The organism is Coprobacter fastidiosus, assembly GCF_982245605.1.
This window is the reverse complement of the sequence record NZ_CEVCIF010000018.1, coordinates 1-57,671: the sequence shown is the minus strand read 5'-3', so window position 1 is coordinate 57,671 and position 57,671 is coordinate 1. Positions and strand designations below refer to the sequence as shown.

General features: G+C 39.2%; 41 protein-coding genes (1 of these 41 running past the window's edge). 22 read left to right on the top strand and 19 right to left on the bottom strand.

The window, feature by feature from the left end; translation table 11 throughout:
* The 3 genes in view from AC0UMU_RS06480 to AC0UMU_RS06470 are tightly spaced (at most 41 nt apart) and all read left to right on the top strand, a layout consistent with a single transcriptional unit that may run on beyond the window.
* A protein-coding gene (locus tag AC0UMU_RS06480; RefSeq protein ID WP_278716557.1) for a dipeptidase crosses the window boundary here: on the top strand, positions 1-558 show its end. 801 nt of this gene lie to the left of the window's left edge; the window shows 558 of its 1,359 coding nt (coding positions 802-1,359); its start codon lies beyond the left edge, outside the window; the stop codon is at positions 556-558.
* A 2-nt stretch (positions 559-560) separates the two neighbouring features.
* The gene (gene mnmL / locus AC0UMU_RS06475; RefSeq protein WP_288641260.1) at positions 561-1,493 is read left to right on the top strand and encodes a tRNA modification radical SAM protein MnmL/YtqA; all 933 of its coding nucleotides are present in this window, start codon (positions 561-563) and stop codon (positions 1,491-1,493) included.
* Positions 1,494-1,534: 41 nt separating this feature from the next.
* A complete protein-coding gene (locus AC0UMU_RS06470; RefSeq protein WP_278716554.1) occupies positions 1,535-2,653 on the top strand; it encodes a DUF362 domain-containing protein in 1,119 nt (372 codons plus the stop codon).
* Between the two features lie 106 nt (positions 2,654-2,759).
* Here the strand turns inward: AC0UMU_RS06470 and AC0UMU_RS06465 are convergent, their stop codons facing one another.
* From AC0UMU_RS06465 to AC0UMU_RS06445, 5 genes are all read right to left on the bottom strand, one after another.
* Positions 2,760-4,736, bottom strand: a complete 1,977-nt coding sequence (locus AC0UMU_RS06465; protein ID WP_278716551.1) for a right-handed parallel beta-helix repeat-containing protein — start codon at positions 4,734-4,736, stop codon at positions 2,760-2,762.
* A 150-nt stretch (positions 4,737-4,886) separates the two neighbouring features.
* On the bottom strand, positions 4,887-9,314 hold the full coding sequence (locus tag AC0UMU_RS06460) for a hybrid sensor histidine kinase/response regulator transcription factor (RefSeq protein ID WP_278716550.1): 4,428 nt from the start codon (positions 9,312-9,314) through the stop codon (positions 4,887-4,889).
* A 29-nt stretch (positions 9,315-9,343) separates the two neighbouring features.
* The gene (locus tag AC0UMU_RS06455; protein WP_187119552.1) at positions 9,344-10,570 is read right to left on the bottom strand and encodes a DUF4861 domain-containing protein; all 1,227 of its coding nucleotides are present in this window, start codon (positions 10,568-10,570) and stop codon (positions 9,344-9,346) included.
* Between the two features lie 116 nt (positions 10,571-10,686).
* The gene (locus AC0UMU_RS06450) at positions 10,687-12,372 is read right to left on the bottom strand and encodes a glycoside hydrolase family 28 protein (protein ID WP_423767146.1); all 1,686 of its coding nucleotides are present in this window, start codon (positions 12,370-12,372) and stop codon (positions 10,687-10,689) included.
* Between the two features lie 108 nt (positions 12,373-12,480).
* The gene (locus AC0UMU_RS06445) at positions 12,481-13,914 is read right to left on the bottom strand and encodes a pectate lyase (protein WP_022600820.1); all 1,434 of its coding nucleotides are present in this window, start codon (positions 13,912-13,914) and stop codon (positions 12,481-12,483) included.
* 352 nt (positions 13,915-14,266) lie between these two features.
* On the opposite strand from AC0UMU_RS06445, the gene AC0UMU_RS06440 reads away from it, so the two are divergent.
* Positions 14,267-16,234, top strand: coding sequence for an LTA synthase family protein (locus AC0UMU_RS06440; protein WP_009318970.1), 1,968 nt, complete (start codon positions 14,267-14,269; stop codon positions 16,232-16,234).
* A gap of 133 nt (positions 16,235-16,367) precedes the next feature.
* On the opposite strand, the gene AC0UMU_RS06435 is transcribed toward AC0UMU_RS06440, so the two are convergent.
* Together AC0UMU_RS06435 and AC0UMU_RS06430 are read right to left on the bottom strand one after the other, a co-directional pair.
* Entirely contained in the window at positions 16,368-18,443 is a 2,076-nt protein-coding gene (locus AC0UMU_RS06435; RefSeq protein ID WP_278716547.1) for a TonB-dependent receptor, read from the bottom strand.
* A 254-nt stretch (positions 18,444-18,697) separates the two neighbouring features.
* Positions 18,698-19,021, bottom strand: coding sequence for a hypothetical protein (locus AC0UMU_RS06430; RefSeq protein WP_278716545.1), 324 nt, complete (start codon positions 19,019-19,021; stop codon positions 18,698-18,700).
* A gap of 113 nt (positions 19,022-19,134) precedes the next feature.
* On the opposite strand from AC0UMU_RS06430, the gene AC0UMU_RS06425 reads away from it, so the two are divergent.
* Genes AC0UMU_RS06425 through AC0UMU_RS06415 form a run of 3 tightly spaced genes read left to right on the top strand, consistent with a single transcriptional unit; the run spans position 19,135 to position 22,309 of the window.
* Positions 19,135-20,262: an ABC transporter substrate-binding protein gene (locus tag AC0UMU_RS06425; RefSeq protein ID WP_278716544.1), complete on the top strand. Its 1,128-nt coding sequence runs from the start codon at positions 19,135-19,137 to the stop codon at positions 20,260-20,262.
* Positions 20,262-21,290, top strand: coding sequence for an iron ABC transporter permease (locus AC0UMU_RS06420; RefSeq protein ID WP_022389651.1), 1,029 nt, complete (start codon positions 20,262-20,264; stop codon positions 21,288-21,290). Before AC0UMU_RS06425 ends, AC0UMU_RS06420 begins: the two co-directional genes overlap by 1 nt.
* Positions 21,290-22,309 carry an ABC transporter ATP-binding protein gene (locus tag AC0UMU_RS06415; protein ID WP_278716542.1) on the top strand — a complete coding sequence of 340 codons (1,020 nt, stop codon included), beginning with the start codon at positions 21,290-21,292 and terminating at the stop codon, positions 22,307-22,309. Before AC0UMU_RS06420 ends, AC0UMU_RS06415 begins: the two co-directional genes overlap by 1 nt.
* Positions 22,310-22,354: 45 nt before the next feature.
* On the opposite strand, the gene lpxB is transcribed toward AC0UMU_RS06415, so the two are convergent.
* Positions 22,355-23,488 (bottom strand): lipid-A-disaccharide synthase, encoded by a 1,134-nt coding sequence (lpxB, locus tag AC0UMU_RS06410; protein WP_278716541.1) that lies wholly within the window; start codon positions 23,486-23,488, stop codon positions 22,355-22,357.
* Between the two features lie 164 nt (positions 23,489-23,652).
* On the opposite strand from lpxB, the gene AC0UMU_RS06405 reads away from it, so the two are divergent.
* Positions 23,653-25,068, top strand: a complete 1,416-nt coding sequence (locus AC0UMU_RS06405; RefSeq protein ID WP_278716540.1) for a hypothetical protein — start codon at positions 23,653-23,655, stop codon at positions 25,066-25,068.
* 36 nt (positions 25,069-25,104) lie between these two features.
* Here the strand turns inward: AC0UMU_RS06405 and AC0UMU_RS06400 are convergent, their stop codons facing one another.
* Positions 25,105-26,919, bottom strand: a complete 1,815-nt coding sequence (locus AC0UMU_RS06400; protein WP_278716539.1) for a DNA polymerase III subunit gamma/tau — start codon at positions 26,917-26,919, stop codon at positions 25,105-25,107.
* A gap of 96 nt (positions 26,920-27,015) precedes the next feature.
* On the bottom strand, positions 27,016-27,498 hold the full coding sequence (locus AC0UMU_RS06395) for a cytidine deaminase (RefSeq protein ID WP_009318962.1): 483 nt from the start codon (positions 27,496-27,498) through the stop codon (positions 27,016-27,018).
* 152 nt (positions 27,499-27,650) lie between these two features.
* Between AC0UMU_RS06395 and AC0UMU_RS06390 the strand changes: the two genes are divergently transcribed.
* A complete protein-coding gene (locus AC0UMU_RS06390) occupies positions 27,651-28,556 on the top strand; it encodes a glucosaminidase domain-containing protein (RefSeq protein ID WP_278716538.1) in 906 nt (301 codons plus the stop codon).
* Between the two features lie 137 nt (positions 28,557-28,693).
* Here AC0UMU_RS06390 and AC0UMU_RS06385 read toward each other — a convergent pair whose 3' ends face one another.
* The 3 genes from AC0UMU_RS06385 to AC0UMU_RS06375 all read right to left on the bottom strand — a co-directional run bounded on the left by AC0UMU_RS06385 (position 28,694) and on the right by AC0UMU_RS06375 (position 33,994).
* Positions 28,694-29,359 (bottom strand): hypothetical protein, encoded by a 666-nt coding sequence (locus tag AC0UMU_RS06385; protein WP_278716537.1) that lies wholly within the window; start codon positions 29,357-29,359, stop codon positions 28,694-28,696.
* Positions 29,360-29,477: 118 nt separating this feature from the next.
* Positions 29,478-30,893, bottom strand: coding sequence for a DUF5723 family protein (locus tag AC0UMU_RS06380; RefSeq protein WP_278716536.1), 1,416 nt, complete (start codon positions 30,891-30,893; stop codon positions 29,478-29,480).
* 32 nt (positions 30,894-30,925) lie between these two features.
* Positions 30,926-33,994, bottom strand: coding sequence for a hypothetical protein (locus AC0UMU_RS06375; RefSeq protein WP_288641267.1), 3,069 nt, complete (start codon positions 33,992-33,994; stop codon positions 30,926-30,928).
* A gap of 678 nt (positions 33,995-34,672) precedes the next feature.
* Between AC0UMU_RS06375 and AC0UMU_RS06370 the strand changes: the two genes are divergently transcribed.
* On the top strand, positions 34,673-35,734 hold the full coding sequence (locus tag AC0UMU_RS06370; RefSeq protein WP_022600805.1) for an asparaginase: 1,062 nt from the start codon (positions 34,673-34,675) through the stop codon (positions 35,732-35,734).
* Between the two features lie 94 nt (positions 35,735-35,828).
* Here AC0UMU_RS06370 and AC0UMU_RS06365 read toward each other — a convergent pair whose 3' ends face one another.
* The 6 genes from AC0UMU_RS06365 to AC0UMU_RS06340 all read right to left on the bottom strand — a co-directional run bounded on the left by AC0UMU_RS06365 (position 35,829) and on the right by AC0UMU_RS06340 (position 44,547).
* On the bottom strand, positions 35,829-36,632 hold the full coding sequence (locus tag AC0UMU_RS06365; RefSeq protein ID WP_278716494.1) for a SusE domain-containing protein: 804 nt from the start codon (positions 36,630-36,632) through the stop codon (positions 35,829-35,831).
* Positions 36,633-36,649: 17 nt separating this feature from the next.
* A complete protein-coding gene (locus tag AC0UMU_RS06360; protein ID WP_278716491.1) occupies positions 36,650-38,254 on the bottom strand; it encodes a RagB/SusD family nutrient uptake outer membrane protein in 1,605 nt (534 codons plus the stop codon).
* 14 nt (positions 38,255-38,268) lie between these two features.
* A complete protein-coding gene (locus AC0UMU_RS06355) occupies positions 38,269-41,244 on the bottom strand; it encodes a SusC/RagA family TonB-linked outer membrane protein (RefSeq protein ID WP_278716488.1) in 2,976 nt (991 codons plus the stop codon).
* A 296-nt stretch (positions 41,245-41,540) separates the two neighbouring features.
* The gene (locus AC0UMU_RS06350; protein ID WP_278716485.1) at positions 41,541-42,062 is read right to left on the bottom strand and encodes a hypothetical protein; all 522 of its coding nucleotides are present in this window, start codon (positions 42,060-42,062) and stop codon (positions 41,541-41,543) included.
* Between the two features lie 208 nt (positions 42,063-42,270).
* A complete protein-coding gene (locus AC0UMU_RS06345; RefSeq protein WP_278716484.1) occupies positions 42,271-42,654 on the bottom strand; it encodes a hypothetical protein in 384 nt (127 codons plus the stop codon).
* Between the two features lie 60 nt (positions 42,655-42,714).
* Complete coding sequence (locus AC0UMU_RS06340) at positions 42,715-44,547, bottom strand: ABC transporter ATP-binding protein (protein WP_288641879.1); 1,833 nt, start codon at positions 44,545-44,547, stop codon at positions 42,715-42,717.
* Between the two features lie 248 nt (positions 44,548-44,795).
* Here AC0UMU_RS06340 and AC0UMU_RS06335 point away from each other — a divergent pair, with 248 nt between their 5' ends.
* From AC0UMU_RS06335 to AC0UMU_RS06280, 12 genes are all read left to right on the top strand, one after another.
* Positions 44,796-45,698, top strand: coding sequence for an NAD(P)-dependent oxidoreductase (locus AC0UMU_RS06335; RefSeq protein WP_278716156.1), 903 nt, complete (start codon positions 44,796-44,798; stop codon positions 45,696-45,698).
* Positions 45,699-46,040: 342 nt separating this feature from the next.
* Positions 46,041-48,920 carry a TonB-dependent receptor gene (locus tag AC0UMU_RS06330; protein WP_278716145.1) on the top strand — a complete coding sequence of 960 codons (2,880 nt, stop codon included), beginning with the start codon at positions 46,041-46,043 and terminating at the stop codon, positions 48,918-48,920.
* Between the two features lie 46 nt (positions 48,921-48,966).
* Positions 48,967-51,717 (top strand): outer membrane beta-barrel protein, encoded by a 2,751-nt coding sequence (locus AC0UMU_RS06325; RefSeq protein ID WP_278716146.1) that lies wholly within the window; start codon positions 48,967-48,969, stop codon positions 51,715-51,717.
* Positions 51,718-51,807: 90 nt separating this feature from the next.
* Entirely contained in the window at positions 51,808-53,049 is a 1,242-nt protein-coding gene (locus tag AC0UMU_RS06320) for an anaerobic sulfatase-maturation protein (protein WP_278716147.1), read from the top strand.
* 4 nt (positions 53,050-53,053) lie between these two features.
* On the top strand, positions 53,054-53,620 hold the full coding sequence (locus tag AC0UMU_RS06315; RefSeq protein ID WP_022600792.1) for a manganese efflux pump MntP: 567 nt from the start codon (positions 53,054-53,056) through the stop codon (positions 53,618-53,620).
* Between the two features lie 44 nt (positions 53,621-53,664).
* Positions 53,665-54,696 (top strand): FAD:protein FMN transferase, encoded by a 1,032-nt coding sequence (locus tag AC0UMU_RS06310; RefSeq protein ID WP_009318944.1) that lies wholly within the window; start codon positions 53,665-53,667, stop codon positions 54,694-54,696.
* Between the two features lie 10 nt (positions 54,697-54,706).
* Positions 54,707-55,216, top strand: a complete 510-nt coding sequence (locus AC0UMU_RS06305) for a GNAT family N-acetyltransferase (RefSeq protein WP_278716150.1) — start codon at positions 54,707-54,709, stop codon at positions 55,214-55,216.
* A gap of 377 nt (positions 55,217-55,593) precedes the next feature.
* The gene (locus tag AC0UMU_RS06300; protein ID WP_122304022.1) at positions 55,594-55,902 is read left to right on the top strand and encodes a hypothetical protein; all 309 of its coding nucleotides are present in this window, start codon (positions 55,594-55,596) and stop codon (positions 55,900-55,902) included.
* Complete coding sequence (locus AC0UMU_RS06295) at positions 55,899-56,198, top strand: hypothetical protein (RefSeq protein ID WP_022600788.1); 300 nt, start codon at positions 55,899-55,901, stop codon at positions 56,196-56,198. The genes AC0UMU_RS06300 and AC0UMU_RS06295 overlap by 4 nt, the downstream gene beginning before the upstream one ends.
* A 292-nt stretch (positions 56,199-56,490) precedes the next feature.
* Positions 56,491-56,823, top strand: a complete 333-nt coding sequence (locus AC0UMU_RS06290) for a hypothetical protein (protein WP_147411913.1) — start codon at positions 56,491-56,493, stop codon at positions 56,821-56,823.
* On the top strand, positions 56,820-57,131 hold the full coding sequence (locus AC0UMU_RS06285; RefSeq protein ID WP_022600786.1) for a hypothetical protein: 312 nt from the start codon (positions 56,820-56,822) through the stop codon (positions 57,129-57,131). Before AC0UMU_RS06290 ends, AC0UMU_RS06285 begins: the two co-directional genes overlap by 4 nt.
* Positions 57,132-57,207: 76 nt before the next feature.
* On the top strand, positions 57,208-57,531 hold the full coding sequence (locus tag AC0UMU_RS06280; protein WP_288641876.1) for a hypothetical protein: 324 nt from the start codon (positions 57,208-57,210) through the stop codon (positions 57,529-57,531).
* Positions 57,532-57,671: the final 140 nt, after the last annotated feature.

Below are 57,671 nucleotides of genomic sequence, written 5' to 3'. Positions count from 1 at the left end.
GATAAATATCGTGAATCATTGGATGTAAAAGCTCTTTTCGGAGAGAAAGGGTATTCGACGCTGGAGCGTACGGCGATTCGTCCGACATTCGATGTTTGCGGAATTTGGGGCGGCTTCACGGGAGAAGGGTCGAAAACGGTTCTTCCATCTAAGGCTTATGCTAAAGTTTCGTGTCGTCTGGTTCCGCATCAGGAACATGAAAAAATATCAGGAATGTTTATCGATTATATCAATCGTATTGCTCCTGATTATGTACGGGTAAAAGTGACACCGATGCATGGGGGAGAAGGGTATGTATGCCCGATAGATCTTCCGGCATATAAAGCTGCGGAAAAAGGCTATGAGGATGCTTTCGGGAAGAAACCTTTGGCTGTTCGTCGGGGGGGGAGCATTCCTATTATCGCAGCTTTCGAGAAAGTTTTAGGAGTAAAATCTATTCTTATGGGTTTCGGTCTGGAGTCGGATGCGACGCATTCACCGAATGAAAATATGCCGATAGATATTATGGACAAAGGGATAGAAGCGATTGTCGGATTTTATAGGGAGTACGGAAGATAAGAATGGATGATAAACCTTATGCCGATTTCGGGGTATTTCTGAAAAAATATTTTCGAGGTAAAGTTCAGAAAATTTCTATAAATGCCGGATTTACCTGTCCGAATAGAGATGGGACAAAAGGAAAAGGGGGGTGTACCTATTGCAATAATCAGACTTTCAGTCCTGAATATTGCCATACCGACAAGTCTATTACCGAGCAACTGCAGGAAGGAATCGGTTTTTTCGGGCGCAAGTATCCCGATATGGAATATTTAGCCTATTTTCAGGCCTACACCAATACTTACGGAGATTTGCGATCGTTGCAGGGTAAGTATGAAGAGGCTTTGAGCGTTCATGGTGTTGTGGGGTTGATTATCGGTACACGTCCCGATTGTATGTCGGATCGACTTCTTTCCTATTTATCGGAGCTGTCGAAAAAATATTTTGTCTTGGTCGAGTATGGCATAGAATCGACATGCGACGAGACGTTGAGAAGAATAAACCGGGGACATACTTTTTCCGATTCTGCGGATGCGGTAATGCGTACGGCAAATGCCGGAGTTTTAGCCGGAGCTCACATGATTTTGGGACTTCCGGGAGAAGATCGGGAAATGATTATTTCTCATGCAGAAAGATTGTCTCAGTTGCCATTGTCGACATTGAAATTACATCAGTTGCAACTGATCCGCAATACCCGTATGGCGTACGAGCAGGTGGAGAATCCTGAAGAATTTCACCTGTTCGATGTCGATGAATATATCGATTTGGTGATTGATTTTATCGAACATCTGAGACCGGATATTACAGTCGAACGTTTTGTTTCCCAGTCTCCCGATGATTTGTTGATAGCTCCGAAATGGGGATTAAAAAATCATGAATTCACTGCTCGTTTATTGAAACGTATGTTGCAGAGGAATAGTAGACAGGGGAAAATGTATGTTCCGTCTGTACTGTAATATATTTGAAATTGTATTTTTGCAGTTATAAATTTATCGATATGGAAAAGTCTAAAGTTTTTTTTACCGATCTGCACACGACACCGTCCAGTAATTTGTTGGACAAGATGGAACGTCTTTGCCGTAGGGCAGGTATTGCAGGATTGGATTTTTCGAATCCGTTTACTGCAATAAAAATTCATTTTGGCGAACCGGGTAATTTAGCTTATATCCGTCCGAATTATGCAGCTCGTATGGCTAATTTGTTAAGAAGTTTAGGAGCGAAACCTTTTTTGACCGATTGTAATACCCTTTATTCGGGACGTCGTTCCAATGCGGTCGATCATTTACGCAGTGCTATGGAGAATGGTTTCAATCCTATCTCGGCGCAGTGTGATGTAATTATCGGAGACGGACTGAAAGGAACTGATTATAAGGAGATCGAAATAAATCAGGAATATTGTCGGACTGCAAAAATAGGAACGGCAATTGCTGATGCAGACGTGATCGTGACAATGAATCATTTTAAAGGTCACGAACAAGCCGGGTTCGGAGGTGCTTTGAAGAATCTCGGAATGGGTTGTGCCAGTGTCGGAGGAAAGCTGGAGCTGCATTCTGCTTCATCACCCAGAATAGAGGAAGCAAATTGTAAGGGTTGCAATATTTGCGTAAAACATTGTGCTCATGATGCGATACACCTAAATGATCGTCATATCGCTCAAATCGATTATGGAAAATGTGTCGGATGCGGGCAATGTGTAGCCTTGTGCCAATATGATGCCGCACAGTTGGGTGAAGGTGATACTTCGGAACGGCTGAACTATAAGATTGCCGAATATTCTTTGGCCGTATTGCAAGATAAACCTCAGTTTCATATCAGTTTTATTATGAACGTATCGCCTGAATGCGATTGTTGGAATCATAATGATGCGGCTATTGTTCCCGATCTAGGTATGGCTGCATCTCTTGATCCGGTTGCTTTGGATATGGCTTGTGCCGATTTGGTAATGAATGCTCCGTTGATTCCGGGCAGTCGTTTAGCAGAAGAATATCCGCATGAACATCTTGAAGATGTAGATAAATTTGCCTGTCTGCATCCGGATACCAATTGGCGGGCAGGATTGGAGCATGCCGAAAAAATCGGTTTGGGTACACGTGATTATGAACTGATAAAGGTATAAATACAAAATTCTGACCGATAAAGAAAATATTCGATTACACATAAGGCTGTCTCTTTTCTTATTCGGAGACAGCCTTTCTCGTAAAAATGATTAGTTATTAAGCAATTTAGTACATTATTTTTGCAATAATAATATTCCCTTTCATATCTTTTACCCGAACGATATAATATCCTCTATTCTGAGTTGAAAAATCGATTGTTGTCGTGTTTTTATTTTGAAAACAAAGTTTTCCAGATATATTATATATAGTAACGGATTTGTTTTCAGGAAGATATAGAATGTTCCCGGTTAAATGAATATTCGTTATATCGGTTACTTCCGTTTCGGGAACACCGGTGGTCATGTTATCAGGTTTTACGATAAAATCATATATATTCCATCCCGAAGATTTGGAAATAAGGCGAAAAAACAGGTCTTTTGTTCCGTCGAAATCGATGCAGATTGTTTTTCCTGTTGCATCGTTAGTTACTTCCAACAATCCTCCTGGAACGTCGGAAAAATTTATGCCGTCTATAGAACTTTGCAATGATAGGGAACGGGGATTGATATTGATACCTGATGCCGCAACATGGCATATTACTTGTTTTACTTTAGGTTGTTTGGGGAATTGTACATAAGAGCCGTTGCCGTCTAATTTGACAGCTCCGGAAGATCCTGGTGCGTTTGCTGCTTGTGATGGAATAAAACTTCCCGATTTACTGCCAGTTCCTCCTATGGTAATTCCGTGCTGTGTTCCGGTAGTTCCTCCTGTTACTGTCTCGGCCGAAAAGATTCCCGGAATCGTACTGAAGTTTACCGTATAATCTTCGAGAGGGTCGGACGGATCGATATCTATATCTCCCGGTTGATATTCGTATGCGCCTAAATCGGGGGCATTACCGTTATAGGAAATACCAGTAATGACGATGCCTTTGTCGATGAGCGAACTGGTCGATTTCAAATGCAGACAGGTGAAATCCGGTAAATTCCCGTTTTCGTCACGATCTGCCAAATATTGATTTATGTTCAGGCTTACAAAATCATCTGTGTTGCAATTCAGATTTTCGTCCCATGTGTTATGACTCATATCTATCTGATCTGTACGACAGCTTATATTCGGTGTCGTATTCGATACTGAAATGCAATTTTTTATCGTTATTTTTTTCCCTTCAGCCAGATCTTGCTGTTTTTCTTTGGCTGCTACGAAAATATAGTCGTTTCCTTCATTAGCATAGGATGTACAATTATATAGAGTCATACTACCTATATTGCTATTCCGGTCAAAACCGTTTTTTTTATTTTTGGCCGCTACGCAATTTTTTAATATGGCATTATGCGAGCGTAAAGCATCGGCATCGCATCCTCCCATTTTAAAGCCATTACCGTCTCCAGCCGCAGTTCCGTCTTGCAATATTCCGTTCATAAAAGCATAACAGCCTTCGTAAGTCGTAGTGATGTCGTTGCTGTCTTTTAAATATCCGTCATATCCGTCATCAGAGTTCATCCATGCACGGCAATATCTGAATATGTTACCTGTTCCGGCACTTGTTTTACAGGCAAAACCATCTGCATTTCCCATATTTTTATCTGCATTATAATATGAATCGCAGTTCAGGATAAGATTATATGTCGCACCTCCTCCGATTTGTAATCCGGTATCTCCGTTTTCACTGAACCTGCAAAATTCTATTGTGTTGTAGTTTCCCCCATCGATATAAAGTCCATTGTCACCGGCTTTAATAATATCCAATCCTGTAATGTGCCAATAATCTCCCGACAATTGAATTCCCCGGGCATTACTATCGAAGCGAGGTTGTCCGCTGAAGTCCAGAACCGGACGTCCAGTTTCCGGCTCGGGTTGCATCTTGATTGGAGAAGAGGTTGTTCCGTTTCTACTTATTTTAACGGTTTCCGATAGAGAATAAATCCCTCCGGCAAGATAGATAACGTCTCCCGGATTTGCTTTTTTTACGGCAGTCGTTATGTTGTAGGGGTTCTCTTTGCTTCCGTCGCCCTCCGGTTTTCCATTTGTCGACACATAATACGTTGTTGCAGAAACGTGTAAAATCAAGAATTGGAACGCTAAAAATAAAATTTTCCGCATGATTTTGTTTATTTAGGTATTTTCTAAATGCAATATTATATCACATAGGAGATAAAAGAGCGTATTTTTCGGTATAAACGGTGGAATATTTGATACATTCGGAATAATAAAAACAAAAACTCCCTGATGTGAGAGTTTTTTGTTTTTTATTTACTTGTTTTTTCCTTGTATCTTATCTTTATATTCAGTAGGAGTCATTCCGTACTTTTGTTTAAAACACCGACTGAAATAGCGAGGATCGCTGATCCCTACCATATAAGATATTTGAGAAATGTTGTATTCATCGTTACAAATCAGTTCGGTAGCTCTTGTCAAGCGAAATTCTCTTATATACTCTACGGGGGAAAGACCGGTAAGCGCCTTCAGCTTTTTGAAGAAGACAGTTCTTCCCAACCCTACTTGTGATACTAATTCATCGATTGTGAAGTCGCTGTTATCGAGTTCCTTTTCCAACACGACGGTAATTGTATCAATGAATTTTTGATCGCGGGAGTTCAGTACCGGTTGATCGGGACTTTTTGTTTCAGAATTTTTGTTATCGGTAGAGTGAGAAGCGTAGTATTCCTGAAGTTTTTTACGTGCTCGCAAAATGTTCTCGATTTTGGCTTTCAGATAAGTTGCGCTAAACGGTTTGGTGATATAATCGTCTGCTCCGTTTTCCAAACCCTCCATTTGATTCTCAAGCGATGATTTTGCTGTGAGCAAAATTACAGGAATATGGCTCGTATTAATGTCTTCTTTGAGTTTCCGGGTAAACTCTATTCCATCCATTTCGGGCATCATAACATCCGAAATAACAATATCCGGTTGTAAATTGCTTAGCCGGTTCAAAGCATCTGCACCATTTATGGCTTTATGAACTTCATATTCGGAACATAGGATGGTGCGAAGAAATTCTTGCAAGTCGGTGTTATCCTCAACGACCAGCATAACTGGTTTTCCGGTAGATTCTTGCATCGGATTTCCTGCATTGTCCGTATATCCGATATTTTCTTGAATATTTTTAGTTTCCTTATCTGTTGTTTCGGTTGTCAGTTCTTTTTTGATTAAATCGGCTTCGTTCCCGAAATGCCTGTATCCTTTTCTGAAAGTTACAGTAAATGTACTGCCTTTACCTTCAATGCTTTTTACCTGTATGGTAGCGCCATGCATATTGATCAGTTCTTTTGTTAAGTGCATGCCTACTCCTGTTCCCGGCTGCTTAGAGAGATTTTGTTTTTCGGAACTGGAAAATCTGTCGAAAATCGAATTGATTTTATCTTTATTGATCCCTATACCTTCGTCCGAAACTTGAAGGATTAAGTTATCATTTGTTTCAGAGGTCTTGACCGTAATAGATTTATTCGAGAATGTAAATTTGAAGGCATTCGAAAGCAAATTGCTCAGGATCGTTTCGAGTTTTTCTTTATCAGCCCATAAAATCGCCCCGTGCGAATGATCTTCGACAGAGAAATGGATGTGACGTTCTTCTGCTAACGGATAAAAATTTTCACAGATTCGTTGTACTTCAACCCCGAAATTAATTTCTTCTACGCTTAGACGCATTTTTTTGTTTTGAATTTTCCTGAAATCCAGGATTTCATTGATCAGCCTAAGCATACGATTTGTATTCCGCTCTACTAATTGGAGCTGTTCTTTGACTTCGGGATTTACTTTTTCATTATGTAAAATATAATCTACCGGTCCGGCAATTAATGTCAGAGGGGTGCGGAGTTCGTGAGAAATATCCGTAAAAAAGCGAAGCTTCATTTGGGTCAGAGTGTGTTCCATCTGCACTTCGTGTTTCAACCGATATATGGTGAACAGCACATACATGACTGTTCCCATAATAAGAAGCAATACTATGATATAAAATATATATCCGGCTGTGCTGTTCCAAAATGACGGTAAAACCTTTATTTTAAGTTCTCTTTCGTTATCGATCCATTTTCCGTCGCTATTTGTTGATTTTACACGAAAGGTATATTCTCCTTTGGACAAATTGGTATAAGTTGCAGTCCGTTGGTTATTTGCGTATGTCCAATTTTTATCAAATCCTTCTAATTTATATGCGTAATGAATCAATGAAGGATCTCTGAAATCCAAGGTTGAGAACTCTATACTGAAATCGGATTGTTTGTGCGTCAGTGTCATTTCTTCCTGATCATCTAAAAGTTCCTTTAACGGGGAGTCTTCTGTTGTCGGATCTACTTCTCTCCCGAACAAAAGAAAACGGCTGAATGTCAAAGGCGAAAAGTAATCTTGTTTTTTTAGTTTCTCGGGCGAGAAGATATAAATTCCGTCATCACTGCCGAGAAGAATATCTTTACCCATTTTGCAGATTGTCGCTTCTGAAAAATAACGGACGTCAATTCCCGACTCGATGCCATAGTTCTCAAAAGTATTTTCTTTCGGTTTAAATTTGGTAATGGTGCTTTCTGTTCCCATCCATATATACCCTCGGCTATCTTCGGTAATGCTGTACACGATGTCGCTCGGTTGAGGAGCTTGAGAAATATAATTTTCAAATTTGAAACGCTCATTCCATTGATATGGTGGTGCTATTTTCAGCAGTCCGCCTCCGAAAGTACCGATATAAATTGTGTTATCCGATGCTGGATAAATGTAATGTACATCATTGGCCGTAAGGCCGTCTTTCGACATATTGTCTTGCCGCAAATGGTTGAATTCAAGGGATTCCGGAGACGTGAAATGTGTAGAGAAACAGAGAAGCCCGCCTGTTGTTCCGACAAACATATTACCGTTTTTATCGCAGCAGATATGACGTGTACGGAAACAGGAGGTCATCGGATAGTTTTTCAATTGATTTCCCGGATGGATAAATCGTGTTTTGCCATTGGCGGTATCGATATAATTGATACCGCCACCATAAGTGGCTATCCATATCCGTCCTTCTGTATCTTGTGTGACGCAATATACATTATTATGGCTCAGGCTGAAGGGGTTTTTCCGATCGTGTTTGAAATTTACCATACGAAATCCGGAATGAATATCTTTTCCGGTTAACTTATAAAGACCGTTGCCTTTTGTCCCTAACCAGATATTTTTATCTTTATCTTGAAAAATACAGTAAACGATTCCTTTGAACGGGGTGCCGTTACCTATTTTTCCGTTATCTAATAATTTGCCTATGGGGGAGTAGTTGCGGTCATACAGGTATAACGAGCCTTCTTTTGTCGCTACCCATAGATTATTTTGATCGTCTTTGAATAGAAATCTCACTTCGTTTACAGAGAAAGAGTTTGCCGAAGTGTTCGGTCGGAGTATTTCAACGGGAGTTTCTACAAAGCTTATTTTTTCAAGGCCTTTCGAGTGTGTGCACAACCAAAGGTTTCCTTGGCGGTCTGAGAAGGCAGTGTGCAGGATATTCGAAAATTTTCTTGCTGGGTCTTCCGGTGCATTATAAAAATATTTTAGTTTGTTTTCTTGTCTGTCGTAATAAGAGAATGCACCTCCGGACGGGCGTATCCATAATCTGCCTTTGCAATCTTCTGAAATAAAAGGTGTAGGGGGGTATGAGTAGGGATTAATGACATCTCCTTTTAGCCAGAAATAATCGGTAGTACCGTTTTTGAGATTATGATGCAAAACACCGGTTTCGGAAAGTAGTAACCATATTTCGTTATGGGAATCTATAAAAGCCGAAATCATTTGCTGATGACGGGCTTGTAACGGAAATGTGTCTTGTTTTACATGGGATATTTGTCGGGTCGTTATGTCATAGATAAAAAATCCGTCTCGTTCGGTAAGAAAAAGAAGCTGTTTGTTTTTAAGTTGTTTTATGGAACAGATTATGTCTTCGGTCGGAAGTTGAATCAGTTCTGATATTCCGTTGTCGCTTTGCCTGAATATTTGCCCGGAAGAAGAAGAAAACCACATGTGTCCTCCACTGTATAAAGCATCGTATATAATCGGTTGATGTACAGATGAAGGATAACGTACAGGATACGAATTTCCTACGGAATCTACCGAAATCATACCTTGCTTTGTCATGATCCAACTGTTTTTCTGAGGATCAGTATAAATTTTGTTTACGATGTCACTCGGCAGTTTTTTATTTTTTGTAGAATACCAATGGCTGGTTAGATTGTGCGTTTCAGGATCGGTTTCGATTCTGAAACAGCCTTCGGTATCGGATAATAACCACATCTTTCCTTCTCCGGCATGTTGAATATGTGTAATCCCTTTTCCGCGATTGCTCCTTTCATGGGCATTTATCGGAATATTGTTGAATTTTTCTGAGCGGGGATCAAATCGGTGTACCTGACCGTCATAGGAGAGTACCCAAATGTATTGGTAACTATCTTCAATAATCAAGTCTACCCGGTTGTTTATCAGGCTTTCAGGATCAGAAGGCGTGGATTTATAAGTTTTAAACCGATACCCGTCGAATTTGCTTAACCCATTCCATGTCCCGAACCACATGAACCCCTTTTTGTCTTGAGTAATACTCATAACCGTTTTTCCGGATAGTCCGTCGTCAGGAGCATAATGAGCGAAACTGCACTTTGGCTGGGCGTATGATAGCCCTTTAATACAGCATAATAGTGTTAGGATGATAGTAAATTTAAGTTTCAAGGCTCTTTATAATTGGTTTCGAAACAAATTTAATAATTTATTTCTAACAAATTGCAAGGCCGGGAAGCCCAAATTCGGACATATTTGAAAAAATCCTTTGAATTGTGATATCCGAAAGTTTCTTTGTGTGAACATACGGTTATGCGATAGTTTATTTGATTGTTATTGTCCGGTTCGACCAAGTATAAATAATTCGCTTTGTCTTCAGCGGGTTTGATGCATTTTGCTTTTCGAAGATCTACCGCTAAGCCGAGAGTCTGTTTCCCGTATTTTATTGTATCGTTTACAGGGAAATCCGTACCCCAAACGGCAACTCTGTTTTTTCCGTTTTGATCCATTTCGCAGTCTTTGATTTTTTGTACTCCGGTGCAAAAAATAAGACTGTCAGTATCTCCGGTAAATGTATTGTAAACTTCTGCATCGCGATGTCCTGCATATAAAATATAGCGAGATTTCAAATCTATTTTTTTCCCATTGTAAAGCCATCCGTAGCTGTTCATATCTACTACCGTTCTTAATGGGCCGCTTGCAATGATGCGGGCTTCACGGTTATCTACCGGTTCTATATGTATGGCCTTTTTCCCGTTCCAACCTTTTAGTGTCCCGACTCCGGTACTTCCGCTTACTCTCAGGATGTCATCACCGAATCCTTCGGCAAGTTGTTCATCTGTCGGATACCAAAGCGAACGTGCCAGTTCCAATTGTTTATGATATTTACCATATACATCCACAGTCTGTTTTTTATCAAAATAGATGCGGTAAGCCATTAGTTCAGATTCGAATGCCGGTCCGTGATGATGGAGATTTTTGTAGAGCGTTCCGGTCGGAGAAGATGCTTCCGTAATCGGAGTAATGGATTTATCTTTCTCTTTTTTGAACATTTGAGCATGTACGCGGGCTGCATATCTGTTTGTCGGGAATGGCTTTTCAGAAAATGTAATAGTGAATTCCTTTTTTTCTTTACCTTTAAAATCCGAAAGAAAAACGATTTCATCGGCTATGCCGTCTTGGTCGAGATCATCGAGCTGAGATGCAATTTCTTTTCCTTTATAATAGATGGTGACTCCTTTTACGTTATTGTCTTTTACAGGTAGAACGATAGCTGCATCGTAAATCTGCTCATTCGAATTGTTCCGGACTCTGCATGTCCGGGTTACTTGAGCTTGTACCCACAGACTTGAGAATATGAAAATGAAAACGGTTAAATATTTCATGTAATAAATTTGTCGGGACGGATAATTAAAAAGAGTTTCCATAAATTTAAACTGGTTCTGAGGTAAAACCATAAGCACGATTTGTCTCGGCTTATGGTTTTGTCAACACACAAATAATATGATATTAAAGGATAATTCCGGTAATTTGTCCGAAGTTATTATTTCAAAACAATTGCTTTTTCGGAAACTTCAGTTCCGATTTTTGCATTTGCTTCCAGCCGGGAAGAGTTTTTGATCTGAATATTTTCAGTCTTTTCACCGCTGATAGTAAGTGCTCCTTCTTTTGTCGGACAAGAAAAATTATCTACAAGAATATTTTTCGAGTTCTTAATTGTCAATGCAGCTCCTTTAGAAGGGGATATTTTTACGTTCTTGAATATTGCTCCGGTAGTTTCGACAACTTCTGCTCCCAATTGTGCTGTGATATTGCAATCGCTGACAGTTACATTTTGTACGTTCATTTCGGGGAGTCCGTTGAAATACATCGCCCGGCGAGCACCTTGACAGTTGACTCTTGAAATTGTAATATTTCTGAAAGCCGGAGTTTCTTCGGTTACGGCAGGGATGTTGCTTTCTTCTTTTACTTCATCCCCGTCGGCGAGAACTTCAGAAGCGGATTTACCTCCGTAGTACAGATCGAACAGTAACGCATCGGTAGGGATATTGATCATGTCGATGTTCTTGATAAAGATATTTTCTACGACCCCTCCGCGTCCCCGAGTACTTTTAAAGCGCAGTCCGACATCTGTTCCAAGAAATTGACAGTTCGATACCGATATGTTTTTCACACCGCCAGACATTTCGCTTCCTACGACAAAGCCTCCGTGTCCGTGATACACGACACAATTATCGACAATAACGTTTTCACAAGGTATTCCACGTTTGCGTCCGTCAGCGTCTTTCCCCGATTTTATACAGATTCCGTCATCACCGACATCAAAAGAGCAATTCGTAACGATCGTGTTTTTACAAGACTCTATATCTAATCCGTCACCGTTTTGAGAATACCATGGGTTTCGGACGGTAAGATTTTCTATCGTTACGTTTTCGCACATGAGAGGGTGGAGGTTCCAACTGGGAGAATTTTGAAAGGTTACTCCTTGTAACAATACGTTTGTGCAATCGATAAAACTTAGTAGTACCGGACGAAGAAAGTCTTTTACTTCTTCCCATTCTTCGTCGGTTTTCAGCCCGCGAGGAACATTCATGTCACTACGCTCGTTTCCGAGTTTCGATTTTGCCGAGGGATACCAAATATCCTTTTTGTCATTCAATACTCCGCCTTTTTGCAATAAGGCTTTCCATTGGCTTGCCGTGAGTTTCGATTTCTTGACAGGACGCCAAGCATCCCCGTTTCCATCGATAGTTCCTTTCCCTGTTATAGCAATATTGACAGCTCCTTTGGCACTTATAGGCGATTGGCATCTGCGTGTATCCAATCCTTCGAAAGACGTATGTACGATCGGGTATAAATCGAAGTCGTCGCTGAATAAAATTATAGCTCCTCCTTGGAGATATATATGAATGTTGCTTTTCAATATGATCGGTCCTGTGTACCATATTCCTTGAGGTATAACAAGAGTTCCGCCTCCTTTTTTTTCTAAGGCCTCTATTGCTTTGGCAAAGGCTTCGCTATTGAGTGTAGTCCCGTCTCCTACACCTCCGAACTGAGTTATAGTAACTTTATAATCGGGAAATACGGGGCGTTGTACCGGATCCATTTTGAAAGGGAGATTCTTATAGAGTTCTTGAGATGACACTCCTTTACTTTTTGCTAAAACGGATGTGGTGAACATTGAAAAAATAATAGTACCGAATAGTATCGGTTTGAAAAATTTGTTCATCATGTTATTTATTAAAAAGGTGTTATATATTTATATCGCAAAACAACTCCTTTATTTTAGTATAAACGTGTATTTTTTGTGCTATTAGGTGGATAATCATGAAAAACGTTATTTTATTACCGGATAAATCTCTTTTACAGAGATGATAGCGTTTTTGTTACCGGCTTTCACGATTTCTTCGACCAAACTGTTTAAATAAATTTCCAGGTAAGTGTAACCGCTCGAATGGGTTTTAGCCCCGTCTGTTTTGTCATTCGGATTCAGATTGTGAGCTATTTCCCATTCATCAGGGATACCGTCACCATCACTGTCTTTAGGCGCTGGAGCCGATTGATAAGTGATATAACCTCCTACATCATTCTGGCTGTCGATAATTCCTCCTGTACTGCCTTTTGATCCTTTGTATTTGAATGTCCCGGTCATAGTCTCGTTAGTTACGCGTGTATCTATAATATCCCTGGCATAAGATGCTCCGGCATAACGTAAAACAGCGAGGAAAGCTTTCTGGGCATCATGGGTTGTCGTATTTTCGAATGGAAATTCAGTGTCTGATTTGAAAATATCTTTGTCCATAGTTTTAGGTTTCGGTTCTATTCCTTTCCAATTATTCTTGGTTACATCGGGAGCTCCGTCCATATAGTTTCCGTCAACATAAAATTTTCCCGTAACGCCAGCAGGTTGATTGTTTTTTCCATCATCTACACCCGGAGAAAAAATACGTTTTCTGTTTTTCAATGTTGCCGGTCCTGGTTTATAATAGTTGTTTACGATGTTGTAATTCCCGCCTTCTGCAGCATAACCGCTGTTCGATCCCCAGTTATAAATGACATTATTTCTGAGATCTACAAGTTCCAGATCAGGACGGTTCGTATAACGACTTCCGCAAAAACGGGGGTTGCGACTATCGTGACAGGCTAAAAGGTTGTGATGAAAACTTGCTTTTTGGCCTCCCCATATTGCTCCGTATCCGTGATTTCCTTTAGCGTGGATCGATGTTCTCAGACTTTCGCTTAGGATGCACCATTGCAGAGTGAAATTTTCGTTGTTATAAAAAGAAGAACACTCATCGGTACTCCAGCTCATACTGCAATGGTCTATGATAATATTTTTATGATTTCGTCCCCACAATGCATCATTCTCGTCTTTTTCCTGATCGCCTAATCTGCATCGGATAAAGCGGATGATGACATTGTCGGCCTTTATCGCAAGAGAATGATTTTTCAGGCAGATACCGTCTCCCGGAGCTGTCTGTCCGGCGATGGTAATATCCCCTTTATTGATACTGAGAGGTTCGTTGAGTTCTATCGTTCCGGATACGTCGAAAACAATTGTACGAGGACCTGTTTTTCCGATGGCATGACGCAGTGTTCCCGGCTCTTTCGTGTCGGCCAGAGAAGTTACATGATAGACAGCCCCGCCTCTGCCTCCGGTAGTTGTATAACGGGCATATCCTTCAGCACCGGGGAAAGCGGGAGTTTGAGCTTGTATAGATAAACTTAAGCAAAGTGATAAGCAAATCGACAAAATAATTTTATGTGTCATAATGTTATGGATTTAAGAGCTAATTTTATGAGTGCAATATTATATACTATTTATAAAACTAAGGTGCACAAATTAGCTGAATAAGAGTAAATATTGTTACTTATGCTATCCTTTCAGAGCCTGTTTGAATTTTCACCTACATTTTTTTAGAGAGGTTTTCTGTTTTTGATAAGGACTATGGGTTATATGACGTGCAGGAACGGAGAAACAGATTGAAAAGAGAGCCCAAAAGTTCAGGTATATAATTTTATATTGGAAAATTTAAATAGGCTCTTAACGAAGATTACTGCTATTTCATAGAAAAAAGATACATTTGCAATTCGTTAGCAAATTGTCAAAATTATCACGTATTATGAAGAATTATCTTTATTCTCTTCGATTTCTGTTTTCAATACATATTGCAGGGTTATTGTTGTTATCTCTTTTCCGGCTGATCTTGTTTTTTAGGGGAACAGCTAATCTCGGAGATGAGAGCGGGGAATATCTGTTGCAGTCCGAAGCTTTTTTAAGAGGATTGTGGTTCGATAATGTCGTTGCTTGTTATATTTTGCTTTTGCCGTTGGCTGTAGCCTCCATTTCTGCATGGTTTGGTTATTATGGCGCTCGGTTGTATAGAGGCTTAACTATATTTATGGGTATTATGTACGGAATCACTTTTGCTATCAGTGCATCGGACATACCCTATTTCGAATATTTCTTTAAGCATCTCAACGCATCCATATTTAATTGGATGGGATATGGAGAGACTACTTTGAAAATGATGTTCGGTGAACCGGCATACCGTTGGCCGATCTTTTTCTTTGTAGTGGCAGTCGCCATATTTTCTGTTTTTTTACGTCGGATGCGTAAACTGACGGTCGCTTCTTTTGAGAAGAATCGTTTCAGATCATGGAAATCTGTCGGAGGAATCGTCGTTTTAACGGCTTTGACTTTATGGGCTTGTATGTTCGGCATACGAGGACGCATGGGGTATAATCCTATTCGTGTGAGTGCGGCATATTATTGCAATAATACTTTTTTGAACCAGTTAGGGATAAATCCGACTTTTAATCTGTTGCGTAGTACTTTAGAATCGACAAAAAAAGAGAATAAGAGCCTGAGGCTTATGAATGAACAAGAAGCGATCGAGAATGTCCGGGAATTTCTTGCTATCGAAGAGTCATTTCCGGATATATCGCCTATTGCCCGGACAATAAATGCCGATACGTCATTTGTCCGAAAGAATGTCGTACTGGTATTGATGGAGTCTATGTCCGGAAAGTTCATGGAGCGTTATGGCGATAAACGAGGATTGACTCCATTTTTGGATAGTCTTGCCGGACAGGCGACTTGTTTTGACCGTTTTTATTCTGCCGGGACGCATACGAATCACGGATTATATGCTACTTTATACGGTTATCCGGCAATGATGAAAAAGAATTTGATGAAAGGCGCTGTTATTCCTTTTTACACGGGATTGCCTCGTATTTTGCAAGAAAATGGATACCGTACGCTTTTTTTTATGACCCATGAGTCGCAATATGATAATATGAACGGTTTTTTGCGATCGAACGGATATGACGAAATTTATGCGCAAGAAAATTATCCGTCAGAAAAGGTCGTCAACAGTTTTGGGGTTCAGGATGATTTTTTATATGAATATGCAATTCCTGTTTTGACCGAACGATCGGCCTCCGTACAACCGTTTTTTGCTACGTTATTGAGTATCAGTAATCATCCTCCTTATATAATTCCTCCGTATTTTAAGCCGCATAGTAAAGAGACAGAAGAACAAATTGTCGAATATGCCGACTGGTCTTTGCGTAAATTTATGGATGAGGCATCTCGCCAGCCTTGGTATGAAAATACGATTTTTGTGTTTCTTGCCGATCACGGGAAATTAGTCGGAAGTCCGAAATCCGATATGCCGCTGACTTATCATCATATACCGTTGATTATATATGAACCGGGACAGTCTCCCTGCAAGTCGGAAGTATTGGGCGGACAGATAGATGTCGGTCCTACAATTTTGGGAATGTTGGGTATCTCGTATATAAATAATATGTTCGGGATCGACTTGTTCCGTCAAAACCGTTCTTGTATTCTTTTCACTTCGGATGATGCTGTCGGCTGTATGGATAGAGATTATTTTTATATATATCGTCCCGGAGACGAACAGGAATGGTTGTTTAAGGTTCAGGACGGAGAGGAGGGGAGTGCCGTAACAAACGACACGATTCGGAATAAGTTGAGAAATTATGCTTTTTCTGTACTGCAAACAGCGCAGTCTATTATTGATAATGAAGAAACAGGAAAGTATAAAGGGTATGTTCCGAAATGATAGAAAGCGGTTATAGTAAAAGTTTTTTATTTCATCGGAAAATCTGGACAGCCTCTTAGAAGTTTATGCAGATACTTATAATTATGCCGACAATGAAGTCTTTATTGCCGGCATAATGAGGTCAGAATCTTTTTTATAGATTGATCGGAACAAGTATTTTGAATCCGATATTTCTTCCCATATTGAAAACCCCTTTTCTGCCTGTTATGACATTGGTGTCGGCATATTTCAATCTACTTAGATGATTTTGATAAGCTTTGTTGAATATGTTATTTACCATAATATAAAATGAGAAAAGGTTTTTCTTACGATATGTTATGTTTGTACCGGCCGACATATTGAATAAGGTATATGACGGTGTCGGTGTTTCTGAGTTGTTTACTCTATATACATGGTTTTGTTTGAAATTATAATCCATTTCGACCTCTATATATGTATTATCCAATAGTTTGCTGTTTGTATTGATATCATAGTGCAGGGTCGAAAGCCAGCGTGGTGCAGGAGTAAATGGGAGGAATCTGCTTTCTTCGGGCGAATGTAATTGTACGCTATTTATATAGGAAAAAGAATTCTCGAAATGTAGATGGCGGACTGGATGTATGATGATGCGAGCCTCACCTCCCATTATGCGTGCGTTGCCCGCAGTATATCGATAAGCGGGAACATCTTCGATTTGTATATTTTCCAATTTTTGTATAAAAATGTAGTTATCTATGCGGTTGGCAAATAATGAAAGTTGAAAAGACATACGTTCGAACGAGTAGTCTATTCCGGCATCAAATTGCCAACTGTATTCGGGCTTAAGTCGTTTGTTCCCGATTTCATAGCGCAAAGTTCCTTCATGTTCTCCATTACTGCCCAGTTCGCTCAGATTCGGTGCACGATAACCTCGTGATGCGTTAAGCCTTATGTTTAACTTTTCCGAGACATTATAAATGCCCCCGATGCTTCCTGTTAAACCGTTGAATGTACGGGAAAAAGCAATGAAACGTTCTTTTTCTCCATCCATAAGAGAATGACTATGCAAGTGTCGGATATCGAAACGGAGTCCTCCGGTTAAATGAAGACGTTGGAACATTGATTTGCTAACAGTTATGAATGTCCCTAAATCAAACAGATCGTATGCCGGAATAAGAAATTCTTCGCCTTTGTTCAGAGACTTTTGATACATGCCGTTAATACCTGCATTTGTTTTCCATCCATTGTATTCAGGCAAAATATAACGTACATCGTAATTTATGGTATGCAACATAAAATCGAGACCACATTCATTTTTACTCTCTTCATATTCTTGCCTGCGATTTTGTTGATAAGCAGCAATAATTTTTAAAGTTCCGGATTTTAAAAAAAAGGAATTATCTAATACGGCTTTATAGTGACGTACTTGTTGGAACGGAAGTTGCTTGCCGTAATGTTTGCCTCCGCTCGAGCTTTCCAATTCTCCGGTTTCGTTATTACGTTCACCCTCTATTATTCCCGGCGTGAGATGATAATAGCTTAATTTCAGTCTGGAATATCCCCAATCCTTATTTAATCCTGACATCCCGGAAAGAACCCGTTCACGAAAACGGGAATTCGGAACATAACCGTCATACCGGTTTTTGTAATCGTGCGCCATCTTGTCCGAGTATCTCCAATTATATATAAATCCTTTCTTGTTTCCTTCAAAATTTACGGAATAGTTAAACAGTCCATTATTCGTTTGATACTCGCTAAAGACATTGGCTTTCATTTCTCCCGGAGATAAAATCGGTTTATCATGGAAAATCAATACTCCAGCCATAGCGTCCGAACCGTATATTAGAGAAGCCGGACCTTTCAGTATTTCTACGGAATGTATGTTTTGCGCATCGATTTCGACTCCGTGTTCATCTCCCCACTGTTGACCTTCTTGACGGATACCGTCATTTACGACCAGTACTCTGTTATAACCTAATCCTCTAATAACTGGTTTAGATATTCCGCTACCTGTCGTTATTTGAGATATACCGGGCTGTTTGGCAATAATATCGATGATGTTGGTGTATTGGTGTGTCTTTAAAAATTCGGGATTTATAATGGATATCGGAGACGGTATTTGTTTGATGTGTGTACTGCCTGTGAGTCCTGTAACAGTGATTTCTTTTAGGTGTACACAACTATCCTGTTCCTCTGCGCGTATGCATAAAATACTCCAGAGCAACAAACATGTTATTTTTATTGCTTTCATTTTTTTATTCTGTTTTTAAGGCTTGTTTAACAGTCACTCTAAGAGCTGGTCTAAATTTTCCAACAAAAAAATATTATATCAGGTCATTTTTGTGTTTTCTTTCGGTCTTTTTCCCGTTTTTACTTGTCAAATAGCTAGTTATCAACTTCGTAAAGACAGAAAAACATCTTTGAAAGAAACACCTAAACCTGACCCGAATAAAATTTATACAGGCTGTTAAACAAGCTTTGGTGATTAATGCTTTAATAATTATATCAACTGAAAACAGAATATACAGGAGGAGCTCTGATAGATAGAGAACATATATAGGAATTACGGACTTTGGTTTCAGATGAAATCCATTCAAAGGAAATAACCGGAAGAATAAAGTCTGTTTGTATTCGTTCGGATTCGATAAAAGGAGACAAGAAAAATTGGCAAATACAGCAATTATCCGGATCATGGCTGTGTGGAATATTTGAATGGGAGGAAATATCTTCTGTTACATTGTGGAAATGGAGAGCTTTCACAATGTGTACAGGCATTAGTGATGCAATCAAAAGCCATGCTAATACAATATGTTTTCCTCCTTTTGCCATAGTTATCCTTTGGTTGCGAAGGTAAATATAAAAAGACAAATACAATATATTTCGTGTATGTTTTTAGATTATTCCACAGATTTTCATTAAGTTTGGAGATCAAAAATATAAAAATGAGAAATAAAATATTCGGCAGTTTAATTTTAATTTCTTTATTAATTTCTTGTAATAAAAAAGGAAATACCTCTTCCGGTAATGAGGCCGATACGGCTTCTTATCGGGTGAATTATGCAGAGATGTTTCGTGTGAATCGTTTTCCCGATTATACGGAAGTGCAGGTGCGAGATCCTTGGGATACGACTCGCTTGCTTCAAAAATATATATTGATACCGAAGACTTCTTCTTTACCGGCATCTTTGCCCGAAGGAACAGTCGTACGTACACCTTTGTCTCGTGTGGCCGTGTATTCATCGGTGCATTGCAGTATGTTGGCGCAATTGGGAAATCTTTCCGATATTGCGGGAGTTTGCGAATCTCGTTATATAATTATTCCGGAAATAAAGAGAGGTGTCTCAGAAGGGAAAATTATAGATTTAGGAGAATCGTATGCTCCGGATATAGAAAAAATTATAGATCTGAATCCTGAAGCGATAATCTCTTCTCCTTTTCAAAATATGGGTTACGGAAAAGTCGAAAAACTGGGTATTCCCATTATAGAGGGTGTTGATTATATGGAAACTACGCCTTTGGGACGTGCCGAATGGATTCGTTTTTTGGGGTTGTTTTTCGGAAAAGAATCGCTTTCTGATTCGATATTTGAAAAGACGGAAAGGTCATATCTTACTTTAAAAGAGAAAGTTGAGAACGTCTCTAAGCGCCCTACCGTTGTTTCGGAGATGAAAACCGGTCCTGTTTGGTATGTGCCCGGAGGAAATAGCTATATGGCACGTTTTTTTGCCGATGCGGGGGCAGATTATTTTTGGAAGGATGTCCCGCAAACGGGATCTATGTCTCTCTCTTTCGAAGCTGTCTTCGACAAAGCTCAGCAGGCTGATTTTTGGCTGGTAAAATATAATCGGGATCGGGATATGACATTGGATGATTTGAGAAAAGATTATGCCGCTAATGCTAATTTCAAAGCGTTTAAAGATAAGAATGTGTGGGGTAGTAATAGTGCGAAAGTGCCTTTTTATGAAGAAGTTCCCTTACATCCTGATTATTTGTTGAGAGATTTTATTTTGATATTTCATCCGGATTTGTTACCCGGTGATACACTTCGTTATTTTAACTTGTTGAAGTGATGAAGCCTTATTTTTATATCGGAGGATTATTGTTTTTGGCTTTTTGCCTGTTTATCGGAAATTTGTTTTGGGGATCTGTCTCTATTCCGGCGAGTGCGGTTTGGGATATTTGTTTGGGAAATGAGGTGGAGAAAAGCAGTTGGTCTTATATCGTATTGCAGTCTCGTTTTCCTCAGGCGGTTACGGCATTTTTTGCCGGAGCGGCTTTGGCAGTTTCAGGTTTGATGTTGCAGACTGCATTCAATAATCCGTTGGCCGGACCGTCGATTTTAGGAATTAACTCCGGAGCGAGTTTGGGAGTAGCCTTGGTGATGTTGTTTTTAGGTGGTTCGTTAGGCTCTTTGGGGTCATTCGCTCTTTCCGGTACGATGGCGGTTTTGGCAGGTGCTTTTATCGGAGCTGTATTAATATTAGGCATTATTATTCTTTTTTCTACGATCGTACGCAGTAACGTAATGTTGCTTATTGTCGGGATTATGGTGGGGTACATAACTTCTTCGGCAATATCTCTGTTGAATTTTTTTGCTACGGCTGAAAATGTTTTTTCTTATACATTGTGGGGAATGGGAGATTTTTCAGGAATATCGGTGGAGAGATTACCTTTTTTCTGTATTGCCGTTACGGTAGGTCTTGTTCTTTCGTTATTGCTGATAAAGCCTTTGAATGCTCTTTTGTTAGGAGAAAGATATGCCGAAAATCTTGGGGTGAATGTCCGTCGTGTCAGGATTGTATTGTTATTAACGACCGGATTGTTGACTGCTGTGGTTACGGCATTTTGCGGCCCGGTCTCCTTTATAGGGTTGGCTGTACCCCATATTGCCAGACTTGTTTTGGGATCTTCCAATCATAAAATCTTGTTACCGGTAACGATTCTTATCGGTGCTGTAATTGCATTGATTTGCAATTTGTTGTGTGTGCTTCCGGGAGAAGCAGGGATTATTCCTTTGAATGCAATAACTCCGGTGTTGGGGGCACCTGTAATTATTTATGTGATTGTAAACCAAAAGAAAATACAATATTTCAATTGATGAACAGAGTACCGGTTATTGAAGCAGAAAATTTATCGATCGGTTATCGAGACGGGAGTAAAGCACGTCAGGAACTGTATGACAGTTTGACATTTTCTCTTTATCGGGGAGAACTTACTTGCCTGTTGGGAACTAACGGAGCCGGGAAATCGACACTGTTGCGAACATTAGGCGCTTCGCAACCGGCATTGTCCGGGACATTGTTTTTAGAGGGAAGATCATTATATGATTATTCGGCAACTGAAATTTCCCGAAGAATAGGTCTGGTGTTGACTGATCGTTCTTTGGCGGGAGGACTCCGAGTCAGGGAACTGGTAGCTTTGGGACGTTATCCTTATACCGGTTTTTTCGGACGGCTAAACCGCTCGGATGAAAAAATCGTGGAGTATTCTCTCGATCGGGTAGGCATTAAACATAAGGCATCGGATTATTTTTCGGAACTTTCTGACGGTGAACGACAAAAGGTGATGATTGCTAAGGCTTTGGCTCAAGAGTGTCCTATCGTACTGTTAGATGAGCCTACGGCTTTTTTGGATGTTCCGAGTCGTATAGAGATCATATCTTTATTGCGTGAACTTGCTACTGCCGAAAAAAAGACAATTCTCTTCTCGACACATGATATGGAACAGGCATTGTTATTGAGCGATCGCTTGTGGCTTTTGTCCCGTCAGAACGGATTGCAATGCGGTGTTACGGAAGATATGGTTCTATCCGGAGCAGTCGGTGACCTTTTTTCTCACTCGTCCGTAAATTTTGATGTCTCTACCGGGAGTTTTTTCCCACGATACGTGTTAAACAAGAGAGCTGCAATTTCAGTTCCGGATAATATGGCTTTTTGGGTTCGTAACTGTCTGATGAGGGCGGGATATGAATGTTTGCCTGCGGGAGCTCCCGATGCAGATATTTCCCTTCTTTTCGTATCTCCTGAGAAGATCAGGCTGATGTATAAAGGAGGAGAGGAACTATCGCTGTCTTCATTTGCTGCTTTGAAGACAGCGCTCGGTGATCTTTCAGTTTGAAAATTTTATTCGAAATACACTTTAAAGCGGTAGATCGAAAGCCTTTTATAAACTTTTTATGGTTGCGACAATTTTTTTTGCTGCATTTTGAGGAGCACCCGGATTTCCTAATCGTTCGGCTACTTCGGCATATCCTTGCAACATCTGTTTCCGTTTGTCCGGATCGTTTAATATTTTGTTCAGTTCGTTTTTTACATTTTCCGTAGTGAACAAATGTACCAGCAGTTCTTTTACGATTTCCCGGTCGGCAATCAGATTTACTAACGACACGAACTTTACTTTCAGTATATGCTTAAAAAGATTATATGCGATTTTTCCTCCTCCCATTTTGTAACATACGACTTGAGGAACTTTCAGTATAGCGGTTTCGAGGGTTGCTGTTCCTGAAGTTACCAATGCTGCCGAGGATTGTTGGAGCAATCTGTATGTTTTTTCAAAGACGATGGAAACCCGTTTGCCTGAAATAAATGTATGATAAAAATCGGGAGATATGCCCGGAGCTCCGGCAATGACTAATTGATAATCTGTAAATGAGGAGGCCGCATCGATCATAGTCGGCAAATTTGCTGTGATTTCAGCTTTCCGGCTACCGGCTAATAGAGCAATGATAGGTTTGTTTTCAAGATTATTTTCGGAAATGAAAGAGTCGAACTTTTCACCGGCAAACGGTCTCACCGCCATTTCATCGACAGTGGGATTTCCTACATAGTCGATCTGATAATGATGTTTTTGATAAAACGGAATTTCGAACGGAAGTATCGAGTACATTTTATCTACATACCGTTTAATGTCCTTAATACGATACTCTTTCCATGCCCATATTTTAGGCGAAATGTAATAATGTACCGGAATATTGAGCCGGGTTTTAGTAAATTTTGCCATTCTCAGGTTAAATCCGGGATAATCGACAAGTATCAGTACGTCAGGATGAAACTCTTCTATATCTGACTTACATAAACGAATATTGTGCAGTACTTTGTCGATATTCAGCAATACGGGAATAAATCCCATATAGGCCATTTCACTATAATGTTTGACCAGTGTTCCGCCTTCTGCCTGCATCAGGTCGCCTCCGAAAAAACGGAATTGAGCTTGCGGATCTTCTTTTTTAAGGGCATTCATAAGTTTGGAGGCGTGTAAATCTCCGGAAGCTTCACCGGCTATCAGATAATACTTCATTGCGCAAATCGTATAAATTCTTTTTACAAATGTACATTAACTTTCTCATTTTATCTGAAAATAAGGTTGTTTTTGTCGATTTGATTACCTTTGTTTCCGGAATATTGTTTCTCTTAATCTGATATTTTGCAATAACAACCGGATTTTTCCGTTAATATACAACAATGAAGAAAAATATTTTCCATATAGTTTTTGTCCTGTTCATTTTTTCATTTGTTTTATCAGGATGTTTCGACGAGAGTTTTTCGAATGATCCTAACGATCGTTTGACTTTTTCTACAAACATTGTAAAGTTTGATACGATTTTTACGCAGCGCGGTACGGCTACACTATCTTTTAAAGTTTATAACCATGCGAAAAAATCGTTGAAAATAGAGTCCGTTACGTTGGCGGATGCCGCTAATTCCGGATTTTTTATTAATGTGGATGGTTCTAAAGGTCCGGTAATACGAGATTTGGAAATAAGGGGTAAAGATAGTTTATATGTTTTTGTGGAAGCAAATGTCGATCCGACAAACCAAAACTCTCCTCTATTGATAAAAGATTCTATCGTATTTGTTACGAATGGAATTCGTCAGGATGTCAAATTAGAGGCATACGGACAAGATGTCAATGTTTTACGGGGTGAAGTATTGCCGGACGGAGAGAATGTATTTACCGGAGAAAAACCTTATTTGGTTTATGACAGTCTTGTGATTCCGGCATCATCGTCTTTGGCATTGTCCGAAGGCACTACGCTTTATTTTCATAGTAAGGCGACGCTTGAGGTTAAGGGAAAGATAGACGCTCGCGGCACGGCTTCGCGTCCTGTAACTTTTCGAGGAGATCGTCTCGACCGTATGTTCGCTGATTTGCCGTATGACTATTTGCCTGGACAGTGGGGAGGAATTCGTATCCATACGGACAGTTACGGTAACCGTTTCGACCATGTTGCCATGAGGGGCACTTCTACCGGAATCGTTATCGATTCGTCTGATGTTTCGAGAACTAAAATCATATTCAGCAATTCGGTGATTCATAACTCCAGCAATAATCTGGTTTCTTCGACGGAAAGCAGGATTGAGGCCTGGAATTGTCAATTTTCTAATGCCAGCGGTGCTTTAATGAGTTTGTCGGGAGGAGAAGCAAAATTTGTTCATTGTACATTTGCCAATTATTTTCAATTGATGGATGTCATAAAATCCCCTTTATTGGTTTTTGACAGATATACTCAGACAGAAGAAAATTTGCCGTTGAAAGCATCATTTGAAAATTGTATTATTATCGGTAACAACACGTTGATGCAGCCTTTAGAATTGTTGAATACCCAGATTTATTTTAAAACTTGCCTTTTCAGGGTGAATGGTTCGGACGATGAGAATTTCATTCAGTGTATATGGAATGGAGATCCTATGTTTGTGGCCACGGGAGATAACTATCAGTATGATTTCAGATTGGCTTCAGAGTCTTCGGCAGCTTACAGAGCAGGAAATCCTGAATTTGTCGATGAGAATACACGTACGGATCTTTTAGGCAATCCTCGCCCTGAAGGGGTAAATCCGGACGTAGGCGCTTATCAGTATATGACTCCGACAGAATAAAAATACACTCTTAGTCAAAGCCTATTGGGGGTATTGTCATGCCAGTTCTAAGCCGAATTTGTCTTTTAAATGCATGATGTTGGGATTTTTCTGAACCATAAGGTCAAATCGTTCCCGTTGGCTGAATGCCTTGTGCTTTTCTTGTTTCTCGCTTTCTCTTGGATGCATGGAGATACGGGTGTTTTTTAATTCTTTTTTCAAGAATTGCATTAAGTCCGTTCCTCTTTCGTTCAGCCGGTCTAACTGTTCTTTGTTATCGACTACAACTTCGAAGTCTGTTGCATTCAGCATTTTAGGCGGACAAGTGCGCATCGTATTCACCAGAACGGTTTCGGTAGGAATCGTGTTGGTGAATTTAATCCACGCTTTTTGCAGATCCTCTTCAGAGAAAGAATTATTCATGTCCACATCTTTCCTTGTCTCCTGAACCTGTTCTTTTGTTTCGATAATCGGTTTTTTTATCGATATAGAAGGGATCGGAGTCGTTCGGGGTTTCGGCTTTTGTGCAGGATGTTGATTATTCGGTAACTCGTTTAATTGAGCTTTATTTACCACCGTTTTATCGGTCTGTATTGTTTCTGTTGCCCGAGTACCGGTGCTTGTTTGGGCTGATGATGCGACAGTAGCATTTGTCGTAACGGTCCTCTTTTGTTCTGTCGGAGCATTCTGGATCGGTGAAGAACTTCTTTGGGGGACAGTCTGTGCCGCAGGAGAAACCTTTTGCAACGTTGGCTGTTGTTCAGGCTGTGAATTTTTTGCCGCAGTTAATTGGCAGAGCTGTATCAGAGTCAATTCTACCAATAATTTTTTATTATTACTGTTCCGGTAGTTCAAATCGCATCGGTTACTCAACTCGATTGCTTTATACAAAAACTCGTTGCTGCATTGCTTCGCTTGTTCGGCATAGCGTTGTGCTGTTGCCGGACCTACTTCGAGTAGAGGTAGGGTTATAGGATCTTTGCAGACTAACAGATCTCTGAAATGATTACTTAATCCGCTTATAAAATATTGAGCCTCGAATCCTTTTTTCAGTATTTTGTCAAAAAGAATTAGTGCTTCGGGAACAGCATTCCGTAAAAATGTATCGGTCAAGCTGAAATAGTATTCATAATCGAGGACATTCAGGTTCTCTATCACCGATTGATAAGTAATGTTTCCGTTAGAAAAACTAACAACTTGGTCGAATATAGATAATGCGTCCCGCATTCCTCCATCAGCTTTTTGGGCAATGACGCTCAACGCTTCCGGTTCGGCGGCAACCCCCTCTTGAGAAGCTACATATTGCAGGTGTTCTACGGTATCGGCTGTCGTGATTCTTTGAAAATCGTAAATTTGACATCGAGACAGTATCGTCGGCAGAATTTTGTGTTTCTCGGTGGTTGCCAATATAAATAGTGCATGATGAGGCGGTTCTTCCAATGTCTTTAGAAATGCATTGAATGCGGCGGTCGATAGCATGTGTACCTCATCGATGATGAATACTTTGTATTTTCCTATTTGAGGCGGAATGCGGACTTGTTCGGTCAGTTGCCGTATATCGTCGACCGAATTGTTAGATGCAGCGTCTAATTCTAAAATATTGTAAGATCGCTGTTCATTGAATGCTTTGCAGGATTCGCATTCGTTACAAGCCTCTCCATCGGCTGTAGGATGTAAACAATTGATTGTTTTGGCAAAGATTCGGGCGCACGTTGTTTTTCCTACTCCCCGCGGACCGCAAAAAAGATAAGCGTGAGCTAATTTCCCTGAACTGATCGCGTTTTTTAAAGTCTGGGTCAACGCTTTTTGTCCTATGACGGAGTGAAATGTGGACGGGCGGTATTTCCGTGCCGAAACAATATAATTATCCATTTATCTTGAAAGTTCTGTCTTGTAATTCTGTATTTACAAAAGTAATAAAAAGTAACAGGTTTGTATCTTGAAAAAATTTAAAAAGTGAAATTCATTTTATCTTTCCATACTCGATTTATCGAAATGCAACGGTAATAGCGCTTTTATAGAATCTACGATATAAATGTCGTCTTTACCGTACATCAGTATCCGTATAGGTTGATTAAAACGATTTTCTGTTTCTAAAATTACCTGTCGGCAAGCTCCGCACGGAGCAACTTGACCGTCTGTGTAGCTCCCGCCTGTCTGAGCCGCCAATGCCAGCATTTTCACAGGAATATCGGGATAGTTGGCATTGGCGAAAAAAAGTGTTACGCGTTCTGCGCATAATCCCGAAGGATATGCGGCATTTTCCTGATTGTTTCCTTGTATTATTTCTCCATTATTCAGTAGGGCTGCTGCTCCTACTTGGAATCGAGAATAGGGTGCGTATGAGAGGTTGCTCGCCTCTTTTGCCCGATCGATCAGAATTTTTTCTTCGGGGCTCAATTCTTCATAAGAACAAACTGTTATCTTTGTATCGAGATTTAACTTTTTCATATCAGGACTAATTTTATAGCGTTAAGGTTATTCGAATATATGCTTATCACTAATTGGTAAAATAATTCGGTAATAATACAAATATAAAGAAGTTTTGAAATATTCGTGCGAGTTTTACGTTCTTTTTTCGAGTTATAATAAGGATATTGAGTATGAGTTTTAAAAGATTAACACTGTTTTCGCTTTTTGCCATTTCTGTTTTTTGGGGGGGGGATGTGAGTGCTCAGAGTCGGAATCGTCTTTATATGCAGTATATAGATACGTATAAGGATTTGGCAATCAGTCATCAGAAAAAATATAAAATACCGGCCAGTATTACTCTGGCTCAGGGGCTATTGGAATCTGGCGCTGGAAGAGGAACATTAGCGCGTAAATCGAATAATCATTTCGGTATAAAATGTCACAATAAATGGACCGGAGCTCGGGTTTATCACGATGATGATGCTAAAGGAGAGTGCTTTCGTAAATATAAGCATCCTAAAGACTCATACGAAGATCATTCTTTATTCTTGACTCGGAATATGCGTTATGCTCAGTTATTTGAACTGAAAAGTACCGATTATAAAGGTTGGGCAAGAGGCTTGCAGCGTTGCGGATATGCGACCGATAAGGCGTATGCAAGTAAATTGATTCAGATTATAGAATTGTATGATTTGTACCAATATGACCGTAAGGGGCGTTCTTCTCAAGAAATTCCTAAATTGCCGGTAGGATATAAGCCTCATCAGGTGTATCGTTCTTCGGGCTTGTATTACATCGAAGTTCGTGTGGGAGATAATCTTAAAAATATAGGGAAGGAGTTCGGTATCAGCGTAAAAAAACTGTGTAGTTATAATGAGATTCCCAAAGATTATCCTTTAGATCCGGGAATGGTGATTTATCTTGAGAAAAAGAATAAAAAAGCGGACAAAGCCTATACGCGACATATCGTTTCGGCAGGTGAGTCGATGCATGATATTTCTCAGATTTATGGCATTCGTATGAAATATTTGTATAAAATGAATCATAAAGATAAAGACTATGTCCCGTCAGAAGGGGATGTGTTGATCCTTCGTTGATTTCAATTTACTTAAACACATGACAATAGGAGTTTGGTTACTCTCTATTTTGAATGTGATATATTTGACGCTTTTTTCTTGATGGAGCTTAAGTAATAATTGGTTATAATATTGGTATTGGAGTGCTTCAGAATTTATTATAAATCATCTTTTGCGTGTTCTCTAATGATGTTGCTATTATCTTTATCTTTATAAGAAAGCATTACGAAACATGATAAGGAACTTTCATGTTCGATCCAAAGGGTGATTTCACCATTGTCGGTTGTAAATCGACTCTCGTACTGGCATCCTCCCAATAGGGCATAACTCATTTTTTCGCTATCGTTACGAGGTTCATGGAAAAATTGGAATTTTTCTGTGCATGCTGATGGCTTGCCGTATTTTTCTGTCAACAATTCTTTCAAATGCGTGTAATCTCCATAAAGGTATTTCCACTGTTTTTGTTCCGGAAAAATAACGGAGATTTTTGAAACTAAGTCCTTATTATCGAGTGTACTTACATAGATCGTACATTCTTTGAAGTCGGCAAAATCACCTTGCAGTATCTCTGCATTGTCTTGTGTACCTATATGTTTGAATCCCTTGCGCTCCATGCGTGACTTAAACTCGTCCAATTTTCCGTCAATGGGTACGCCTTTAAATTTAAGATGAGTGCTTTTTTTCATAGTTGCATCATCTTCTTCTACGTTTATAACTACCTCTTTCTGTTCTTCATTTATAACTTCTTTTGAGCTGTTCATAAAATAGTAGTACCATAAAAGGCAAAGAATCGCGATAAGTGCTGATAAAAAGAGTTTCTTCATATTTCTAATCTTATTTTAATTAAAAAAGTGCTGATATTCACTGTTTAACAGAGAGATTATAGATATTAAAGAGAAAACGACAGACGAAATCATCTGCCGTTTCTGTTTTTTTATTTTATTAATATGCTGCAGGTACGGGATTATAGACTTTTTTATTTTTCAGTTTAGGGTCGGTTCCTAACGGGAAATTTATACCGAAACTGAAACTCATGTTTGTCGTATTTACAGGTACATATTGCGGAGTATATTTTGCAGCGATGTAATCAGCTCCCAAGAAAAGATTAAATCCTCTGGGGCATAAATTTATCAAAGCTCCCCATGTGCATCCGGTATTCGATACCGCTCCGTTAAGTGCTGCCATGAACCATTTTACCGGGCGGAAATTAGCTGTTGCCATCAGTTTTGTCCATGTTTTTGGAGTACTGAACCGGGTCGAGGATAATAATCCGAATGATATTTTGTTATTTAAAATGCCATATTCTGCCCCTATATTCATAGTCGTTTTCAACCAAGTACTTCTGGAAGAAGCTCGAGTTTCTTTAAATTTGAATAAAGCTTCGAGATCATCTCCGATTTTATCGGTTTCGTCGTCAAAGGCGTTATTGCCGTTATCATCATCTTCAGCTCCTAAGTGTTTGAATCCGTCGAATACGAATTCTCCTTCAGGGGTTTCTGCTTTTTTATTTTTATTCCAGCGGATAAAACCTATATCTGTTAAAGCCATGGACACAGTAAGGTTGTCAAAGATTTTATAAGTTGCACCGAGATCGATAGCACCACCGATACCGGCGACTCCTAATTTTCCTGTGTCGAAATCGAATCCGTCGATTTCACCGTTACTGTCGGTTTCCAGGGTCACTCCGGCAAGAGACAAGTCGGCTATGCCTTTACTGTGTATCATCCATCGTTCATCGGATAATGTCATAGTCATGCGGTCTATTCTTGCATCCAGATTCCCTGCACCGATTAACGCTTTCAGTTTAGCCCCTATCGTTAACCTGTCGTTTATGCGGTGAGCATGTCCTAATGCCAGCTCGACATAATTGTTGCTTTTCGCCCGTATATCTTTCATTTCGTATTGAGTAACCTCTCCGGTTTGGCCATTTTTCAAAAAGGCAAATAAGTCTTTAGGCAAGAATATATCAGTACTGCTTTTTACTGATAAATCAAAAGTATTGAATCCGTTAAATGCGAAAAATCCGAATGATAAAATCGTTTCATCGATATTTAAACTCAGGTTGTTTCGGTTCTTTAACGATCCTATAAACTCGTTTGATGAGATGCTCGGGTGGAATCCTGTTAATAATTCGTCTCCTGACGGATACAAAAAGTGAGATAAGGCCATGTTGCCGTTTATTTGAATATCGAGATTTCCTAATCCGGGAAAACTGAAGTATCCGTAATCATTTATTAAAGCCGGATTCAATCTGTGGCGATAAGGCATCCGTTCTAAAAAATATGATGAATACAAGGTCTGTGCCGATACTCCTGCAGAGACCAAACATAGGATGAATATGATGATTTTCTTTTTCATTTTATGTATTTGTAAAGAGTTCGACATTGATTTTAGAAGTTATCGATATCAGCTTGAATACCTTTTACCTTTAAGGCGACTTTCGCTTTAATGGATTGGCTGGGTTTTAGCGGAACACCGCCTACAGTACCTTCATTTGCCCCCAATCCGCCTGTAATTAACAGTTCCAAACCGTCCAGACGTCTTAAAGCTCCAGAGCCTTCTCTCTCTCTGACTTTGATTAAAAGAGTAGTTTCAGAAGTATTTGTCGATCCTGTTTCGCTATTATATGTACCTGCAGCAACATACCCTTCTTCTTTTCCGTTGTCGAACGTGAAAGATAGATCGTTTGAATCGATAGTGCTGACACAACCTGTCGATAGCGGGATAACTTTCAATGCCAATTCTAAAGGCAGGCCGTTATATACGGTCGCTTTTATCGAGATTTCGCTCGCTGTCGCTTTTTCAAAAATGTCGTCTGTATCATCTTGTATGTTATCGATCGTATCTTTATATACGATGTTGACATCTTTACCTAAAACGAAAGGTACATCTGCGTTGCAGTCGATCAGTACTTGAGAGCCTCCTTTTGAGAGATCTACCGTGTGCCAGTTTTCTCCTTCTACGGCTTTGGGTGTCGGAATAGCGTCTATGACTATACTGTCCGGAACGTCTTTGATTACGCTTTGCAGTTGACTGAACGGAATTGCTTCGAATCCTTCAGGAATACCTTTTGCTATGTATTCGGGAGTCGCTAATATAAATTTTGAAGTTTTAGCGGTTTCTTCTTCTGAAGGATTTAAATCGTCATAAGCTGCGATGGTCATGGTTTTATCGGGTCTTAATCCTCCTGAAGCTAAAGGATTTCCGTTTTTATAGGGAGTGAAAATCAGATCGACGTTGATAGGGACTCCGATCGGGTTTGTCGCAGTCAATTGGAAATTGGCATTTGGAAGATACAAGGCTGACCCTTCTTTCAGATAATCCGAAAGATCTCCTAAATTTATTGATGTGTGCGGATTATCGGAGATAACGTCTTCGTTAACTTCTCCGGCTGCCAGTTGTATATTCATCTGTTCTACATTTACAGATGCTTTGACATTTAGATTTTGAAGATCGTCGAGGTTGATGTTTCCGGATGATACGGAAGCTCGACCGGTTATTACCGCATTCTTTTCAGGTAATATGAGTTTGTGATCTTCTGTCAGAATATTTTGAAATTCACGGTCTGTGAAATCAAGTTTTGTAATATGTAATTGATTATTATATTCCCAAGTCCGTTCAGTAGCAGAAACTTTGGAGAATTTTTGGTTCTTCAAAATCAGGCGTTGGCTTTTTTCTCTGGTTTCAGGATTAGTATAGTTTATTACACCTGAATTCTCGTCAAAAATGATGTATTGAGGAAAATCGATTATCAATTCATCGAATTGTAAATCTCCAGCTCCGTCTGTTATATTGATGTTCGCTTGCAGATTTACGGCAGTGTTCCCTTTCAGCTTAACCCATTTTAGGGCTTTTAGTTCTTTCGGAACATCAGTCTCATCAACTTCTATTTTTGCTGTATTATTTCCGAGATCGGCGGTAAACGATTCTGTCTCGACATCGGCATCAGCAATATTCAAGATACTTTCCTGAAGTTTGAAATCAATTTTCGAATTGTTGTTAAAACTTTCTATTTTCTTGAATGTCGTATTGCCTTTAGTATATGTAGTAAAAGTATTAACTTTAAATTGAGGTTCGAAAGACAACGATTTTGTTCCGTCTGTTTCGGTCTTTAGTTGTTTTTGGGAGAGATCTATCGATTTTAATTTTACTTGTTTGGTAAATCCGGTTTTCAGTTCATCGATCGTAATGACGAGATTATCTCCATTCCATGTATTACCTGTTTTATCAAATTCGAAAGGGGTATTCGGATCGTTCAGGTTAATAGTTATCTCTCCTCCGGAAAGGTCTAATCCGGCAAGAGTAATAGGTTCGGATTTTAAGGTAAGTATAGAATTGTCGTCAAAATATACCTTGTTTATCTTTTTTACATCTTTGTTTATATTGGTAACCTTGATATCGGTACTGAAATTTGTCTGTTCTACATCTATTTTTAGATCTGAGATGGTAAGATCCATATCATCGATATTGATATTGGAGCTGCTTATGCTTATAGGCATAGAGACATCTATTGATGATAGATTAACTCCTTTTGTGATACCTTTTATGCTGATATATCCTGATTGAGAATAGTCGATCGATTCTTCAAATCCCGAAAATTCGCCTTGTGTAGCATCGATTTCCTTGTTATAACTTACCAGATTGAAGTTTACTATGTTATCGGTTAGTGTCAGATTTACATTGTCGAGCCTCAAAGTGTGACTATTTATTAATGAGCCTTTTGTCGGGTTTGAAATCTCGAATGTATTGGGAAATGTTATTGTAAAATTTTTCAATGTTACGGTTGCCTCGGACAGATTTAGTGTATTTTTCAGCTGATCCATATCCATTTTCAGCTGTGCGGTTGTACCTTTGAATTTGATATTGGAAATGTGTGTTACTTCTACAGGACAACTTCCTTTTGCAACAACAAAAGAAGTCTGATGATCATCGAGTCGAAACTCTTTATCCATTATGCTGACTTCTCCATTATTCGGAACATTTATCGGAGCATTTTCCGAGATTTTCATGGATACATTTCCTGTAAAAGACTGGGTGATCTCAGGTTTATCGATTATGTTTTTTTTCAGCAACATATCCGGCTGATTCTCATCGATCTTTATGGGATCTATTGTCAGCTTTTCGAACGAGATGTTAAAGTCGGTAGATGTATTTATAGCATTGATCGATACCGGATCGAATGTCGGAATATCAGCTTTTACATTTTCTTTCTTGTGGATACCGTATTGATCGTCATCGGTAGTTAAATCTTCTATATCTTCAGGTTTTAATAAATCGCTGAGAAGTTTTGTCTCGGTTTCTCCTAAGGGAAATCCTAATTCTCCTCCAATTCCTACGATTGTAGAAATGTCTTTGGTAAGATCGTACTTTTTGTCTATACAGGAATATCCGAAAATAAGGAAACTCGGGCACAGAGATAACATAATTATCTTGCCGATAGTAAATTTCTTCGCATTCATGCGTAATCTCATTTTTGATAACTGGTGATTTTAAATTTGATATAAATCAATATTTTGCAAACATAGTATTTTTTTTATTAAGTAATGTAACATTCTTGTAAAATTTTATGGATAATCCCGTATATTAACTTTTTAACTTTATGAATATTGAAATTTTTATATATCTTTCATTTATTGGATTTTCCGTGTTTTCGGATCATTGGTTTTGTATTATTGTGAGATCTCCTTTTTTTCAAATATAAAATAATCGATTTGTGAAATTTTACAATAAAGATTTCTAAATGAATATTAGAACCTGTTTAAATTTAATCGGGCTATTTCTTATAGATGTTTGTTTCGGTTGTAAGGGGATGGTTTTCGGATTCTTGAGCTTTTAAAATTTACGATAGCCAGGTAAATTTTGTGTTTCTTCCGGATTATAATGATGTTGCGGTATCCGGAGTCTGTCGAAAGGGGAAACGACTGTTCTTGTGGATTCTTTTTAAACTTTACCTGGGCAAAATTTAGATAGCTCTTTAATAAAATAAGCTATGTTCCTAAGTTTCTGTTTAGGTATTGATATTGACTTTTTGCTATGAATGAATACTCGTATAATCGATATGTGATAATTTTAACCGGCAAAAGGTTATTTATTATGGTATTATTTGCTATTTTTGTCAGAAAATAATTCTGAGGAATATGTCCGAAAAGAAAATTTCCGTATTGATTATCTACACGGGCGGGACAATCGGTATGATACAAGACCCTGAGACCGGAGCTTTGATGCCGTTTAATTTTGATCATTTGTTAGATAATGTTCCGGAGTTGAAGCGTTTGGGTTTTTTGATTTCATCAATTCAATTTGAACCTCCGATAGATTCTTCGGAAATCGATCCTGCATCTTGGATTCGTTTGGTAAAAATCATAGCAGACAATTATGATACTTATGACGGTTTTGTCGTTCTGCACGGAACTGATACAATGGCATATACGGCTTCAGCGCTTAGCTTTATGCTTGAGAATCTGGCAAAACCAGTTATTCTGACCGGATCTCAATTACCTATCGGCATGCTGAGGACGGACGGAAAAGAAAATCTGATTACAGCTATTGAGATTGCAGCGGCAAAAGAAAACGGATTTCCTGTTGTTCCGGAAGTGTGTATCTTTTTTCAAAATCATTTGATGAGAGGAAACCGAACCTCGAAAATTAGCGCTGAAAATTTCAATGCTTTCCGTTCTCTGAATTATCCGGCGTTGGCGCGGGTCGGGATGCATATACGGTATGACAATAATCTTATTAACAAAGTACGTGTTCCCAAACCGCTGAAACCGCATTATTTAATGGATACTAATGTTGTGATTCTTAAAATTTTTCCGGGCATTACTCCGCAAACGGTAGATAGTATTTTGAATATCCCTCATTTAAAAGGTGTCGTTTTGGAAACATACGGTACGGGAAACGCCCCTTCAAAACCTTGGTTTTTGGATATGTTAAGGGCTGCGGTTGCTCGGGGAATCGTGATCGTGAATGTGACTCAATGCTCCAGCGGTAGTGTACAGATGAGTTTATATGGGCCTGGAAATAAGTTGGCTCAAGCGGGGATAATAAGCGGATATGATTCGACTACGGAGGCTGCAATAACGAAACTGATGTTTCTATTCGGGCATGGTTTATCTTCGGAAGAGGTGAAAGACAGAATGCGTTTACCGTTGACCGGTGAATATTCTACCCAACATTTGGAAGATCAGATAGAAGCTTGAAAGTTTTTTATAAAGAAAGAGCTGCATCTGCAACTTATCGGAGTTGTAAGCAGCTCTTTCAGTTTATACATCTCGTCTCCTCCCAAGATGCATTTTATTTGTCAGTCGTTGTCATTTTTTCTCCCGGGGTTGCCGGAGTCAAAGTATAGGTTAGCGTATTGAGATCGACACTTATGTGGTAATAACCTTGTGGAGAGATAGAAATATCGCCCCCTTTCAATGCTAAAGTTCCCGGAGCGCCTCCGCTGCCATATTCTTCACCTTTGTTCCATACCGGTTCTGTAGTTAATTTGAATGTAATCGGTGCATCGGGATTATTTTCATCGATGAGATTCAGATAACCCTCGTATTTGTTGTTCATTCGGTAAGAAAGCAGGGTAGGAGCATTGGCAATGTTCCATCCTTGATAAGATCCCGGAACATATAATTTGGGATAGACGATTACCATAGGATATGGTGTAATTTCTAATGTGACGTATCGGGAGTAAACGATAATGTTGGAGGTAAGTTCGCTTTTCAACCGTACGTATGTTTCGAGAGGAATACCGCTTTCTCCTCCCAAAATCAGAGTTGCCATGTTTAGTTTCCCTACATTGACAGGAAGGTACAAGTTGTGAGTTTCTGCCAATGAAATAGGATCGGAAAACGACTCGGTATTGTCTATTTGGAGAGTGTAGAGAGGTGCAGCTTGAAATCCGTATTTCCCGGCACTCCATGAAAATGTTTCAGCGATGAAATTTTCAGCTTCTTCGTTGAGTACAAGGCTGGAGTTATCAAGCGGACTTAATTCCGGAGCGGCTGTAAATTCATATACAGGAGATTTATCGTCATTACAAGATTGCAATAGCAGACATATTCCGATGCTGAAAAATAGCCAGTATTTTATCGTATGATTCATAATCGTATAAAGTTTATTTAGTATCCATAATTTTGTTGAGTACCCGGATTCGCTGCTATTTCTTTTGCCGGAATCGGATACAAATTATATTTGGTTTCAAGAGATTTTCCGGTCAGTACTCCGCCTTTCCATGCCCATAGATAATTTCCGGATGTAAAGACTCCGAAGCGTATCAGATCGGTGCGTCGGTGACCCTCCCAATAAAGTTCTCTCATCCTTTCTGCAAGAATTTCATCTAAAGTAATGTCCGTAGTAGACGTGTAAGTGGAGATACCAGCCCGAGTTCTCAAATAATTCATGTAAGTTTTGGCTAAATTCTGGTCTCCATAACCTCGGTAGGCACATTCTGCGTACATTAGGTAGGTATCTGCAAGTCGAAAAACGGGAAAGTCCGTGTCCGGATAAGGGTATGCACGCTTGCTTGTATTTTCCCAGTCGGTCGAAAGCAGATTCGTAAATTTAGTAACGGCAAACCCATCTTGAAAATTTCCCAGATCGGTATTTTCGATATTTGCTCCGTCGCTGTAGAATGCATATCTGGAATCTCCGTCTTCAAAACTTTTTACCAGATTTGATGTCGATCTTGGTCCTGCCCATCCGTCATTGACTCCATAATTTTCTTTTACCATGCTGCCTCCATAAGCACCGATAGTAAGATATGTCGTTCCGCCGTATGTTCTCGTCCGGTCTCGATCGTATGGGACGACCATCAGAATTTCACCCTGTTCTCCGCCTCTTGCGAATTGATCATTATCGGCACAGAATAAAAATTTATATGTTTGCGCCAATCCGTGATTAGCACCTCTTCCGTACTGTCCGATAATTCGCTGGCAAGTTGAAGCGCATTCGGAATACATCGGAGCTCCCGTGTAAACAGATGCGTTCAAATATAATTTGGCTTTTAGCATCCATAGAGCACCTTTCCCTGCACGTCCGTATTCCGGATTTACAGGCAGATCGTTCTCGATGGCATTCAGTTCGCTCAGTAGAAATTGAAATATTTCGGCTCTCGATTTTTGTTTAGGAGCTTCCATAATTTGTTCATTTTCGGTTACAAAAGCCACATTCCCGAACATATCTATTGCATGCCAGTAAGAAAATGCACGTAGGAAGCGGGCTTCTGAGCGGTATTTGGATATTTGTTCTGCAAGCTCTCCTGTAATGTCGTTTTGAGCTAAAGCTTGAGGTGTCGTCGCTTTTAAGAAAGAGTTGCAAAGAGCTATTTGAAAAAAGATGCGGCTATACATGACATATATAAACCCGTTTGCAGCAGACCATTTTGAAGTGCTTAATTCGGGTACGCCTGCATCGTTCCAACCTAATAAAGCTTCGTCGGTCGGCAATTCCTGAAGATTCCAGTATGACCGGATATATTGTGCCATGCCTTCATCGAAGCCTTCTATATCGGGTTTTCCGGCAGGGCCTTCTTGACCGGAAACTGCTAATCCTGCATATACTTTTGCCAAAAACTGAGTATAGTATTCGTGATGTGATTTGAAATCGGAGTCTTGGATCAGGTTTTTATCGATGGGTTTTAGGTCAAGATCTCCTAAACACGATACAAGAGTAGATGAGCCTGCAACGAACAGTGCAATAAGACAGTTATATATTGTTTTTTTCATATCGTATTTTTTTATTAGTAAGTGATTATAACTCCCAGCAAAAAGGTTACGGGACGAGGATACACATTATTGTCGATACCCGAAAATACTTCAGGATCGAGTCCTTTGTATTTGGTGATGACAAAGGGGTTTTGTACGGCTCCGTATAGTCTGAGTTTCAGTTTATTTTGTACCAACTCATTCCATGTATAACCGAGTGTGATGTTATCGCAGCGCAAAAATCCTGCATTGTGCAGATAGTAATCGCTCATGTATTGCGGATTTTGAAATTTTGTTCCGCGACTTATCAAATTGTTCAAATATCCGGCACTGTTATATATTGCCGAATAACTTGAATTATTGGATTGCACATTATCATAGACATAATTTCCGAGATTGGCGCGAAGAGAAAATCCGAAATCGAAATTTTTATATTCCATACGTGATGTGAAACTCATTACGACTTTTGGATCTCTGCTTTTGTATAATCGTTTGTCCGCTTCATCGATAACCCCGTCTCCGTTTCTATCGACATAAAGTCCTTCTATCGGATTTCCATCCTTGTCATATACCTGCTCATATAGAAGATAACTGAATGCCGGGTATCCGACCTTATGAGCCTGTACGGTATTTCCTGTTCCTCCGCTAATACCTCCGACAGGTATATAATAATCGGCATCGTTACTTTTATTTAACTTTGTAATTTTGTTCGAATTATAGGCAATGTTAAATCCCAGATCCCAAATAAATTTGTTTGTTACAATTGGTTTTGAACTGATGCTGAACTCTACGCCTTCATTTCTCAAACTCCCGATATTCGTGTATATTTCGTTTGTCAGATTCGATCCTGCCGGAACAGGAATACGACTGATCAGATCATTCGTTTCTCGATAATAATAGTCGAAAGATCCGCTAATCCTATTATCCAGAAAAGCAAAATCCAAACCGATGTTCCATGTAGTCGTTTCTTCCCATTTTATGTTAGGATCATATCCGTTTGGTCGTAGAGTATTGTAATATCGGTCTCCGAATGGATAAGAAGCTGTTGGAAATCCCATCGAATATAATGGCATATACGGGAAATAGTTGTCACTGATATCTTGTTGTCCGGTGATACCATATCCTAACCGTAATTTTAATTCGTTCATTACATTAGCAACCGGTTGCATAAACGGTTCGTTGATAATTTTCCAACCCAAAGCCAAAGCCGGGAATGTTCCCCAACGGTGATCTTTAGAAAAACGGGAAGTCGCATCACCCCGTAAAGTGAATGTTAGCAGATATGTATCTTTGAATGTATAGTTGATTCGTCCGAAAAACGAAAGTAATTGTAGGTGGTCGGCATAAGTTTTGTCATACCAAGGTTCATTATCGGGCATAAGTGTTGTTATGGTGCTTCCGTCTTTATAGAATTTTTGCCATGAATAACCTGCCATGACCTCTACTTTACTGTATATTTGGCGGAAATCGTTACTGTAATTCAAATAAAAATCCAGTAATTGATTTCTCTTTAATTGTTTCAGCGTTTCGGTTTGTCCGATCCCCAGCTTTTTGTTTTCTTTATAAGTTATAGGAGAGTTGGGGAACATTTTGTTCCATTGTCGGCTTTTCGACACATCATATCCTAAGTTGAGATTTGCTCTCAACTCAGGGAGGAAAGGCATGATATAATCGAGTTGGATATTTCCCAAACTGCGGTAAACATGAGAGATCATAGAACGATCATCCAGCAAAGAGACCGGATTAAGAGGAGCAATTCCTATAACTGCTCCTGTATTTTGTTGCAACCACATGAAATAGCCATTTCCGATTTCTTGTCCCGGAACTTTAACCGGTTGAGTCGGGTCGAAACTTACAGCTCCCCCGATAGCGGCCTCGTCAGGAAATTCGTTGCGTATGTATAATCCCTTGACATTCATATTTACACTTAGCGTGTTGTTGAAAAATTTAGGAGTAAGGGAAATAGATGCCGTAGTACGGTTCATCGAAGATGTCTTTAAGATACCGTTTTGATTTGTAAAAGTTGCCGATACACGGTAAGGCAGTATTTTATATTGTCCGCCTACGCTTAAATTGTAGTCTGAGCTGACAGTCGTTCTCAGTACTTCATCTTGCCAGTTCGTATTGGCATTTCCCAATAGCTGGTATGCCTGACTGGAAGTTCCGGTCTGTTCGGCAATCAGTCTTCTGAATTCATCGGCATTTAGAACTCCGGTAGTTCTGCGGGAAGTACTGACCGACATGTTTGCATTGAAATTTATTTGAGGTTTTCCGCTCATTCCCTTTTTAGTTGTAATGATGATAACGCCGTTCGATGCTCTTGATCCGTAAATTGCGGTTGCCGACGCGTCCTTTAGAATCGTAAAACTTTCTATATTGTCGGGTGGAATCATACTGAGAGGGTTCGACATTCCGGTGACTCCTGAATTATCTACTGGAACACCGTCTATAACGATCAGCGGGTCGTTTGTCGCATTTAAAGATGAACCTCCTCGAATACGGATTTCTCCTCCGGCTTCAGGTTTGCCTCCGGTCAAGGTGACGACAACGCCCGGAGTTTGACCTACCAGCAAATCTTGTGCAGATGTTGCCATACCTTTGTTTATTTCATCCGGTTTGACCTGTGTAACTGCTCCTGTGGCGTCGCTTTTCTTTACGGTTCCGTATCCGATAGCGACCACTTCTCCTAAAGTAATAACATCTTCTTCAAGAATAACAGATATTTCAGCCCTGTTTTTTATAGGGATACTTTGAGAAATGTATCCGACAAAAGAAAATATAAGAGTGCTGTCTTTAGGCGCTTCTATCTGGTAATTTCCGTCAATGTCAGTTACTGTTCCGGATGTTGTGCCTTTTACTATAATATTCGCTCCTACCACAGGTTCTCCATAAGAATCTTTTACATTACCATGCACTTTGATTCGTTGTGCTTGGATGTCGAGAGAAAGAAAAATTCCGGATAATAAAATAAGGAGAATTTTCCATCCCGGTTTAAAATTCATGTGCTCCATGCAAGAATTACGTTTTAAAGTTTATAAATTAATTAAATAAATCAAAAAAACGTGTGTTGGGTTTATGTTCCCGGGATTTGTATGAAAAACAGACACGCGGGAGGTTCTTATTTTTCCTTAGAACACTGTTTGTACAGATTTTGTTTTTGTATGTCGCTTATTTAAGACTCTGTAAAGAAAGACGAGTGGTTGTTGTATGTTTTATCTACTAAAGGATTAGTTATAAAATCGGGGCAAGGAAATTTTAAATTTCCTTGCCCCGATTTTATGGTTTATTTTATAGTAATCGTATTAACTTATTTGCCGTTAGATATGGCTTGAGTCAAGGCTACTACATCTTCATCGTAGAAACTGATAGGAGCGGAAACCGGTTCATAATCGAACGGGATGAATTGTAACACTTGTGCCGATGCATATTTTTTGTCTTCGGAAATGAATAAATTGAGCTTGATCCCGGCTTTATTTCCTTCTGCAGGTTTTAATTTGGGCAATACGTTGAATTGTTTGTTTTCCAATGATTGCTGCAATCGATGCATTTCATGATTGTCGAAGTACAAATCGCATCTTTTCATCGGACATCCGTTCGCTTTATATATAATCTTCTTTTTCCCGGCCATGAGTTTTACGAGACCTACGATTGCAAAGACAGATCCGGCAATCATCATAGCCATTTTTAATGAAGTATTGTCACCTTGTATAAGCGTATTTCCGAAAAATATGGCTATAGCCACCGCCAAGTAAATGATCCCTGAAATAGAGAGAGTTTTTTTGTAAATGATATTATCGTTGATAAATTCTTTTTTTTCGTTTGTTTCCATTTTTAATATAATTAGAGTTTATTTTTATAATTGTTTTTATAGATATCCAAAAGGGAAGTGAATATCATGATGTAATAAATCGTATATCCAAAAAGACCTATACCTGTAATGGGAGATTAAGAAAATCTCTGTTCTTCAGGAGTTATGGTTATTGGATAACAAGAAGTACACCGAATAAGTTACTTCAAAAACAAAATAAAAATAAACTCTAAATGCGCATTTGACAGAGGGCATAAAGATAATGTCCGTCACTTCTCAGTTGAGAAAAGTATTGGGCATTTTCTTGTAGTCTTGTCTTATAGGCTGTGTATAAATATGTTTGCAGATGTAGGGCATCTGCTCGATATGTAGTCTGAAATTTTGATCCGCATTGAAACAAAAAAGACGAAAAGTGTTCATGGGTAGTAAGGATGTATAGTGTATGATGTACCAATACATCGATAGTCGTGTGAGTATTATGATGCGAAAGGTCTTGGGAAACGGCTATGGAATCCTGTATTTTCGAATTCAACACAGCATTCGTAATACCCGCCATACTGCTTACCAATATAGCTATTATCAAAACTACGATATATCTGTATTCCCGTTTCATATACTCTTACTGCAAAAGTATCGATTTATATTGTAATAACAATTTTTACTTTGGTTTTTGTCAGAATTTTTGCATATCGACCAATCGTTTATAATAGTGGTTGAGAGCTATCAGCTCATCATGACGTCCTGACTCTACGATCTTTCCTTCATGCATGACACATATCAGATCGGCGTCTTTAATAGTAGATAACCTGTGGGCTATGACTAAAGTTGTTCGGTTTTTCATCAAATTTTCCAGAGCTTCCTGTACCAATCGTTCAGATTCGGTATCGAGAGCGGATGTGGCTTCGTCCAATATTAATATCGGAGGATTTTTAAGAATGGCTCTGGCTATGCTGATCCGTTGGCGTTGTCCTCCGGAAAGACGGCATCCTCTGTCTCCGATATTAGTGTTGTATTGTTTTTCCGTTGCCATGATAAAATCGTGAGCATTGGCTATTTTTGCTGCTTCTATCACTTGCTCTTTCGTTGCATGTTCCACTCCGAAAGTGATATTATTATAAAAGGAATCGTTGAACAGTATCGCTTCCTGATTGACGTTTCCCATCATTTCACGAAGATCGAATACTGCCATATCTTTAATATTGACTCCGTCTATGAATATTCCTCCTTTTTCTACATCATAGAACCGCGGCAATAAATCGGCCATTGTCGATTTACCGGATCCTGACTGTCCCACAAGGGCGACGGTCTGTCCTTTTTTTATGGTTAAGTTGACATCTTTAATAACCCAGTCGGCATTGTATTTGAATGATATGTCTCGATATTCGATTTTGTCGTTGAGCGAGTCGATGCGTACCGGATTGGTCGGACTTTTGATGGGGTTTTCTGCTGATAAGATTTTATCGACCCGTTGCATGGATGCAAGCCCCCGTTGAACGGCATAAGCTGCTTTTGACAAATCTTTTGCCGGATTGATAATGCTATAAAATATAACTAAATAGTAAATAAAGTCTGCTGCGCTTATTGTGTTGTCGCCCGATAAAATTAAAGAACCTCCATACCAGAGGACGATGGCGATAGTGCAAGTTCCTAAAAATTCGCTCATCGGATGAGCCATTGCTTGCCTTCGGCTGATCCGGTTCGTAATTTTGAAAAATTTATTGTTCGATTTGATAAACCGATCTAAAATCTTATGTTCTGCATTGAAAGCTTTGATGATGCGCAACCCTCCGAGAGTTTCTTCGATTTGGGACATTAAACCGCCCCATTGTTGCTGTGCCTCAAGAGATGTCCGTTTCAGTTTTTTCCCGATTTGTCCCATTACAAATCCGGCAACAGGCAGTAAGATTAAAACGAAAATAGTCAACTGCCAGCTTATGGCGAACATGGTGCTTAAATATATGATAATCATGATCGGGTTTTTAAACATCATGTCCAATGAAGCCATAATGGAATTTTCTATTTCGGCTACATCTCCTGTCATTCTCGACATTACATCTCCTTTTCGTTCGGTTGTAAAGAATCCGATAGGTAAGCTTATTACTTTTTTAAATACGAATGTGCGGATATCCCGAACTACGCCAGAACGGATCGGTATCATAAAGTATGAGCTCAGATAGCTGGTACATGTTTTGGCGAATGTCATGACAACCAAAAAAGCCCCTAATATCATTAAAGCCCATGCTTCGCTATGTGTATTTATTTGTTCGGTGATAAACCAATAGAAATTATTTATTGCTATATCTTTCAAATCCATACCTGTAGTTTCCCATGGAATGAAATTATAGGAAATTTCTTTCATCTTGAACAGAATCTCCAGAATCGGGATGATCAGAGCAAAGGAGAATAGACTTAAAACGGTAGAAAATATATTAAAGAAAATATTTAGAAACAGATATTTTTTATAGGGAGGAACAAAACGTCTGAGTATCTGTATAAAATCTTTCATCATAAAATTTGAAATCTGATTGTGAATTCTTGTTTTTGATTATTCGGCGGTAAAGATACAACAAAGAAACGAGAAGAAATGTAGATTACGGAAAGAATATTACGGTTTGGTTTTCTATATAGTATTTGATAAATTTGATTTTGGGAAAAATTGTATAAAATTTTTTTTGCAGAAGTCATAATTAAATATGAAAATCGTATTTTTACTTGCTTTTTTGTTAAAAACTATTTTAAAGAATAGTCGTAATTATGAAATTTAAGAAAATAGTCGGAGTTGATGAAACTTTATTAAATGCTTCTGCTCTTGAACAATTGCGTTCTTTAGGAGAAGAAGTTTTTATGTATCATGATTTTCCTCTTCAAGAAAAAGAGATTATTGATCGCATTGGTAATGCTGATTGCGTGTTGGTTTCCTTTAGAACATTAATTACACGTGCTGTTCTTGATGCTTGTCCGAATATCCGTTATATAGGCATGTGTTGTACGCTTTATGATCCGAGTAGTTGCAATGTTGATGTCATAGAAGCATATAGGAGAGGCATTACTGTATTAGGTGTGAAAGATTATGGAGATGAGGGGGTTGTCGAGTATGTAATTTGTGAGTTGGTTCGTTTGTTACACGGTTTCGGAGGGGTACGATGGTTGAAGGAGAGTACCGAGCTGACGCAACGTAAAATCGGGATTGTCGGTTTAGGAAAGACTGGTAGAATGATCGCCGATGCATTGTCGTTTTTAGGTGCGGATGTTAGTTATTATAGCAGAACTCGAAAACCTGAAGCAGAGAAAGTCGGTATAGTTTATAAACCGTTAGAAGAATTACTTGCAGATGTAGAAATCGTTTGTACTTGTTTACCTCGTAATAATTATATATTGGGTGAAAAGGAATTTGAATTAATGGGAAATGGCAAAATATTGGTAAACACATCAGTGGGTCAGACTTTTCAGACGGAGGCGATTTGTAATTGGCTGAGAAATTGTCCGGATAGTTTTTATTTGTGTGATGCAACGGGTATGGGAGGTTTGCAAGATAGACTAAATGGTTTTCCTAATGTGCTTTATACGCCTTATATTTCTGGTAAATCAATACAGAGTATTGAGCGCTTGTCTCAAAAAGTTCTGGCTAATATGAGGGATTATCTCTCTTCTCATTGATTTTGCTATATCTTGTAAAAGTCTGTCTAAATTTTGCGCGGATGAAGTTTGAGGGGAAGCCTCATAAATAGTCGTTTCTTTCTCGAAAGGGGAGGCGTACCGATATCGTCGACATCGTTATAGACCGGAAGAGAACGCAAAAATGATCTGATAATATTTTTTTATCGGAAAATTTAAACAGTCTCTTAAACCTTTATAATTTATTTTTGTCCAATAGTTCGGAATTGATTTTTTTTGAGGAGATCGGTGCGGTTAAGAGAAATTTAAGTTTAAAAAGATCACGATTCTACACAATATACTACACAACACAATATAATGACAATATGTCTTGTGAGTAAATAAATGATGAAAGGAAAAAGATTAATCGCGGCTTTACTTTGTTTATTGATGATTGTTTCTGTGACAGCTCAGCAATCTCAATCTTCCGGAAAGGTAACGCAAAATGCAAAAGTGGGGAAAATATCGGTTAACGGACTCGTAAAAGATGAGTCGGGGCAACCGATGGAAGCTGTTGTCGTCAAACTATTGGTACAAAAGGACAGCTCTATGGTTACCGGTGGCGTTACAGGAGCAAACGGTCGTTTTTTACTGTCCAGGATAAATGCGGGAAATTATAGGATCGTATTTTCTTATTTGGGATATAAAACTATTTCTAAATTAGTAAAATTTTCTGTTCAAGACTCTTCTGTCTCTTTGGGGACTGTTATGATGGAGCCTGCGAATATAGAGTTGAAAGAAGCTGTTGTTGTCGGAAAAGTTCCGGATATTGTCACAAAAGAAGATACTGTAGAGTATAATGCCGGGTCATTTAAAACACAACCCAATGCGGTTATCGAGGATCTTTTGAAAAAACTTCCCGGAGTAGAGGTCGATAAAGACGGAAAGATAAAAGCTCAGGGAAAAGAGGTTAAGAAAATATTGTTGGACGGTAAAGAGTTTTTTTCGGATGATCCTAAAGTTGCATCTAAAAATCTCCCGGCTAATATTATAGAGAAATTACAGGTGATAGACCGGAAATCGGACGAAGCCCGTTTTTCCGGAGTAGATGACGGGGAGGATGAAACCATTATTAATTTGACCGTAAAGAAGGGAATGAAAAAAGGCTGGTTCGGCCATGTGATGGGTGGTGCAGGTACTGATAAACGGTATGAATTCAACGGAATGCTGAACCGATTGGTGGATGAGACTCAAATTTCGCTTTTAGGAGGAACTAACAATACCGGAAATATGGGTGCGGGAGATATGGGAGCGTCGATGTTTTCGGGAAGTTCTCGCCGTTTTGGCGGTGGAGGAGGAAAGGGAACAACGACATCTACTACTACAGGCGCTAATTTCAATATGGGTAAAACCGATCAATTGCGGTTTGGAGGAGATATTCGGTATGGTTACTCGAATAACGATGTTTGGCAAAAAAGCGAACAACAAAACTTTCTGAAAGACAGTATTTCTTATGATAATTCGGAGAAAACATACAATACGAAAAGTCATAATATAAATATGAATTTTCGTTTGCATTGGGAAATAGATACCCTTACCGTATTGGAATTTATGCCGACTTTCGGTTATAATAAATCGAAAATGTATAATCACAGTACATCTGCTACATTGGGAGGACACTCGGGTGAAGAGGAAAGCCTGCGTGATAGCATCAACAGCGGAGAGATGTTATCGTCAAGCGACGGTCACGGATATAATTTTTCTGGTCGTTTGAGCCTGAGCCGCCGTTTTCGTTCTAAGCAAGGGCGACAGATGACTTTCTCTTTTAACTTCAGTTCTAATCGTAATGAAGAGGATGGAATGAGTTATAGTAGAAACTTGTTCTATCTGAATGATAGTGTCAGTGTTGTAGATCAAAAAGATGATAACCGCAATTGGGGCGGAAGTTTCGGAGTGAGGGTAACTTATGTAGAGCCGATATTTAAAAATCATTTTTTGACATTTGCTTATAACTATAACTACAATTATAGCAATGCCGACCGAATGGCTTATAATATACCGGCTGACGGTTCTGGAGAGTTGCAATTGGATTCTCTGTACAGTAACCGTTTCCGGAATGTCTTTCAGTCGCATCGCATTAGTGTGGGATTGAGAGGAACATATCCCAAATTTAGATACAATGTCGGATTCGACATGAATCCGTCCAGTTCGGAGTCGGAGAATCTCATGGATCATGCACGGGATGTGCCGGGTAAAATGGTATTTAATTATTCTCCGCTGTTCAATGCCGCATATCGTATCAGTAAGCAGAAAAGCCTTAATCTTGAATATCGGGGAAGAACCCGGCAACCGAGCGTCAGCCAATTGCAACCGGTGCAAAATATTACGAATCCTTTGAGGATCAGTAAAGGTAATCCTGATTTAAATCCATCATACAGCAATAATTTCAGGTTGCGATATAACTCTTTCGAACCCGAAAAACAGCGGGGATTAATGGCTTTTGTGAACGGAAGTTTTACTTTAAACAGTATTGTCAATCAGACGACTTATGATAATAATACGGGAGTTCAAACGACTATGCCGGTCAATGTAAACGGTGCCTGGAATGTAAATGGCATGGTAATGTATAATATGCCGTTTAAGAATAAAAAGTTCCGCTTCAATACCATGACGAACGCATCGTATAACCATAATATAGGCTTTGTGAATACCGGGGGGAAAGAGAGTGAAAGAAATATTTCGAGGACTGTGAACGTGTATGAAAACCTGGGGTTGAATTATAATTCTGATTTGTTTGATGTCGGAATAACCGGAAATTATTCGTATGCTCTTACCGGAAACAGTATTCAAAGTCGAGAGAGACAGCAAACCATGAACTTTGGAGGAGGGATGGATGTCGCTGTCTATATTCCGGGGAATGTAACGGTCGGTACAGATCTTCGTTATTCGGGAAGTTCGGGATATTCTGCCGGCTATGACCGGAATCAGTGGATGTGGAATGCCCAGGTTTCATGGCAATTTTTAAAGGGAAAACAGGCTACTCTCATGTTTAAGATATATGATATTTTGAGACAGGTTTCTAATATTTCAAGAACAGCAACCGGAAACTATATTCAGGATGTAGAATATAATACGTTGTCCAGTTATTGTATGCTTTATTTCTCTTATCGTTTCAATACGATGGGAAAAAGACAGCAACGATCGGGAAGACCGGACGGCCCTCCCGGAATGATGAGAGAAAGGGGAGGGGGCAGGCCACCGGTCGGTAGAATGAGACCTTTCTGATACTGATTGTACGAAACACACATAACACACACATACACAAATTTCCATGACACGCACACGCCATTATATAGAATATTGGATTATATCGTTTTTTTTGCTTATACCGTTTTCTGCATTTTCTGAAGATGCGGAGGTTAAGGGAACTCTATTCGATGCTGCATTGAAGATACCGGTCGAAATGGCGACCGTACGCCTTTCTCATTTACCGGACAGTACTTTTATATCGGGTACGGCTTCGGATAAAGACGGATTATTTAAATTGTCCGGGCTCGTTCCCGGAAAATATTTTATTCATATTACTTATTTGGGATATCAGTCTGTTTATAAAAATATCGAGATTAAAGCTCTTTCGGATAGGGTCGATTTGGGCCGATTGGTACTGTATTCGGCTGATACGCAATTAAAGGAGGCTGTCGTTGTAGGAAAACAACCGGGCGTGATGGTTAATAACGACACGTTAGAGTATTCGCCGACCGCATTTAGAACGACGAAAAATGCCGTTATCGAGGATTTACTTAAAAAACTCCCGGGTGTGGAAATCGATGAAGAAGGAAAAATTTTGGTAAACGGGCAGGAAATAACTCAAGTGATGGTGGATGGTAAAGAGTTTTTCGGAAATGATCCTAAGATTGCGACGAAAAATTTGCCGGTCGATATGATCGAACGTTTACAAGTTGTAGAGAAAAAGTCGGACATGGAAGAGTTGACCGGAATCGATGATGGAAACAGACAATATATTATCAATTTGAAGGTAAAACGAGATAAGAAGCGGGGAGTGTTCGGTACGGCTCTTGCCGGAGGCGGAACTCAGGAAAAATATGAAGCGAATGCCTTGATTAATAAATTTTCAAAAGAGACACAGTTGACCGTACTCGGGGGATCGAACAACACGAATAATATGGGCTTTTCGGATATGTTGAAAGGCATTCCTTCTCAAGTTGCAGCTCAAGCGTCTCAAGCAGCCCGTACTGGACGAGGAATTATGCGTACGCACATGGGAGGGGCCAATTATGCCGATCGTTATCTTGATGGAAAAATGAAACTGAACGGGAATATTTTTGTGGCGAATTTCAATCAAGATGAATCTCGCTCTCTTTATCGCGAGAATTTTCAAACATCGGGATTTAATACCTTGCATCGGAATCAGTGGAATAACAATAAATCTACACAGTTCCGTACAAATTGGAAATGGGAATATCAGATAGATAAGAAGAACCGTTTGTATTTCCGTCCTAATATCGTTTGGGGGGACGGTAATCGCAAAGAGTGGGCTGATTATAGAACGTTAAAAGGAGATACGATGTTACTCGATAGTTCCTATGTAGATTATTGGGCGAAAGAGAAAAATTATTATTTGCAGGGGACTCTTTCGTACGGGCATAATTTTGATAAACGCGGGAGGAATTTTTCGGTCGATATTTCGGGAACTCGTTCAAATACGAACATTAATTCAGATAGTCGTACGGATAAATGGAAATTCAAGAATGGTACGGAGATGCAGAATCCCGAACCTACTTATCAGCTCATGAATAGAGATATAAGTCGAAATGATTATCGTGTCCGTTTTTATTATACCGAACCTCTATCTCCTACATGGCAAATAAATGTGTCGTATCAGTTCCAGCGAAATAATTCGGAAGAGGACAGGCGCACGGAAAGCATGGATAGAGAAACGGGTGAGTTCGAATTATCTCCGAATCAGACTAACCGTTCCGAAAACATTTTTTACATTCATCGAATAGAAGCGGGAATCCGGAAATTTTGGAAAAAAATAAATTTAAGGATCGGTGCGACATTAGAACCTACCGATATGAGAAGTTCCAGTTTCAGAGCCGATACTCTATTTTATACGATTGCGAACAAAAGTTTCAATATAGCGCCTTATGTAAATTTTGTCTGTCCGTTCAGTAAAGAGCGGATTTTGAGAATCGATGTGTGGGGAAATAGTCAGCAGCCCTCTCCCTCTCAGTTGCAGCCTATTGTCGATGATGCCAATCCGAATCATTTGAGAGTAGGTAATCCCGACTTGAAACAATCCTTTACTACTCGTTTCAGGCTTCGCTATAATGATTATAATAAAGTTACTCAGCGGACTATAGTTTTGAACATGGGTATGAATTTTAAGCAGAATTCTATAGCAAACCGTACCGAGTATATAGAAGAGGGAGTGCAGAAAACAATGCCGATCAATGTAAACGGCGTTTGTGACGGCTATTTTAATTTTATGTACAGTATGCCGTTAAACCCCTATTTTCGATTGAGTTCTTATACGACCGGAAATTATAGTCGTGGCATAAGTTTTTTATCGGATAAGGATGTGTTGGGAGAAAAAAGCATCAGCAATGAAATGCGGTTGTATGAGCGTTTGCGTGTTACCTATACGAATGAGTGGCTGGAAGTAGGGATAAAAAGTCTTATACGATATAATACGGCAAAGTATTCGCTTCAGTCGAATATGAATGTCAACGCATTCGATATAAGCAATGGCGGAAATGTCGAGATACGTTTTCCTAAAGATATTACGTTATCGCTTGATTATGACTATAATTTTAAAACCGGGTATACAGATGGATTTGATCGTCCGCAACATCTTTTGGGAGCACAATTCAATGTGTCGGTATTTAAAAAGAAACAAGGAACGATCAGTTTGAAAGGATTTGATCTGTTGAATCAGAGAATATCCGTATCTCGTGTCGTTCGGTCTAATTATATCGAGGATATAGCTTATAGTACCCAGCCTCGTTATTTTATGTTGCAGTTCAGTTATCGGTTCAATTATTTTGCACGTCAGAAATAAAATTTGCAGATATTCTTTGTTTTGAATCCGGATTTCTATTAATGTCGGGACAAATTAGTATCTTTGGCCTTTCAAAGAAGAGGAATCTACATGGGAAAAACAATTGCGTATAATCCTTTGGATTATCCGATATATGTTATGGCAAAACCGGTAGGAGCGATGTGTAATCTCGATTGCAGTTATTGTTACTATTTGGAGAAAGGAGAACTTTATCGGGGACAACGGTCTAATCGGATGACAGATGAAATGCTGGAAAAATTTACGGAGGAATATATCAATTGTCAGGCTACACCTGAAGTTTTGTTTACATGGCACGGTGGTGAAACGTTGTTGAGAGGTCTCGATTTTTTCCGAAAGGCAGTTGCTCTGCAAAAACGTTATGCAAAAGGTCGTCCTATCGCTAACTCGATACAAACCAATGGAATTCTGCTCAATGATGAGTGGTGTCGTTTCTTTAAAGAGAATAATTTTCTTGTCGGTATTTCTATCGATGGACCCGAACATGTGCATGACCGTTATCGTAAAGATAAAGGAGGAAGAGGTTCTTTTGCCCGGGTGATGAAAGGAATCGAACTGTTGCAGAAGCACCAAGTCGAATTTAACACTTTGTCGGTCGTCAATGATTATAATGCTCATTATGCACTGGAAACGTATCGTTTTTTTAAAGAAATAGGAAGCTGTTATATGCAATTTTCTCCTATTGTAGAGCGTTGGGGAGATCGTCCCGATGGGCTGGAATTGCTTCCTCCGGGCGAATTTCCGGATACGGAAATGCCTCCTTGGTGTGTTGATCCGCTGGATTACGGCCAGTTTTATTGTGACATTTTCGATGAATGGGTTTGCAATGATGTCGGACGTTATTTTGTACAGATGTTCGATGCCACGTTAGCGGGCGTTGTCGGAGCAGCTCCGGGAGTTTGCATTTACGGGAAGACTTGCGGACATGCGGCAGCTATGGAGTATAACGGCGACGTGTATGCTTGCGATCATTTTGTTTTTCCCGAATATAAGCGAGGGAATATAAAAACAGATACTTTGGTAAGTATGATGTTGTCTCCTGAACAAATGGCATTTGGCAATGCCAAACGAAATACTTTGCCCCGGCAGTGTCGTGAATGTCGTTTCTTGAATTTATGTAACGGAGAATGTCCTAAAAACAGGATTTCGAAAACTGTAACAGGAGAGCCGGGATTGAACTATCTTTGTGCCGGATTACAAAAATATTATGCGCATGTCATGCCTTATATGAATTATATGGCGGAGGAATTAAAAAATCAACGGCCTCCTGCAAATGTGATGCAATATGCCCGGGAACATTTAAACAAAAAATGAACGGATGAGTATTTTTGAATTACTAATATTGGCAATCGGACTTTCGATGGACAGTTTTGCCGTATCGGTGACTTCAGGGGTGGTGTTAAAGCCTTTCCGGACATCTTCGGCATTAAAAATAGCTTCTTTTTTAGCTTTATTTCAGGGGGCTATGCCTTTGATAGGTTGGTTTATTGGGCGAGAGTTTCAAAAATATATACAAGATTATGATCATTGGGTCGCTTTCGGGGTGCTGCTCATACTCGGGATAAATATGATTCGTGAGGGGCGTTCTAAAGACGAAGAGACTCCTTGTTGTTTTAATCCTGCAAAGACAAAAACTTTGCTCGGTTTGTCGGTTGCGACGAGTATCGATGCATTGGCAGTCGGGGTATCGTTTGCATTTTTGAGCATGAATATGCTTACGCCTACGGCTATTATTATCGGAGTTACTTTTGCCTGTTCTATGATAGCCCTTTATTTGGGCAGATATTGTGGAAGACGGTTGAAACATAGAGCAGAAATGCTGGGCGGAGTTATTTTGATTTTGATCGGAACTAAAATTTTAATAGAGCATTTATTTTTTCAGTAAAAGTATCTTTTTGCCGGTTTTCTGCCGGATAAATAATTTATCGAATGAAGAATAAGAGAGGATTGGTTGCATGCATATTGTTTCTTATCGTTTTTGCCATAGTGACAATATATCGGGAAACAAAACAGACAAAAGAAGCCGTTTATCAACAGAATGAAGGAATTATCTTCAATACGATTTATCATATAACTTATCAGTATGATTCTGATTTGCAAGCAGAAATAGAAGATGAGCTGCATCTTTTCGATGCGACGCTCTCCCCGTTTAATAAAACATCGGTCATAACTCGGGTAAATGAAAATGATTCTACCGTAGTGCTGAATGAATGGTTTGTCAATGTTTTCAGCCGTTCTCGGGAAATCTGGACGCAGACGGACGGAGCTTTCGATCCTACGGTGTCGCCTTTGATCAATGCTTGGGGATTCGGATTTAAACAAGGGTATTCGTTATCATCGCACGATATAGACAGTCTGCTTCAATTTGTCGGGATGGATAAGATATCTTTAGATAACGGGAAGGTGATAAAACAAGATCCGCGCATGTCGCTTAATTTCTCGGCAATAGCCAAGGGGTATGCCGTTGATGTCGTTGCTGAACTTTTAGAGTCGAAAGGCATCGAGAATTTCTTGGTAGAAATCGGAGGCGAGTTGGTCGGCAAAGGGCGTAATCCCAAAGGCGAGTGCTGGCAGGTGGGAATCAATAAGCCTGAAGAAGATAGTGAAAGTGTAATGGGTGAAATAGAAGAGATTGTGGCGATTTGCGACGGGGCGATGGCTACTTCGGGTAATTATCGTAATTTCAGATATGAAAACGGTAAAAGAGTAGCCCATACGATAGATCCGGTCAGCGGATATCCTGTGCAGCATTCTTTACTCAGCGCTACGGTGATTGCGCCCGATTGCATGACAGCCGATGCTTATGCTACGGCTTTCATGGTTATGGGGATTGATAAAAGCCTGCAATTAGCAGAAAAGTTGCAATTGAATGCTTATTTTATTTATGCAGTCGATTCTGTAAATACGCAAGTTAAAATGACTCCGGGTATGAAAGACCTTATTGTTCGGGATACTCATTGATAATTTTCTCATGGTCAGATTTGAAACAGATCGGGCGGTTGTCAGGGATATGGTAGAGGGAGATATGGATATTATGTTCTCTATTTATACGCAAGAAAAAAATATGAGGTATATTTCTGACGGTAGGTATGATTGGACAATATTCGAGCTTAGGGATAAATATTCCCGGATAAACAAAAGCTATTCTTATGGATACGGTATTTTTATAGTTGAGCTTAAAGATTCGGGTGAGGTTATCGGTGAGGCCGGATTGTTTTCTTTCGATCGGGAAAATAGAATTTTTGAGTTAGGGTATATTTTAGATTCTGTTTATTGGGGGAAAGGGTATGGAACGGAAATATGCCGAGGATTGATAAATTATGCATTTGCTTCATTAAAAGCAAAATGTGTACTTGCCCGCATGTATGCTTCCAATAAGGCCTCTGTTCGTTTATGTGAAAAATGCGGTATGCAGAAATGGAATTCGGGAATTGCCGAAAACGGTAAAGGATTTTATGAATATCGTTGTTATAAAATTTGAATAATCATTTGAAAGTCATTTGAAAATCTTTTCTTTTTATCAGCTCTATTTGTAGTCTTCTGTATTTTATTGATTGCGTTGGATAATGCAATATCTTTAAGGTTTTATTGTTAAATAAAAATAAAACAGAATAGCTGTTTTAGTATCTATGTATTCTTTTTATAAATTTATAGATATTATCACTTGGTGATTATCGGCATTTTAAAAATCTGTTTAAATTTTGCATAAGATCTTTTTTAGAGATGTTTTCAAGAATGTTAGGTACAAGAATGAGAAAACAGTTCGAGAGGAAGTCCTAAAAAGTTTAAAAAGACGATTTTATCGGAAAAATTTAAATAGGTTCTAAGATTATCAAATGTTTTGCAAAGTGTATAAATATGTTAGGGTTCAGGATTGTAATTAATGGTGAGGAAGAGATTTCTGTAATTTCTGATAATTTGGTGCATGTAATGATGAATATAGGACATGGATATGACATTATGTGTATAGATGGAATAGATTCGAAGTCGTATCACCTTCGATGGCATAAGCGAAAACTTAAATTGGGAGATAAAATAAAAATACGGGTAACGAAGGTTGATGAGGAGATATATCCTTTATTAGAACGCTATCCGATCAATAGGGCGGAATTGATAGAGAGATATTATACTCTTAAAAAAGAATTGGAAGGAAAGAGTGAAAGATGATAGGATTTATTGTTAAATATTTAGGCCGAAATTTTAAAGTCGGTTCTTCTGAATCTGATGCTACGTTGAACGTGACGTTGGTAAGAAATGAGTTTATTCTTGAGGGGAGTAGTGGGCAGCCTTACATAAGTTCGTTTCAATTGCAGAAAGACGGGATTGAACTTGATGTCGAAGTGGCTGAATTTGATGAGGCTTCTATCCCGATTACCGCTGATAATTATAAAGATACTTGTCAGATCGATCCTTTGTATATCGAAATGATAGATAAACAGAAAGCTGATGTTGATTGGAATTGAGGAATTTAGAAAATTAGAGGAGATTCTAAAAGAAGAGAATCTGATATGACTTTATAGATAGTTCGATGCTTTATAATACTTATGGTGAAATGGTTACAGTTCGGAATGAAAAAAAGAGAAGTTTCTGTTCGCATTGGAGGTATAATTTCGGGATAATGAATTATGGAGTTATTATGATTCTGATCTAAAAGAAGATAATACTATCACGATTTTTTTTAATGTGACTTGTATATCGACTCCTTACGCTAAACATAAATAAATTATAGAGCGGTGAATAAACAGGCAAAATAGAGTGAAAATGAAAAGTTTTGAAATTAATTATCGTGGAGTGACCACAACAATTTCTGCTAAAAATGAAGAGTCGATAGTTATTCTTATTAATGATAGTAAAGAACAGGCTTTTATTTATGCGGGAAGTACAGATCGTGATAAGAAACGCAGAAAGGTTTGGTTCTCAAATGAACCGATAAAACCGGATGATGTAGTCGATATTAAGGTAATTGAGTCAGATGGTATGACGGAATCTGCGATTATGACCGATATAGCAAATATTAAATCTCCGATTTCAAAGTTGGAGAGTTTCTATAAGTTGGAGGCGTTATTAAAGAAAAGGGGATTGCTATGAACGGCTTTATATTAAAATTGAATGGTGAGGTATTTGCTGGGGCAATGGACGGATGTTCCACTATAACTATTACGGGAAAGAATAATACCTTTAGATTAGAGTTTGGTGGTATGGATAAACTGGCACATTCTTGTGTATGGTGTACGAAAACTCTTGAAGCCGGAGATCGGCTTTCAATAAAATATACGGATATAGATGAGTCGGAAATTTCTGCATTTGCAGAGTTTATCGATGTTGTCGATGAGTTTAAGCTGTTGGAATCATATCATCGGATGAAACAAGAACTTATGGATGAAGGGTTGATATAAAATTTTGTGAGAAAGGATTGTATGTATTCGGTGCTTGAAAATTTTCTGAATATTGTTACTTGTTGATTATTAGCATATGAAAGGTTTAAAAATTAACTATAAAGGAAAAAATACGATTGCCGCTGTTAAAGATGGTGATTTGTTAGTTGTCGATATGCATGATGTTCGGGGAAAGTCATTTTTTTATGCGGGTAGTGTCGATTATGATGAACAGCTCGGTCGGGTCTGGTATCCGATAGTTCCCATAGAGTTGGGCGATACTTTTGAATTTGAAGTTGTTGAAACCGACCAAATGACAGAGCCGGTAGAGACGAAAAAGAAAGATGTAGAACGGCCTATTTCGAAATTAGAACAATTTTATCGGTTAGAATCGTTAATAAAAGAACGGGGGTTATTATGAAAGGTTTTACGTTGAAATGGAATGGTAAAACAATATCGGGAGTTGTAAGAAATGCTTGTTCGGGAATAATTATTTCGAATAAAGAGATACTGTTCCCCAAAGTGTGTCTGAGATAGAGGAATAAAAAAGTCTACAGATTT

What these genes read in the sequence shown, in the direction of transcription:
- mnmL (WP_288641260.1), top strand. Translation starts at nt 561, where the DNA reads ATGGATGATAAACCTTATGCCGATTTCGGGGTATTTCTGAAAAAATAT.
- AC0UMU_RS06470 (WP_278716554.1), top strand. Translation starts at nt 1,535, where the DNA reads ATGGAAAAGTCTAAAGTTTTTTTTACCGATCTGCACACGACACCGTCC.
- AC0UMU_RS06465 (WP_278716551.1), bottom strand. Translation starts at nt 4,736, where the DNA reads ATGCGGAAAATTTTATTTTTAGCGTTCCAATTCTTGATTTTACACGTT.
- AC0UMU_RS06455 (WP_187119552.1), bottom strand. Translation starts at nt 10,570, where the DNA reads ATGGAAACTCTTTTTAATTATCCGTCCCGACAAATTTATTACATGAAA.
- AC0UMU_RS06450 (WP_423767146.1), bottom strand. Translation starts at nt 12,372, where the DNA reads ATGAACAAATTTTTCAAACCGATACTATTCGGTACTATTATTTTTTCA.
- AC0UMU_RS06445 (WP_022600820.1), bottom strand. Translation starts at nt 13,914, where the DNA reads ATGACACATAAAATTATTTTGTCGATTTGCTTATCACTTTGCTTAAGT.
- AC0UMU_RS06440 (WP_009318970.1), top strand. Translation starts at nt 14,267, where the DNA reads ATGAAGAATTATCTTTATTCTCTTCGATTTCTGTTTTCAATACATATT.
- AC0UMU_RS06435 (WP_278716547.1), bottom strand. Translation starts at nt 18,443, where the DNA reads ATGAAAGCAATAAAAATAACATGTTTGTTGCTCTGGAGTATTTTATGC.
- AC0UMU_RS06430 (WP_278716545.1), bottom strand. Translation starts at nt 19,021, where the DNA reads ATGGCAAAAGGAGGAAAACATATTGTATTAGCATGGCTTTTGATTGCA.
- AC0UMU_RS06425 (WP_278716544.1), top strand. Translation starts at nt 19,135, where the DNA reads ATGAGAAATAAAATATTCGGCAGTTTAATTTTAATTTCTTTATTAATT.
- AC0UMU_RS06420 (WP_022389651.1), top strand. Translation starts at nt 20,262, where the DNA reads ATGAAGCCTTATTTTTATATCGGAGGATTATTGTTTTTGGCTTTTTGC.
- AC0UMU_RS06415 (WP_278716542.1), top strand. Translation starts at nt 21,290, where the DNA reads ATGAACAGAGTACCGGTTATTGAAGCAGAAAATTTATCGATCGGTTAT.
- lpxB (WP_278716541.1), bottom strand. Translation starts at nt 23,488, where the DNA reads ATGAAGTATTATCTGATAGCCGGTGAAGCTTCCGGAGATTTACACGCC.
- AC0UMU_RS06405 (WP_278716540.1), top strand. Translation starts at nt 23,653, where the DNA reads ATGAAGAAAAATATTTTCCATATAGTTTTTGTCCTGTTCATTTTTTCA.
- AC0UMU_RS06400 (WP_278716539.1), bottom strand. Translation starts at nt 26,919, where the DNA reads ATGGATAATTATATTGTTTCGGCACGGAAATACCGCCCGTCCACATTT.
- AC0UMU_RS06395 (WP_009318962.1), bottom strand. Translation starts at nt 27,498, where the DNA reads ATGAAAAAGTTAAATCTCGATACAAAGATAACAGTTTGTTCTTATGAA.
- AC0UMU_RS06390 (WP_278716538.1), top strand. Translation starts at nt 27,651, where the DNA reads ATGAGTTTTAAAAGATTAACACTGTTTTCGCTTTTTGCCATTTCTGTT.
- AC0UMU_RS06385 (WP_278716537.1), bottom strand. Translation starts at nt 29,359, where the DNA reads ATGAAGAAACTCTTTTTATCAGCACTTATCGCGATTCTTTGCCTTTTA.
- AC0UMU_RS06380 (WP_278716536.1), bottom strand. Translation starts at nt 30,893, where the DNA reads ATGAAAAAGAAAATCATCATATTCATCCTATGTTTGGTCTCTGCAGGA.
- AC0UMU_RS06375 (WP_288641267.1), bottom strand. Translation starts at nt 33,994, where the DNA reads ATGAATGCGAAGAAATTTACTATCGGCAAGATAATTATGTTATCTCTG.
- AC0UMU_RS06370 (WP_022600805.1), top strand. Translation starts at nt 34,673, where the DNA reads ATGTCCGAAAAGAAAATTTCCGTATTGATTATCTACACGGGCGGGACA.
- AC0UMU_RS06365 (WP_278716494.1), bottom strand. Translation starts at nt 36,632, where the DNA reads ATGAATCATACGATAAAATACTGGCTATTTTTCAGCATCGGAATATGT.
- AC0UMU_RS06360 (WP_278716491.1), bottom strand. Translation starts at nt 38,254, where the DNA reads ATGAAAAAAACAATATATAACTGTCTTATTGCACTGTTCGTTGCAGGC.
- AC0UMU_RS06355 (WP_278716488.1), bottom strand. Translation starts at nt 41,244, where the DNA reads ATGGAGCACATGAATTTTAAACCGGGATGGAAAATTCTCCTTATTTTA.
- AC0UMU_RS06350 (WP_278716485.1), bottom strand. Translation starts at nt 42,062, where the DNA reads ATGGAAACAAACGAAAAAAAAGAATTTATCAACGATAATATCATTTAC.
- AC0UMU_RS06345 (WP_278716484.1), bottom strand. Translation starts at nt 42,654, where the DNA reads ATGAAACGGGAATACAGATATATCGTAGTTTTGATAATAGCTATATTG.
- AC0UMU_RS06340 (WP_288641879.1), bottom strand. Translation starts at nt 44,547, where the DNA reads ATGAAAGATTTTATACAGATACTCAGACGTTTTGTTCCTCCCTATAAA.
- AC0UMU_RS06335 (WP_278716156.1), top strand. Translation starts at nt 44,796, where the DNA reads ATGAAATTTAAGAAAATAGTCGGAGTTGATGAAACTTTATTAAATGCT.
- AC0UMU_RS06330 (WP_278716145.1), top strand. Translation starts at nt 46,041, where the DNA reads ATGATGAAAGGAAAAAGATTAATCGCGGCTTTACTTTGTTTATTGATG.
- AC0UMU_RS06325 (WP_278716146.1), top strand. Translation starts at nt 48,967, where the DNA reads ATGACACGCACACGCCATTATATAGAATATTGGATTATATCGTTTTTT.
- AC0UMU_RS06320 (WP_278716147.1), top strand. Translation starts at nt 51,808, where the DNA reads ATGGGAAAAACAATTGCGTATAATCCTTTGGATTATCCGATATATGTT.
- AC0UMU_RS06315 (WP_022600792.1), top strand. Translation starts at nt 53,054, where the DNA reads ATGAGTATTTTTGAATTACTAATATTGGCAATCGGACTTTCGATGGAC.
- AC0UMU_RS06310 (WP_009318944.1), top strand. Translation starts at nt 53,665, where the DNA reads ATGAAGAATAAGAGAGGATTGGTTGCATGCATATTGTTTCTTATCGTT.
- AC0UMU_RS06305 (WP_278716150.1), top strand. Translation starts at nt 54,707, where the DNA reads ATGGTCAGATTTGAAACAGATCGGGCGGTTGTCAGGGATATGGTAGAG.
- AC0UMU_RS06300 (WP_122304022.1), top strand. Translation starts at nt 55,594, where the DNA reads ATGTTAGGGTTCAGGATTGTAATTAATGGTGAGGAAGAGATTTCTGTA.
- AC0UMU_RS06295 (WP_022600788.1), top strand. Translation starts at nt 55,899, where the DNA reads ATGATAGGATTTATTGTTAAATATTTAGGCCGAAATTTTAAAGTCGGT.
- AC0UMU_RS06285 (WP_022600786.1), top strand. Translation starts at nt 56,820, where the DNA reads ATGAACGGCTTTATATTAAAATTGAATGGTGAGGTATTTGCTGGGGCA.
- AC0UMU_RS06280 (WP_288641876.1), top strand. Translation starts at nt 57,208, where the DNA reads ATGAAAGGTTTAAAAATTAACTATAAAGGAAAAAATACGATTGCCGCT.